This window comes from Nocardia sp. NPDC127579 (assembly GCF_042672005.1).
In the GTDB taxonomy this organism is placed as follows: Bacteria; Actinomycetota; Actinomycetes; order Mycobacteriales; family Mycobacteriaceae; genus Nocardia.
In genome coordinates, this window is the sequence record NZ_JBHXVZ010000005.1 from 455,029 (window position 1) to 510,129 (window position 55,101).

General features: G+C 67.4%; 60 protein-coding genes, 1 tRNA gene and 1 pseudogene (2 of these 62 cut by a window edge). 17 read left to right on the forward strand and 45 right to left on the reverse strand.

Annotation, left to right across the window (positions count from 1 at the left end; all coding sequences use genetic code 11):
• The 8 genes from ACFVMC_RS20225 to ACFVMC_RS20260 form a co-directional block, all read right to left on the reverse strand.
• On the reverse strand, positions 1-304 hold the 5' portion of the coding sequence (locus ACFVMC_RS20225; protein ID WP_379212281.1) for an MATE family efflux transporter. The gene continues 1,088 nt to the left of window position 1, outside the view; only the first 304 of its 1,392 coding nucleotides appear in the window; the start codon lies at positions 302-304; its stop codon lies beyond the left edge, outside the window.
• Between the two features lie 10 nt (positions 305-314).
• Entirely contained in the window at positions 315-1,403 is a 1,089-nt protein-coding gene (locus ACFVMC_RS20230; protein ID WP_379212282.1) for a PLP-dependent cysteine synthase family protein, read from the reverse strand.
• A complete protein-coding gene (locus ACFVMC_RS20235) occupies positions 1,400-2,737 on the reverse strand; it encodes an alanine racemase (protein ID WP_379212284.1) in 1,338 nt (445 codons plus the stop codon). Before ACFVMC_RS20235 ends, ACFVMC_RS20230 begins: the two co-directional genes overlap by 4 nt.
• Positions 2,728-3,705, reverse strand: coding sequence for an ornithine cyclodeaminase (locus ACFVMC_RS20240; protein ID WP_379212286.1), 978 nt, complete (start codon positions 3,703-3,705; stop codon positions 2,728-2,730). Before ACFVMC_RS20240 ends, ACFVMC_RS20235 begins: the two co-directional genes overlap by 10 nt.
• Before the next feature lie 148 nt (positions 3,706-3,853).
• The gene (locus tag ACFVMC_RS20245) at positions 3,854-5,227 is read right to left on the reverse strand and encodes an SPFH domain-containing protein (protein ID WP_379212288.1); all 1,374 of its coding nucleotides are present in this window, start codon (positions 5,225-5,227) and stop codon (positions 3,854-3,856) included.
• Positions 5,228-5,269: 42 nt separating this feature from the next.
• The gene (locus ACFVMC_RS20250; RefSeq protein ID WP_379212290.1) at positions 5,270-5,968 is read right to left on the reverse strand and encodes a hypothetical protein; all 699 of its coding nucleotides are present in this window, start codon (positions 5,966-5,968) and stop codon (positions 5,270-5,272) included.
• Positions 5,969-6,045: 77 nt separating this feature from the next.
• Positions 6,046-6,774, reverse strand: coding sequence for a Fic family protein (locus ACFVMC_RS20255; RefSeq protein ID WP_379212292.1), 729 nt, complete (start codon positions 6,772-6,774; stop codon positions 6,046-6,048).
• Between the two features lie 66 nt (positions 6,775-6,840).
• Positions 6,841-7,530, reverse strand: coding sequence for a TetR/AcrR family transcriptional regulator (locus ACFVMC_RS20260; RefSeq protein WP_379212450.1), 690 nt, complete (start codon positions 7,528-7,530; stop codon positions 6,841-6,843).
• Between the two features lie 94 nt (positions 7,531-7,624).
• Between ACFVMC_RS20260 and ACFVMC_RS20265 the strand changes: the two genes are divergently transcribed.
• A complete protein-coding gene (locus ACFVMC_RS20265) occupies positions 7,625-8,305 on the forward strand; it encodes an NAD(P)-dependent oxidoreductase (RefSeq protein WP_379212294.1) in 681 nt (226 codons plus the stop codon).
• A 67-nt stretch (positions 8,306-8,372) separates the two neighbouring features.
• On the opposite strand, the gene rpsA is transcribed toward ACFVMC_RS20265, so the two are convergent.
• Entirely contained in the window at positions 8,373-9,845 is a 1,473-nt protein-coding gene (gene rpsA / locus ACFVMC_RS20270) for a 30S ribosomal protein S1 (RefSeq protein ID WP_379212296.1), read from the reverse strand.
• A gap of 289 nt (positions 9,846-10,134) precedes the next feature.
• Here rpsA and ACFVMC_RS20275 point away from each other — a divergent pair, with 289 nt between their 5' ends.
• Entirely contained in the window at positions 10,135-10,983 is an 849-nt protein-coding gene (locus ACFVMC_RS20275; RefSeq protein WP_379212298.1) for a class I SAM-dependent methyltransferase, read from the forward strand.
• 16 nt (positions 10,984-10,999) lie between these two features.
• Here ACFVMC_RS20275 and ACFVMC_RS20280 read toward each other — a convergent pair whose 3' ends face one another.
• The 3 genes from ACFVMC_RS20280 to ACFVMC_RS20290 are packed head-to-tail and all read right to left on the reverse strand — an operon-like array spanning position 11,000 to position 12,996.
• A complete protein-coding gene (locus ACFVMC_RS20280) occupies positions 11,000-11,161 on the reverse strand; it encodes a toxin-antitoxin system HicB family antitoxin (protein WP_379212300.1) in 162 nt (53 codons plus the stop codon).
• 11 nt (positions 11,162-11,172) lie between these two features.
• Positions 11,173-12,054 carry an SPFH domain-containing protein gene (locus ACFVMC_RS20285; RefSeq protein ID WP_379212302.1) on the reverse strand — a complete coding sequence of 294 codons (882 nt, stop codon included), beginning with the start codon at positions 12,052-12,054 and terminating at the stop codon, positions 11,173-11,175.
• Between the two features lie 51 nt (positions 12,055-12,105).
• Positions 12,106-12,996 (reverse strand): LysR family transcriptional regulator, encoded by an 891-nt coding sequence (locus ACFVMC_RS20290; RefSeq protein WP_379212304.1) that lies wholly within the window; start codon positions 12,994-12,996, stop codon positions 12,106-12,108.
• 83 nt (positions 12,997-13,079) lie between these two features.
• Here ACFVMC_RS20290 and ACFVMC_RS20295 point away from each other — a divergent pair, with 83 nt between their 5' ends.
• On the forward strand, positions 13,080-13,922 hold the full coding sequence (locus ACFVMC_RS20295) for an oxidoreductase (RefSeq protein ID WP_379212306.1): 843 nt from the start codon (positions 13,080-13,082) through the stop codon (positions 13,920-13,922).
• A 99-nt stretch (positions 13,923-14,021) separates the two neighbouring features.
• A complete protein-coding gene (locus ACFVMC_RS20300; RefSeq protein ID WP_379212308.1) occupies positions 14,022-14,648 on the forward strand; it encodes a DUF1579 family protein in 627 nt (208 codons plus the stop codon).
• A 19-nt stretch (positions 14,649-14,667) separates the two neighbouring features.
• On the opposite strand, the gene ACFVMC_RS20305 is transcribed toward ACFVMC_RS20300, so the two are convergent.
• Positions 14,668-16,014 carry an FAD-binding oxidoreductase gene (locus ACFVMC_RS20305; protein ID WP_379212310.1) on the reverse strand — a complete coding sequence of 449 codons (1,347 nt, stop codon included), beginning with the start codon at positions 16,012-16,014 and terminating at the stop codon, positions 14,668-14,670.
• Positions 16,015-16,085: 71 nt separating this feature from the next.
• Between ACFVMC_RS20305 and ACFVMC_RS20310 the strand changes: the two genes are divergently transcribed.
• The gene (locus ACFVMC_RS20310) at positions 16,086-16,985 is read left to right on the forward strand and encodes a LysR family transcriptional regulator (protein WP_379212312.1); all 900 of its coding nucleotides are present in this window, start codon (positions 16,086-16,088) and stop codon (positions 16,983-16,985) included.
• A gap of 155 nt (positions 16,986-17,140) precedes the next feature.
• Here the strand turns inward: ACFVMC_RS20310 and ACFVMC_RS20315 are convergent, their stop codons facing one another.
• The 4 genes from ACFVMC_RS20315 to ACFVMC_RS20330 form a co-directional block, all read right to left on the reverse strand.
• A complete protein-coding gene (locus ACFVMC_RS20315; protein ID WP_379212452.1) occupies positions 17,141-17,893 on the reverse strand; it encodes an amino acid ABC transporter ATP-binding protein in 753 nt (250 codons plus the stop codon).
• A 17-nt stretch (positions 17,894-17,910) separates the two neighbouring features.
• Positions 17,911-18,879 carry an amino acid ABC transporter permease gene (locus ACFVMC_RS20320; protein WP_379212314.1) on the reverse strand — a complete coding sequence of 323 codons (969 nt, stop codon included), beginning with the start codon at positions 18,877-18,879 and terminating at the stop codon, positions 17,911-17,913.
• Positions 18,880-18,882: 3 nt separating this feature from the next.
• A complete protein-coding gene (locus tag ACFVMC_RS20325) occupies positions 18,883-19,740 on the reverse strand; it encodes an ABC transporter substrate-binding protein (protein WP_379212454.1) in 858 nt (285 codons plus the stop codon).
• A 182-nt stretch (positions 19,741-19,922) separates the two neighbouring features.
• A complete protein-coding gene (locus ACFVMC_RS20330; RefSeq protein WP_379212316.1) occupies positions 19,923-21,008 on the reverse strand; it encodes an isocitrate/isopropylmalate dehydrogenase family protein in 1,086 nt (361 codons plus the stop codon).
• A 192-nt stretch (positions 21,009-21,200) separates the two neighbouring features.
• On the opposite strand from ACFVMC_RS20330, the gene trxA reads away from it, so the two are divergent.
• On the forward strand, positions 21,201-21,572 hold the full coding sequence (gene trxA, locus ACFVMC_RS20335) for a thioredoxin (protein ID WP_379212318.1): 372 nt from the start codon (positions 21,201-21,203) through the stop codon (positions 21,570-21,572).
• Positions 21,573-21,631: 59 nt separating this feature from the next.
• On the opposite strand, the gene ACFVMC_RS20340 is transcribed toward trxA, so the two are convergent.
• Both ACFVMC_RS20340 and ACFVMC_RS20345 read right to left on the reverse strand, forming a co-directional pair.
• Entirely contained in the window at positions 21,632-22,066 is a 435-nt protein-coding gene (locus ACFVMC_RS20340; protein ID WP_379212320.1) for a 2-keto-3-deoxygluconate kinase, read from the reverse strand.
• A gap of 85 nt (positions 22,067-22,151) precedes the next feature.
• The gene (locus ACFVMC_RS20345) at positions 22,152-22,286 is read right to left on the reverse strand and encodes a hypothetical protein (RefSeq protein WP_379212321.1); all 135 of its coding nucleotides are present in this window, start codon (positions 22,284-22,286) and stop codon (positions 22,152-22,154) included.
• 131 nt (positions 22,287-22,417) lie between these two features.
• Between ACFVMC_RS20345 and ACFVMC_RS20350 the strand changes: the two genes are divergently transcribed.
• A complete protein-coding gene (locus ACFVMC_RS20350) occupies positions 22,418-22,732 on the forward strand; it encodes a DUF6191 domain-containing protein (RefSeq protein ID WP_379212323.1) in 315 nt (104 codons plus the stop codon).
• Between the two features lie 9 nt (positions 22,733-22,741).
• Here the strand turns inward: ACFVMC_RS20350 and ACFVMC_RS20355 are convergent, their stop codons facing one another.
• Positions 22,742-24,019 carry a DUF3533 domain-containing protein gene (locus tag ACFVMC_RS20355; protein ID WP_379212325.1) on the reverse strand — a complete coding sequence of 426 codons (1,278 nt, stop codon included), beginning with the start codon at positions 24,017-24,019 and terminating at the stop codon, positions 22,742-22,744.
• A 65-nt stretch (positions 24,020-24,084) separates the two neighbouring features.
• Between ACFVMC_RS20355 and ACFVMC_RS20360 the strand changes: the two genes are divergently transcribed.
• Positions 24,085-24,681, forward strand: coding sequence for a TetR/AcrR family transcriptional regulator (locus ACFVMC_RS20360; protein WP_379212327.1), 597 nt, complete (start codon positions 24,085-24,087; stop codon positions 24,679-24,681).
• Positions 24,682-24,707: 26 nt separating this feature from the next.
• On the opposite strand, the gene ACFVMC_RS20365 is transcribed toward ACFVMC_RS20360, so the two are convergent.
• Positions 24,708-25,100 carry a PPOX class F420-dependent oxidoreductase gene (locus tag ACFVMC_RS20365; RefSeq protein ID WP_379212329.1) on the reverse strand — a complete coding sequence of 131 codons (393 nt, stop codon included), beginning with the start codon at positions 25,098-25,100 and terminating at the stop codon, positions 24,708-24,710.
• A 79-nt stretch (positions 25,101-25,179) separates the two neighbouring features.
• On the opposite strand from ACFVMC_RS20365, the gene ACFVMC_RS20370 reads away from it, so the two are divergent.
• Together ACFVMC_RS20370 and ACFVMC_RS20375 are read left to right on the forward strand one after the other, a co-directional pair.
• Entirely contained in the window at positions 25,180-25,695 is a 516-nt protein-coding gene (locus ACFVMC_RS20370) for a hypothetical protein (protein WP_379212331.1), read from the forward strand.
• A 68-nt stretch (positions 25,696-25,763) separates the two neighbouring features.
• Complete coding sequence (locus ACFVMC_RS20375) at positions 25,764-26,324, forward strand: TetR family transcriptional regulator (protein WP_379212333.1); 561 nt, start codon at positions 25,764-25,766, stop codon at positions 26,322-26,324.
• Positions 26,325-26,346: 22 nt separating this feature from the next.
• On the opposite strand, the gene polA is transcribed toward ACFVMC_RS20375, so the two are convergent.
• The 9 genes and pseudogenes from polA to ACFVMC_RS20420 all read right to left on the reverse strand — a co-directional run bounded on the left by polA (position 26,347) and on the right by ACFVMC_RS20420 (position 38,389).
• Complete coding sequence (gene polA / locus ACFVMC_RS20380; RefSeq protein WP_379212456.1) at positions 26,347-29,079, reverse strand: DNA polymerase I; 2,733 nt, start codon at positions 29,077-29,079, stop codon at positions 26,347-26,349.
• A 53-nt stretch (positions 29,080-29,132) separates the two neighbouring features.
• On the reverse strand, positions 29,133-30,137 hold the full coding sequence (locus tag ACFVMC_RS20385) for a neutral zinc metallopeptidase (protein WP_379212334.1): 1,005 nt from the start codon (positions 30,135-30,137) through the stop codon (positions 29,133-29,135).
• An 86-nt stretch (positions 30,138-30,223) separates the two neighbouring features.
• Positions 30,224-31,900 carry a DUF885 domain-containing protein gene (locus ACFVMC_RS20390; RefSeq protein WP_379212336.1) on the reverse strand — a complete coding sequence of 559 codons (1,677 nt, stop codon included), beginning with the start codon at positions 31,898-31,900 and terminating at the stop codon, positions 30,224-30,226.
• 71 nt (positions 31,901-31,971) lie between these two features.
• Complete coding sequence (locus tag ACFVMC_RS20395) at positions 31,972-32,667, reverse strand: ABC transporter ATP-binding protein (RefSeq protein WP_379212458.1); 696 nt, start codon at positions 32,665-32,667, stop codon at positions 31,972-31,974.
• A 234-nt stretch (positions 32,668-32,901) separates the two neighbouring features.
• Positions 32,902-33,810, reverse strand: a pseudogene (locus ACFVMC_RS20400) (ABC transporter ATP-binding protein); the annotation flags it as partial.
• Positions 33,807-35,201 (reverse strand): branched-chain amino acid ABC transporter permease, encoded by a 1,395-nt coding sequence (locus tag ACFVMC_RS20405; protein WP_379212338.1) that lies wholly within the window; start codon positions 35,199-35,201, stop codon positions 33,807-33,809. The gene ACFVMC_RS20405 and the pseudogene ACFVMC_RS20400, both read right to left, overlap by 4 nt.
• Positions 35,198-36,235, reverse strand: coding sequence for a branched-chain amino acid ABC transporter permease (locus tag ACFVMC_RS20410; RefSeq protein WP_379212340.1), 1,038 nt, complete (start codon positions 36,233-36,235; stop codon positions 35,198-35,200). The genes ACFVMC_RS20405 and ACFVMC_RS20410 overlap by 4 nt, the downstream gene beginning before the upstream one ends.
• A 105-nt stretch (positions 36,236-36,340) precedes the next feature.
• Positions 36,341-37,534 (reverse strand): branched-chain amino acid ABC transporter substrate-binding protein, encoded by a 1,194-nt coding sequence (locus ACFVMC_RS20415; RefSeq protein ID WP_379212342.1) that lies wholly within the window; start codon positions 37,532-37,534, stop codon positions 36,341-36,343.
• A gap of 237 nt (positions 37,535-37,771) precedes the next feature.
• A complete protein-coding gene (locus tag ACFVMC_RS20420; RefSeq protein WP_379212344.1) occupies positions 37,772-38,389 on the reverse strand; it encodes an ANTAR domain-containing response regulator in 618 nt (205 codons plus the stop codon).
• Between the two features lie 230 nt (positions 38,390-38,619).
• On the opposite strand from ACFVMC_RS20420, the gene ACFVMC_RS20425 reads away from it, so the two are divergent.
• The 3 genes from ACFVMC_RS20425 (at position 38,620) to ACFVMC_RS20435 (ending at position 40,022) form a co-directional block, all read left to right on the forward strand.
• A tRNA-Leu gene (locus tag ACFVMC_RS20425) sits at positions 38,620-38,703 on the forward strand.
• Positions 38,704-38,865: 162 nt separating this feature from the next.
• The gene (locus tag ACFVMC_RS20430) at positions 38,866-39,483 is read left to right on the forward strand and encodes a low molecular weight phosphatase family protein (protein ID WP_379212345.1); all 618 of its coding nucleotides are present in this window, start codon (positions 38,866-38,868) and stop codon (positions 39,481-39,483) included.
• Positions 39,484-39,650: 167 nt separating this feature from the next.
• On the forward strand, positions 39,651-40,022 hold the full coding sequence (locus ACFVMC_RS20435) for a hypothetical protein (protein WP_379212347.1): 372 nt from the start codon (positions 39,651-39,653) through the stop codon (positions 40,020-40,022).
• A 50-nt stretch (positions 40,023-40,072) separates the two neighbouring features.
• On the opposite strand, the gene ACFVMC_RS20440 is transcribed toward ACFVMC_RS20435, so the two are convergent.
• The 13 genes from ACFVMC_RS20440 to ACFVMC_RS20500 form a co-directional block, all read right to left on the reverse strand.
• Entirely contained in the window at positions 40,073-40,975 is a 903-nt protein-coding gene (locus ACFVMC_RS20440) for an acyl-CoA thioesterase (protein ID WP_379212349.1), read from the reverse strand.
• A 1-nt stretch (position 40,976) separates the two neighbouring features.
• Positions 40,977-42,395, reverse strand: a complete 1,419-nt coding sequence (gene pyk, locus ACFVMC_RS20445) for a pyruvate kinase (protein WP_379212351.1) — start codon at positions 42,393-42,395, stop codon at positions 40,977-40,979.
• An 88-nt stretch (positions 42,396-42,483) separates the two neighbouring features.
• Positions 42,484-43,155, reverse strand: coding sequence for an amino acid ABC transporter permease (locus ACFVMC_RS20450; protein WP_379212353.1), 672 nt, complete (start codon positions 43,153-43,155; stop codon positions 42,484-42,486).
• A 6-nt stretch (positions 43,156-43,161) separates the two neighbouring features.
• Positions 43,162-43,914 carry an amino acid ABC transporter substrate-binding protein gene (locus ACFVMC_RS20455; protein ID WP_379212355.1) on the reverse strand — a complete coding sequence of 251 codons (753 nt, stop codon included), beginning with the start codon at positions 43,912-43,914 and terminating at the stop codon, positions 43,162-43,164.
• 166 nt (positions 43,915-44,080) lie between these two features.
• Positions 44,081-44,521 (reverse strand): hypothetical protein, encoded by a 441-nt coding sequence (locus ACFVMC_RS20460; RefSeq protein ID WP_379212357.1) that lies wholly within the window; start codon positions 44,519-44,521, stop codon positions 44,081-44,083.
• A gap of 223 nt (positions 44,522-44,744) precedes the next feature.
• Positions 44,745-45,221: an NINE protein gene (locus ACFVMC_RS20465; RefSeq protein WP_379212359.1), complete on the reverse strand. Its 477-nt coding sequence runs from the start codon at positions 45,219-45,221 to the stop codon at positions 44,745-44,747.
• Between the two features lie 89 nt (positions 45,222-45,310).
• Positions 45,311-46,444 carry a prolipoprotein diacylglyceryl transferase gene (lgt, locus tag ACFVMC_RS20470; protein ID WP_379212361.1) on the reverse strand — a complete coding sequence of 378 codons (1,134 nt, stop codon included), beginning with the start codon at positions 46,442-46,444 and terminating at the stop codon, positions 45,311-45,313.
• A gap of 44 nt (positions 46,445-46,488) precedes the next feature.
• Complete coding sequence (locus ACFVMC_RS20475) at positions 46,489-46,959, reverse strand: DUF6036 family nucleotidyltransferase (RefSeq protein ID WP_379212362.1); 471 nt, start codon at positions 46,957-46,959, stop codon at positions 46,489-46,491.
• A 151-nt stretch (positions 46,960-47,110) separates the two neighbouring features.
• Complete coding sequence (gene trpA / locus ACFVMC_RS20480) at positions 47,111-47,914, reverse strand: tryptophan synthase subunit alpha (protein ID WP_379212364.1); 804 nt, start codon at positions 47,912-47,914, stop codon at positions 47,111-47,113.
• Between the two features lie 91 nt (positions 47,915-48,005).
• A complete protein-coding gene (gene trpB / locus ACFVMC_RS20485; RefSeq protein WP_379212366.1) occupies positions 48,006-49,253 on the reverse strand; it encodes a tryptophan synthase subunit beta in 1,248 nt (415 codons plus the stop codon).
• Entirely contained in the window at positions 49,253-50,071 is an 819-nt protein-coding gene (gene trpC / locus ACFVMC_RS20490) for an indole-3-glycerol phosphate synthase TrpC (RefSeq protein WP_379212368.1), read from the reverse strand. Before trpC ends, trpB begins: the two co-directional genes overlap by 1 nt.
• Positions 50,072-50,254: 183 nt before the next feature.
• Positions 50,255-50,926, reverse strand: coding sequence for a TIGR02234 family membrane protein (locus ACFVMC_RS20495; protein ID WP_379212370.1), 672 nt, complete (start codon positions 50,924-50,926; stop codon positions 50,255-50,257).
• 6 nt (positions 50,927-50,932) lie between these two features.
• Positions 50,933-52,483, reverse strand: coding sequence for an anthranilate synthase component I (locus ACFVMC_RS20500; protein WP_379212372.1), 1,551 nt, complete (start codon positions 52,481-52,483; stop codon positions 50,933-50,935).
• Between the two features lie 178 nt (positions 52,484-52,661).
• Here ACFVMC_RS20500 and ACFVMC_RS20505 point away from each other — a divergent pair, with 178 nt between their 5' ends.
• The 4 genes from ACFVMC_RS20505 to ACFVMC_RS20520 all read left to right on the forward strand — a co-directional run bounded on the left by ACFVMC_RS20505 (position 52,662) and on the right by ACFVMC_RS20520 (position 54,754).
• Positions 52,662-52,961: a hypothetical protein gene (locus ACFVMC_RS20505; protein WP_379212374.1), complete on the forward strand. Its 300-nt coding sequence runs from the start codon at positions 52,662-52,664 to the stop codon at positions 52,959-52,961.
• A gap of 84 nt (positions 52,962-53,045) precedes the next feature.
• A complete protein-coding gene (locus ACFVMC_RS20510; protein WP_379212376.1) occupies positions 53,046-53,507 on the forward strand; it encodes a peroxiredoxin in 462 nt (153 codons plus the stop codon).
• 72 nt (positions 53,508-53,579) lie between these two features.
• Positions 53,580-54,152, forward strand: coding sequence for a permease (locus tag ACFVMC_RS20515; RefSeq protein ID WP_379212378.1), 573 nt, complete (start codon positions 53,580-53,582; stop codon positions 54,150-54,152).
• Between the two features lie 128 nt (positions 54,153-54,280).
• Entirely contained in the window at positions 54,281-54,754 is a 474-nt protein-coding gene (locus ACFVMC_RS20520) for a MarR family winged helix-turn-helix transcriptional regulator (RefSeq protein WP_379212380.1), read from the forward strand.
• Here the strand turns inward: ACFVMC_RS20520 and hisI are convergent.
• Positions 54,751-55,101 carry a phosphoribosyl-AMP cyclohydrolase gene (gene hisI, locus ACFVMC_RS20525; protein ID WP_379212382.1) on the reverse strand — a complete coding sequence of 117 codons (351 nt, stop codon included), beginning with the start codon at positions 55,099-55,101 and terminating at the stop codon, positions 54,751-54,753. The genes ACFVMC_RS20520 and hisI overlap by 4 nt on opposite strands.
• Positions 55,098-55,101, reverse strand: partial view of an imidazole glycerol phosphate synthase subunit HisF gene (gene hisF / locus ACFVMC_RS20530; protein ID WP_379212384.1) — the end only. Its footprint extends 770 nt past the window's final position; only the last 4 of its 774 coding nucleotides appear in the window; its start codon lies off the right edge, out of view; it ends in the stop codon at positions 55,098-55,100. The genes hisI and hisF overlap by 4 nt, the downstream gene beginning before the upstream one ends.

A 55,101-nucleotide genomic window follows, 5' to 3' on the forward strand; every position in this document is an offset into this window, starting at 1 on the left:
CCGCTCGCACGTACCCGCGCACCTCCGCTCGCGCGGGTTCGTCGAGTTCACCGGTCCCGGTGCGCTTTTCACCCTGACCCACCGCACCGGCGACGAGGTTGCCGACCCCGGTGACCATGCCGACACACATGGTCCGGACCTGGTTGTACAGCAGCAGCGCCAATCCGCCCGCCGCTACCGCCTCGATCCCGAGCAGACCCATCATGGCCAGATCCACCGTGGTCGAGGCGACCTGGGCCAGCTGGATACCCGCGAGCGGCGCGGCCAGGGCGACGATCTCGCGATAGTCGTTTCTTCGAATCATCGTGAGTCCCTCAGCTTCCCGTCGTCGCGAGCGCGCGTTCGGCGCGGTGGACGTCGGCGGCGGCCAGCTGCACCGACGCGTCGTAGGCATCGAGCATCCGGATGACCCGCCGCTGTGCCGATTCCGAATACAATCCGCGGTCGCGCAACCAGCCCGCGTCGTAGACGGTGTCGAGGTACTTCTCCCCCGCGTCGCACACCAGCGCCACCGCGGTAATGCCCGCGGGCAACTGCACCAGCCGGCGCAGCGCCGCGAACACCACCGCGCCGGCCGTGCCGCCGATCAGGATGCCGGTGCGCCGCGCGACCACCCGCGCGGTCGCGAACGCGTCGACATCACCCACCCGGCAGGTCTCGTCGATGGCCGCGTAGTGGACATTGCCGCCGATCGGGAATCCGGCGGGGCTGCCCGCACCGGACTGCCAGTAGGGTCCCGGCGGTCCGCCGAAGATGATCGACCCCGCGGGTTCGACACCGAGCGCGCGCACCCCGGAACCGAGGCGGCGCAGTTCGTCGACCGTGCCGCACAGCGAGCCGCCGGTGCCGACTGCCCCGGCGAGATAGTCGATATCGGTGTTCAGATCCGCGTGCAGTTCGCCCGCCAGCTCGCGGTATCCGGCATTGTTGTGCGGATTGTTGTGCTGGTCCGGGCGATACGCGCCGGTGGCCGCGGCGATCTCGGCCGCCACCCGCCGGCGTTGCACGGTGCTCGGCCCGCCGGCGCCCGCGCTGTCCACCCGGACCAACCGCGCACCCATGGCTTCCATCGCGCGCAGCTTGTCCACGGCGGCGTGCCCGTCGACCACGGCGGTGAAGGTGTAGCCGCGTTCCAGCGCCATCAGCGCCAGCCCGGTTCCGGTATTGCCGGAGGTGGGTTCGACGATATGCCCGCCGGGGCGGAGCCGGCCGTCGCGTTCGGCCTGCAGCACCATCTCCCGGGCCATCCGGACCTTGGCCGAGCCGGTCGGATTGAACTGCTCCAGTTTCAGCAACAGGCGGGTGCCCGCGCCGGTCCGGATGAGTTCCAGAAGTGGTGTGGCACCGATCAATTCGGACGCGTGTCGCACGATGTTCTCGCGGGCGCGGCGTGGACGCGTCATCGGTCCAGCCGCCAGCTCGGCCGCCCGCCGTTCACGTCGACCACGACTTTCGGGGGCAACGGCAGTTGATGGAATTCGCTTTCGTTCTTGTCCATCTGATACCCGGCGGTATTCGGGTACAGCAGCAGATCACCGAATTCGGGCCGTTGCGTGAAGACGACCTTGCGCCAGGTGAGCATGTCGTATTCCATGCAACTGGAGCCACCGACACAGGCGGCGATCGGGCTCGCGCCCGCGTCGATCCGGCGCGGCACCAGGATCGGATCGGGCAGGAATTCGCTGCCCTTCCACTGTTCGGACACACTCATGCTCAGCCCCTGCACGGTCGTGATGCCGTAGTCGGCGTTGCGCTTGAAACCCAGTACCGGGAAGACGGTGAATCCGGCATCGATCAGCAACGCGCGGCCGGGTTCGAGAAACAGCTCGACCCCGGCGGCGCGCACATGCGCGGCCAGCGGGCGGCCGTCGAATTCCGTGGTCAGGACCGCCTCCAGCATGGCCGCTCCGGTCGGAGCCTGGGCATACGGATAGAACCGCTCGAAACGTCTACCGGCATGGAACAACTCGGCGTGGTCGCGTGCGAGGAAAGCCGACCAGTCGTCCGCGCCGAGGTACGAGCAGGCGAAGCCGCCGCCCAGCGACAGCGCCGAGATCGGATGGCCCTGGGCTTTCGCCGCCGCACACCACCGCAGCAGGTCGTGGGCGAGTTCGGCGCGCGGGCGGGCCTGGTAACCGTCGAGATGGAAGGAGAACCCGATCAGTTCGATCTCGGGGAGTTCGCCGCAGCGCTGGATCGCCCGCTCGAGCTCGCCGTCGGCGAGTCCGAACCGGCTGTGCGGCGCGCCCGGTGGCAAGCGACGCAGCAGGATTCGCACCCGGCCCGACCGGGCGGCGATAGCGGCGAGCCGTTCCAGCTCGTCGAGCGCGTCGACCGCGACCACACAATCGTGCCGGGCGGCCAACCGGAGCAACTCGGGGCTCTTCGCGGCGCCGGTCACGCCGATGTCCGCGCCGCGCACACCGTGCGCGAGGGCATGGACCAACTCCGGTGTGCTCGCCACGTCCACCGAGCCGGCCAGATCGGCGGCGACATCGAGCCAGCAGCCCGCCTTGTTCGCCTTCTTACCGAAGTAGACCCGGCCCGGAACCCGATGTGCGGCCAGCACATTCTGGAAGGCGCGCAGATTCGCGGCGAACTGTTCGGGATGGACGACGTGGAACGGGCCACCGACGGCGTGGTGGATGTCGAACAGGAAATCGGGATCGGCGCGCACCTGCCGCTGCCACGGCTGTTCCAGCGCGGGCAGGCGCACCGGTGAGGTGCTCAGCTCCACAGTCGCACCCGCTGTCCGCGTCCGGCGGCCACCGCCCGGGTGGCCAATGCGTGCGCCACCGGGATGTCGGTGATGATCATGCCGCTGGAGAAGGCGAACACCCGGTCGGTATCGGTGCGCCGGCCCGGTGCGCGTCCCGCGATGATCTCGGGGAGTTCGGCATCGATCCGGACCTCGCCGCCGGGGCCGGCCAACCGTGTTCCGGTGACGCCCAGCTGGCCGGTGCTGGTCGCGATGGCGTAGTCGGCTTGCCGCAGCGCGCCGCTCGCGACCCCCTTGCTGGCTACGGAGATGAGCAGACCGCCCGGCGGCAGCCAGTCGGTGCGAACCTCGGGATGGGCGGCCCGGCCGGAAGCGACGACGACGATATCGGATTCGGCCGCCGCCGCGGGTACGTCGTCCACCAGTTCGACCGCACGGTCCGGGAACCAGCGGTGCAGGGTGGCGATGCTGTCGGCGATGCCGTCGGGATGGGTGCCGAACAAGCGCAGTCGCTCGAGCCCGGGCAGGGCGGTGAGCAGGTACGGCAGCGTGTTCCGGCCCTGTACGCCGGTCCCGATCATGAGCGCGCTGCGCGCGCCGGGCCGGGCGCAGTACCGGGCGGTCAGGGCGGTGGTCGCAGGGGTGCGGGCCGCGCCGACGCGCTGGCAGTCCATGAACGCGAACGGCAGCCCGGTCACGTCGTCGTACAAACTGATTGTCGTGTAGTACTTCTCGGCGCTGTCGCCGCCCTGGCGGTAGGAGGTCTTGAATCCGACCTGTTCCAGGGAGCCGTCGTAGCCGAGCATCGAGTAGGACACCGCGTCCCGCTCGGCCTTCGGGATCGGCATCATGAGTTTGACCGGACAGCGGGAATCGCCCTGGGCGAAGGCCTGATAGGCCTCCGCCACCAGGTCGAGCACATCGGCCGGGGTGAGTTCGACGTCTTCCAGGTCGGACCGGGTGAGTACATGCATGGCTTTGGGCATAGGGCTCCGATGTCGTGCGGATCCGATGCGGGCGCGAATGCGATTGCCGCACACCGAAGCTCGGCTCCGCGCGACAAACCCGCGGCAGGATCGTATGCTTACCGACAATGATTGTCAGTAAGATCGTGACCTACGCCATAGCCGGCCCCTACCGCGGCGGCTCCCCGCCCGGACCGGGATTCCTCGTCGCCGACCAGGATTCGACGACCGCGCCGATCTGGGTGAGCAGCGCCGAGACCGCCGTGAGGTCGCCGCCGATCTGATAGGACTTCAGCTCCGCCGGTTTGGGCAGCCGGGCGACGATCTCCGGCAGACCTTCGACCAGACGGGCCTGGAGATTGGCCGGGTTCTGCGCGTTCGCGGTATCGACCCGGATCCGCTCACGGTCCAGTGCCAGCAATTCGTCGTTGTGCCGGCCCAGCGATTCGGCGGCGGCGCGATCCAATTCACCGTCGAGTTCCTGACTGCGCAATTCCAGCCGGCGCCGCAGATTCTCGACCTTCAGGTCGTGCTGTTCGCGTTCCAGGCGCAGGGCGTGCACCGCGGTTTCCTGCGCGAGTTCGGCGACCGCGCGTTGATCGTCGTGTTCGCGGGTGGTGCGGCGCAACTGCTCGACGGTTTCGCGGTCGAATCGGGTGGCTTCGTTGCGGGCGCGTAGTTCGGCGAGTTCGCGTTCGTTCTCGATCCGGCGCTCCTCGGCGGATCGGTGCGCGGCGGTCTCCCGCGCCGAGATCACCTCCTGCGCGGCGAGTTCCGCCAGCCGGGCGACCTGACTCTGCTCACTGCGATACGGCTTCTGCAAGTTCTCCCACAGCGTGGACGAACTCACCACCGCCTCCTTGATCTGCACGGTGACAATGCGCAGACCGAGCCCGTTCTCCGAGCCTTCGGCCACCGCGCGCAGCCGCGCGGTCAGTTCCTCGATGATCGGCTGCTTGTCGCTGAGCACATCGCGCACACCCATGGTGGACACCTTGTCCTTGATGGCGGCCTCGGCCTGCTCGCGCAGCTGAATATTGACCAGCCGCATGGGATCTTCCGGGTCGGAGAAATCCAGCTTGCGATATGCGGTCGCAAAATCCTCGATGATCCACTGCACATAGCCCTGCACCAGCACGCCCTGCAATTCGCGGCAGATGCAGTAGGCGTTGATCAGGATGGTCTGCATCGCACCCGGCACCACCAGATACGAATCGGTCGCAGGGTTGTAGCCGAACGAGACCCCGAGACCGATATGCATGGGCGCGTCGCGCCCGCGCCGGGTGTGCACGACGAACGCGTTGGGCGGCACCAGCACCGTGCGCCAGCGCCAGAAGCCGGTCACCCGGACCTCGACCGGCCCGGTCCCCTCACCCACCGGCGGCGCCACCACCCGCTCGGCCCGCTTGGCCAGCGCCCCACGCTGCGCGGGCGCCCCCGGCGCCGGCGCGGCCGGCTTGCGGGTGCGTAGATCATCCTCGAGCGCCGCCGACTGCGCGACCACCTGATCCAAATACGAATTCTTACCCGGATTGCTCCCCATGGCGGCACCCTACCCGGCAAACAGCATGCTCCCCAAGGGGTTTCAGCGCCCGAACAGGGGCGCCGTCTGGACCCAGTCGCGGATCAGATCCCCGACGGTCTTCCGTTTGGACGCCGCACCGTACGCCTCGCTGCCGAAGAAGATCTCGATGACGAACAGCGCTCGCGTCGGATCCCCGGGGAAGCCGATGTACATCGACGGGGTGTCGGTACGATCGCCGGTCACCCGCAGCGGGACGGCGCTACCCGGATGCTTCAGTTCGGCCGTCGCACCCCCATATTCCCGGTGGTACTCGGCGCTGGCCTCGTCCTGGCACTGCCGCACGATGAACGACACCTTCTCCGGATCCTCGGTCGTGCATTTCACCGACGCGAGCTCCTTGCGGTTGCCGTCCACCATGAACTTGCCGCAGGTCGTCCCATCCCACCCGACGCCCTGATCGTTGCGGGAGACCAGGCCCGGGAACGTATCGGCGATCGTCTGATCCATCGCGGCCCAGGGAAAGCCCTGCCGGGCCTCGGACCGCTGCTGCCACACCACGAATACGGCGATCCCGATGACCAGGACGACCACGACCGGAATGGCGGCCAGCGCCGCCTTCATACCTGAATTGCCCGGCGGCGGAAGCGGATACGGCGTGCCCCCGATCGGGTACCCGCCGGGCTGCGGCGGATACCCGCCCGCCCCAACATGATTCGCCGGTGGATATCCCGCTGCTCCGCCCGCCCCGAACCCGGTCACCGGCACCCCTCCCTGTCGAGCCTGGGCACAGCATATGCGGCGCTCCAGCTCCGACGCGAATCAGCGACCGCATCGAACTACGGCATGCGACAGGACGCCATGAATGCGAACATCTCGCTGGCGTCGGCAGAGCGATAGAAGTCGACCATGCGGGTGTTGAACTCCAGGCGGCGCGCGGCAGGCACGCTGATGGCATCCATGCCGTGGGACAACAGGACACCGTTCATCATCGCGCGGCCGGTGCGCTTGTTGCCGTCGTAATAGAACTGCCGGTACGCAGCGAACAAGAAGTAGGCGATGGCGCGCTCGAAGGGCGCGGCAGCCGACAACTCCAGGACACCCCGCTCGAACAACTCACGGAGATTATCGCCGCCCGGTTCGGTCGGAGGCGGGATATGTGCGCCGTACTCGCCGAGGTTCACAGCCACATTCGAGCGCTCGCGGCCCTCGCCTCGGAAGCATCCGGCTTCCAGCGCTTCGTCTTTGGCGATCAGATACTGCAAACGGTCGGATGTCGCCTTGTCCAGCCCGAACTGCCCTGCCTTGACCAACTCGTCCAGCAATCGCGCCGAATCGGCCAGTCCGATCACCTGTCGCTCGTCGCTGAGCTTTCGGCCGCCTACCGTCACGCCCTCCATCAAGGTCTGCACCTCCGGAAAGGTGAACGGGTTTCCTTCCAGCTGGGCGGCGTCCCACACCGATGCGGGCATGGCTTTGCGGTACCGCCACAGCACCCGCTCCACCGACGACACCTCGATATCGGTCGGCACTGCGGCCGGATCCCACGTGAAGCCCAGTGCTTCCACAGTCGTGCACCTCCTACCCGTCACACCCTATCGTCGGACCGTTCGAATACCCGGCTTCGTGCCTGCTCACAGGCCGAGTGAACGGACCAGGTCGAGCATTTCGGCGTGGTAGAGCTTGGCGGGGTCGCGGGACTGGGGGGTGAGGTGGCCGTAGATCTCGAGGGCGAGCAGCCCGTGCATGCGGCCCCACATGCGCAGGGCGAGGGCCAGGGCGGCGGGGGGAAGGTCCGGGAAGTCCTGGCGGACATGGGTGACGAGGTCGGGGTCGAAATCCGTCCAGGTCGCGTCGCCGATGGTTTGCCGGTGTGCGGCGCGCGGCCACGCGGCTGCCGCCAAGCCGACGAGTCCGGTGCAGGCGCGTAGCTCGGCGCTGCGCGCGGGGCCGCCCGGCGGCGGTTGATAGCCGAGGACCGGGTCGCCGTAGACGAGGCGGAACCCGGCGGGATTCTCGACCGCCCAGTCTCGAACGGTGGTGCCCCAGGCGATGATTCGGCCGCCGATATCGTCCGGGGGGATGGCGTCACGGGCGGCCTCGACGCGGTCGACGAGGGCCGTGTAGACGTCCGAGATCAGGGTGGTGATCAGGTCGTCGCGGGTGGCGAAGTAGCCGTAGAGGGCGCCCGCGGTCATGCCCATCGCACGCGCGATAGCGCGCAGAGTCACTGCGTCCGGGCCACTTTCGGCGAGCAGGCGCATGGCGATCGCCTTGATCTCCTGGGTCGCCTCGGCCCGCAGTCGTTCCCGTCGGGTCAGCATCACGGTTGACACTCTACAGCGTTTCGCTACTATCAGCCGTGCAAATGCTGAACGCCGTGTAGTAAATGAACTGCATGCAGAACAGGAGCGATCCATGAGAATCGGAGTATTCGGCGCGACCGGCACCATCGGCGCCCGGGTGGCGATCGAAGCACGGCGGCGCGGCCATGAGGTCACCGCCTTCGCCCGCGACGCCGCACGATTCCCCGCCGCCACGGCGGACACGACCTGGCAGGTGGCGAACTGGCTGGACGCCGACAGCATCGCCGACGCCATCGACGGCCTGGACGTGGTGATCAGCGCGGTCAACGCGGGCCACGGCATCGACGACACCATCGTCAACGCACAGAATTTCGTGATCGGCGCGCGGGCGATGGTGCGCGCTCTGGAACGGCATCCCGAAACCCGCGTCATCTCGGTGGGCGGCGGCGGCAGCCTGGAAGTCGCGCCCGGGCTCCAATTGGTCGATACCGGAACGGAATTCACGACGATCCTGACCGATGTGCTCGGCGTGCCCGCCGAATACCGGACCGTGATCCTCGCACTGCGCGAAGCACTGCACGTCTATCGACTGTCCAACCGCAAGTGGACCTATCTCAGCCCCTCCTCGGGACGGATCGACCCCGGCACCCGCACCGGCCGCTACCGCGTCGGTGACGATCAGATCCTGCCCGCCGACACCGACATCTCCGCCGAAGACCTCGCGGTCGCCCTCCTCGACGAGGCCGAGCACCCCCGCTATCTCCAGCGCCGCTTCACCGTCGCCGCAGCCTGACGGGAACTTCCCCCTGAATGCCCGAAGGCCCCGATCCAGTGGATCGGGGCCTTCGAGGTATGTGAAATCAGGCGTTGCCGGAGAGCTTCTCCCGCAGTGCCGCCAGCTGCGCGTCGCTGGCGAGCGAACCGCCGGCCGACTCGCTGGAGCTGGAGGACGTGGACGCCTGCGAACCACTCTCGGAGGAGTAGTTGCCGGAGGCGGTGCCATTGGCGGCCTCGGCGGCAGCGTCGGCCGCCATCTTCTCCATCTGAGCGGTGTGCATCTTGTGGCGACGCTCGGCCTCGGCGTAACGGCCTTCCCACTCTTCGCGCTGCTTGTCGAAGCCCTCGAGCCACTCGTTGGTGTCGGGGTCGAAGCCCTCGGGGAAGATGTAGTTGCCCTGCTCGTCGTAGCTGTCGGCCATGCCGTACTTCGACGGGTCGAACTCGGCGTGGTAATCCTCGTTCGCCTGCTTCAGCGACAGCGAGATCCGGCGACGCTCCAGGTCGATGTCGATGACCTTGACCATCGCGTCGTCGCCGACGGCGACAACCTGGTCCGGCACCTCGACGTGGCGCTCGGCCAGCTCGGAGATGTGCACCAGGCCCTCGATGCCCTCTTCGACGCGCACGAACGCACCGAACGGAACCAGCTTGGTGACCTTGCCCGGCACGATCTGGCCGATCGCGTGGGTGCGGGCGAACTGACGCCACGGATCTTCCTGGGTCGCCTTCAGCGACAGGGAGACACGCTCGCGGTCCAGATCGACGTCGAGCACCTCGACGGTGACCTCGGTGCCGACCTCGACGACCTCGGACGGGTGGTCGATGTGCTTCCAGGACAGCTCGGAGACGTGCACCAGGCCGTCGACGCCGCCCAGGTCCACGAAGGCACCGAAGTTGACGATCGAGGAGACCACACCCTTGCGGACCTGGCCCTTCTGCAGCTGGTGCAGGAACTCGCTGCGGACCTCGGACTGGGTCTGCTCGAGCCAGGCGCGGCGGGACAGGACCACGTTGTTGCGGTTCTTGTCCAGCTCGATGATCTTGGCCTCGATCTCCTTGCCGACGTACGGCTGGAGGTCGCGGACGCGACGCATCTCGACGAGGGAGGCGGGGAGGAAGCCACGCAGGCCGATGTCCAGGATCAGGCCGCCCTTGACGACCTCGATGACGGTGCCCTTGACGGCCTCGTCCTTCTCCTTGAGCTCCTCGATGGTGCCCCACGCACGCTCGTACTGCGCCCGCTTCTTCGACAGAATCAGGCGGCCTTCCTTGTCCTCCTTGGTGAGAACGAGGGCCTCGACCTCATCACCCACGGAAACGACCTCATTGGGGTCGACATCGTGCTTGATGGAGAGCTCGCGGGAGGGGATGACGCCTTCGGTCTTGTAACCGATGTCGAGCAGGACCTCGTCGCGATCGACCTTGACGATGGTTCCTTCGACGATGTCGCCGTCGTTGAAGTACTTGATCGTGGCGTCGATGGCGGCGAGGAAATCCTCGGCAGAGCCGATGTCGTTGACGGCTACCTGCGGCGAGGTGACGGTGGTGGGCATGTGTCGGTTTGCTCCGGACGGATTGTGGTCGGTTGCGGACATTGGAACTTTCGGTACGCTGCGTTCTCACCGCGACGATGCGACGACGGACACATAGGAACGTACCGCAAACCCCACTCGTGAAACTCAGCACGGGCGCTCTGATACTCAGTACTCTGTATCTGTCGGTGGATCGTTACTTCCGGACAGGTACACAGCAAGATATAAGCCACTCGCGACGTTCAGCGTACGCGACCTTGGTCGGCACGGGCAAACCGGTGTCGACGCCACGCCGTACTAAGGTGTCGGCGTGTCGGAAGATCGTCATGCGCAAGCAAACGCACTGCTAGGAACCGCCGGGACGGCGCGCACCCGGATCGGCTCGGCCGACAGCCAGCGTGCCAGCCGCCGCTGGTGGGACGCCGACGCCGACCAGTATCACCAGACCCACGCCGACTTCCTCGGCGTCGACTCCCCCGGCGGCGAGTTCGTCTGGTGCCCCGAGGGCCTGCACGAGGGCGATATGCGTCTGCTGGGCGAGATCGCGGGCAAGCGCATCCTCGAGATCGGCTGCGGCTCGGCGCCGTGCGCGCGCTGGCTGGCCGGTCAGGGCGCGCACCCGGTCGGCCTGGATCTGTCCGGCAAGATGCTGGCCCGCGGCCTGGCCGCGATGGCCGCGGGCGGGCCGCGTGTCCCGTTGGTCCAGGCGGGCGCCGAGGCGCTGCCGTTCGCCGACGAATCCTTCGACCTGGCCTGTTCGGCGTTCGGCGCGGTGCCCTTCGTCGCCGATTCCGCCCAGGTGATGCGGGAGGTGGCCCGGGTGCTGCGGCCGGGCGGGCGCTGGGTCTTCTCGGTCAATCATCCGATGCGCTGGATCTTCCCCGACGATCCGGGCCCGGCCGGGCTCACCGCGACCATCCCGTATTTCGACCGCACCCCGTATGTGGAGGTGGACAGCGACGGCGAACCCACCTACGTCGAGCATCACCGCACGATCGGCGACCGTGTCCGGGAAATCGTCGCGGCCGGTCTGCTGGTGACCGACATTCTCGAACCCGACTGGCCGGAGTGGCTGGACCGGGAGTGGGGGCAGTGGAGCCCGCTGCGCGGCGAACTCTTCCCAGGCACCGCCATCTTCGTCACCGAGAAACCGGCCTGAGGGGCCAGGCCGGTTCCTATTTCGATTTCGGGTCGCGGCCCGCTTCCTTCAAGGCCAGGCGCAGTGCGTATTCGATTTGCGCGTTGATGCTGCGCAGGTCGTCGGCCGCCCACTTGGCGAGGGCTTCGTGGACGGCCGGATCGAGCCGCAACAGGAGCTTCTTGCGTTCGGCGGGCATGGGCCGAACCTCTAGTTGTAGAGGGTGCCGGCGTTGACGACGGGCTGGGTCGCTCGGTCACCGCAGAGCACCACGAGCAGGTTGGAAACCATTGCGGCCCTTCGCTCTTCGTCGAGTTCGACCACGCCCTGTTCGGTGAGCCGCTCCAGTGCCAGACCGACCATGCCGACCGCGCCCTCGACGATGTGCGTACGCGCGGCGACGACCTGGGCGGCCTGCTGGCGGACCAGCATGGCCTGGGCGATCTCCGGCGCGTAGGCCAGGTGGGTGATGCGCGCCTCCAGCACCTCGATGCCGGCCAGCTCGGTCCGTTCCCGCAGTTCGACGGTGAGTTCCTCGGCGACCTCGGCACCATCGCGCAGGCTGGTGCGGGCGTCGTCGTGGGCGTCGTAGGGGTGCGAGGTGGCCAGGTGCCGGACGGCGGCCTCGGACTGGGTTTCGACGTATTCCTCGTAATCGTCCACGGCGAAGGCCGCTTTGAAGCTGTCGACCACGCGGTAGACCACGACGGCCGCGATCTCGACCGGGTTGCCGTCGGCGTCGTTGACCTTGAGCTTCTGGGTCTCGAAGTTGCGCACGCGCAGCGAGATGCTCTTGCGGTCGGTGAGCGGCACCGTGGAGTAGAAGCCCGGCGCGCTGATCGAGCCGATGTAGCGGCCGAAGAACTGCACCACCTTGGCCTCGTTCGGGTTCACCACGGTGAGCCCGGTGGCCAGCAGCAGGAGTATCACGACGACCACACAGGACGCGATCGCGCCGATCAGCGCGGCGATGTTGCCGTCCTTGGCGGCGACGAATCCGAATGCGGCCACACCGCCGAAGAACAGCGTGAGCACCAACCAGCCCACCAGTACGAGAAAGCCGTCGATGTGGAATGCGGACCTGAGCTTCATGACATCCTCCCAGTATCAAAGTGATATCACTAAGATAGCAGCCGACGTCGCTCAGCGTCCAGTGGCCCTGCGGCACGCTTCGGCATAGCCGCGCACCAGCGGCCGTCGATCCGCACGCCGCCAGGCCAGAGCGAGTTCGCTCGGACTGATGCCACGGACCGGCCGGACCACCACCCCCTCCCTGGCGATCAGCGGGGCATTGCCGGTCGCGAGCAGCACCACGCCGCGACCGTCGAGCACGGCCTCGTAGGTCTCCTCGGTGCTGGCGACCTCGCCGCCGATGCGCGGCGGGCGGCCGTCGCGGGCATCGAGCGCGAGCCAATAGTCGCGCAGCACGCCCGCGGCCGCGGGCAGGGCGAGGAACGGCTCGTCCAATAGATCCCCGAAATCGACGAACTCCCGGGCGGCCAGCGGATGCGCCTCGGGCAACGCGACCAGTCGCGGCTCGTGCGCGACGACGATCCACTGATAGCGCCGCGTGTCCGCGAGCGGCAGCCAGACGAAGGCCAGATCGGCGCTGCCGTCGGCCAGACCGGCGGTCGGATCGGCCCAACCCACTTGGCGCAGCACGGTTTTCGCCGTGGGATAAGTCGCGGTGAACCGGGAGCGGACCGCTGGGAGCAGCCCACGGCCCGGACTGGTACTGATCCCGATGGTGAGTGTCGCCGCCTGGGCCGCCTTCGCCGATTCCACCGCGACGCGGGCGGTTTCCCACGCGGCCAGTACCAGCCGAGCCTGCGGCAGCAGCGCCGCGCCGACCGGAGTCAGCCGGACCGAGCGGCCGTCGCGGTCGAAAAGCACCGCGCCCACCTGCTTTTCGAGCATCCGAATCTGCTTGCTGAGCGCGGGCTGGGAAATGAACAACCCTTCCGCCGCGCGGGTGAAATTCAACTGATCGGCCACCGCGACGAAATAGCGCAGATCCCTGCCGTGCACATCCATAACCAACGGTTATCACGACAGGTATTGGACGACAACCGTTGCCGACTGTGAAGCTGAGTCAGGTAACAACGAAGGAGAGATTGATGAGCAACCCCAAGATCTGGCTGGTGACCGGCGCGAGCAGCGGCTTCGGAAAGGCCATCGCCCAGAACGCCATCGACGCGGGCGACACGGTGATCGCGGTGGCCCGGCGGACGGCCGCACTGGACGACCTGGTCGCCGCGCACCCCGACCGGATCGAGGCGATCAGCCTGGACGTCACCGACACCGCGCGCATCGACACGGTCGTCGCGGATGTCCTCGCCCGGCACGGACGGATCGACGTGCTGGTCAACAATGCGGGACGCACCCAGGTCGGCGCGGTCGAGGAGACCACCGACGAGGAACTGCGGCAGCTGTTCGACCTGCACGTCTTCGGCCCGGCGGCGCTGATCAAAGCGGTGCTGCCGCACATGCGGGAGCAGCGCTCGGGCGCGATCGTGCAGCTGAGCAGCGTCGGCGGACAGCTGTCCTTCGCGGGCTTCGGCGCCTACAGCGCAACGAAATTCGCACTGGAGGGCCTGTCGGAGGCCTTGGCCGACGAGGTACGGCCCTTCGGCATCAAGGTGCTCGTGGTCGAGCCGGGCGCGTTCCGCACCGGCCTGTTCGGGCCGGGCGCGGCCTATTTCAGTGCCGAGCACCCCGCCTACGACGCGACCGCAGGCGCCACCCGCAGGATGGTGCAGGGCGGCGACGGCACCCAGCCCGGCGACCCGGCCAAGGCGGCCGCCGCGATCCGCACCGCGCTGGAGGCGGAGAACACGCCCCTGCGCCTGCCGCTCGGCAGCGACTCCGTCGATTCCCTGCTCGGACACCTGGACGCCGTGCGCGGTGAACTGCACGAGTGGGAAAAGGTCGCGCGCGCGACCGCTTTCGACGAGAACTGACTGCATTCGAACCACAGCGACTCCGCGCCGAATCGCCACCTCCGTTCTCGGACATCGCGATTCGGCCGCAGCGGTCACCCGGCCAGATCGAGGATTCACATGAACAGATTCCACAAGGTACTACCGGCGGCGCTGGTGGCGGTCGCCCTGCTGACCACCGCCTGCAGTGGAACCGATTCCGCGGCAGCATCTTCGAGCGCCACGGCCGAAACCGGTAAGCCCGAGCATCAGTTCCCCGGCCATACCCGGCTCGACCAGCTGGCCGGTGAATGGACCGCCGAGAAGCAGACATTCGTGGCGGGCGGGACACCCGAACGGCCGCTGATCTACCGCGATGTGGTGTCGCGCTGGCGCTGGATCACCAAGACCGGCAACAACTTCCTCCAGGAGGAGGTGCAGGGCATACAGGGTGACCGTACCTACTACCGGCTCGGCACGCTCGGCTACTCCCCCACCGACGACCGCTACGAGTGGAGCACCGTCGACAGCGTGACACCGATGATGATGACCTACCGTGGCGCGAAAGGCAGCGGCAGCGCCCGCGAGATCGTCATGGTGGGCGATTTCACCGATCCGGGGATCGCGGGGCACCCCGGCGCGACGATTCCGATGCGCACGGTGATCCGATTGGAGTCCGTGGACCGAACGGTCATGGAGATTTCGTTCACCCCGCCCGGTGAACCGGAGCGGCTGATCGATCGGGTCGTCCTCACCCGGCGCAGGTAACACCCACCCGGGTGCCGGATCAGGCAGGGAGGATGTTGCGGTTGAAGCGGAAAAGGTTGCGGGGGTCGTACTTTCGCTTCAGGTCGGCGAGTCGGCCGTAGGTGGCCGGGGTGTAGCCGCCGCGGGTCTGGGACGCACCGGCGGCGGCGCCCGCACCGTACAGGAAATTGAGGCTGTGGCCGATCGTCCACGGCTCCAACGCGGTACGGATCGCCACGAGTCCGTCCGGGGACGCGGTGCCCTCGGTCATGACGATGGCCCGCACGACGTAAGCAGCGTCGCGGTGCTCGACCACGGCTCCGGTCGGACTCGCGGCGGCCAGGGCCCCGCCCAGATGCCGGATGTCGAGCACCGCCTGCACCGGGCCGCCCGGCCCGGCCACGGAAAGCAAGGCGGACAACGTTTCCGGTGTCAGCTCGGACAGCAGGGCGTTGGTGGCGGCGTAGGCGTGCGGGTGCGGCGGATCACTGTGAATGGTGTCGGATTCGGCGTAGGGCATGGTGCGGAGGTCGTCCCTCAGACGGGGGCCCACCGCGCGTAGCGGCTCGACCAGCCGCTCCCCCTCCTCGTGGGATCCGTTGAACGCCACGCGGATCGACGCGACGAACCGGCCGCGCATGGGCTCGGGCACCTGCGGGATATCGGGGAAGGTGAGCATCGCGACTGTCGAGGTGAGCTCGTCGGGCAGGGTCGCGGTCCACTCCCGCCAAGCCGCCAGCGCCGGTTCGACGAGCGGGGTGTCGAAGACCAGCTGGCCGCCGTACACGGTGTCCACCGGTGCCAGGTCCAGTTCCAGCGCGGTCACCACTCCGAAGTTGCCGCCGCTGCCCAGTACCGCGCCGAAGAGTTCGTCCTCGGGGGTGAGGGTGCGCATCCGCCCCTCGGCGGTCACCAGCTCGATCCGCCGGACATGATCGGCGGCGTAGCCGAATTCCCGTGCCAGCAGGCCGATTCCGCCACCCAGGTGGTATCCGACCACGCCCACCGAGGGCGAGGACCCGGTCAGGGGCGCGAGCCCGTGTTCGGCAGCGGCCTCGATCAGCGCACCGGCTCGCACGCCGGCACCGACGCGCGCGGTTCGCGTCCGCGGGTCGATGTGGATGTCGGTCATCCGGCGGGTGCTGATCAGGATGCCACCGCCGTCGGCCGGGATCGACAGTCCGTGTCCCGTCGCCTGTACGGCGATCGGAAGTTCCTGCCGTGCCGCATATTCCACCGCCGAGCGCACATCCTCGGCGTGCCGGGCGGCGATCACCACCGCGGGGCGATGGGTGTAGGCCGTCTGAAAGCCGGCGATCTCGTCGTCGTATCCGGCCTCGCCGAGGCGGAAGACCGTACCGTCCATGAACTTCGTCGTGTGTGCCATGTCTTCGACTGTGCTCCGCCCGCAATCAGAAGTACAACAGATAGTTATTATCGAAACTAGAATCGACAGTTATGGAACTACGTCAACTCCGCTACTTCGTCACCGTGGTGGAAGAAGCGAATTTCACCCGCGCCGCGGCCCGGCTGCACCTGGCCCAGCCCGGGCTCAGCGCTCAGATCCGGCAGTTGGAGCGTGAGCTGGGGCAACCGCTGCTGGAGCGTGGGGCGCGGTCGGTCACGCTCACACCGGTCGGCGCGGCGGTCCTCCCGCACGCCCGCGCCGCCCTGGCCGCGGTCGAACAGGTCGCACACACCGTCGACGAATTCACCGGGCTGCTGCGCGGGCAGGTCCGCCTGGGTTTCGTCTCCGGGATCGCGGGCGAGGATTTCGATCTCGCGGCCGTGCTGGCCGCCTTCCACACCGACCATCCGCAGGTCGGTATCAGCCTGAGCGAGCACACCTCCGAGGAGATGCTGGACGGGCTGCGCCGCGGCGATCTCGATATCGCACTGGTCGGATTGCCCGGCGGCGACCTCGATCCGGGCCTCGAACGCGACATCGTCCTGGATACGGCGGTAGTGGCCGCCGTCGCACCCGACAGCGAATCCGGCCGGACCCGGATCACCCTGGCCGAGTTGGCCGATCGCCGCCTGATCTGTCTGCCGCCCGGTACCGGCATCCGTGGCGTCCTCGAACGGGCCTGCGCCGCAGCCGGACTCGTCCCCGAGATCGCTTTCGAAGCCGCCAACCCCGGCGTCCTGCTGCAATTGGCAGCCCACGGACTCGGCACCGCCGTCGTCCCCGAACTCACCGCCCCCGAGGCGGCCGAATTCGGCGTCCGCACCCTGGAAATCACCGAACCCCGGCTGCGCGGCCGGCTCGCCCTGGTCTGGCGGCGCGAACTCACCGGCAACCCGGCGACGAAAGTCCTCCTGGGACAACTCCGCATCGCCCTGACGGATCGCCGCTAGAACCCGGTTCGACATCATGGCACCCGGCCCGCGAAAACCGCTACCGCCGACCCGATCCGGGAACCGCTGCCCTGACGATCAAACCTGGCAGGCCGTGCCTTGCTGAGCCGAGGGTGTGCGGGCGCTGGGCGATCGGCGCCCGCACACCGGTGTCCTCAGAGCAATCGCGACAGGAACGACTTGGTCCGGTCGTGCTTCGGATCCGCCAAAAGCTCACGCGGCACACCGGCTTCGACGACCACGCCACCGTCCATGAACGCGAGCTGGTCGGCGACCTCGCGGGCGAAGCCCATCTCGTGGGTCACCACCACCATGGTCATGCCGCTGGCGGCGAGCTCCCGCATCACCTGCAGCACCTCACCGACGAGTTCTGGATCCAGTGCGGAGGTCGGCTCGTCGAACAGCATCAGCTTGGGGTCCATGGCCAGTGCCCGCGCGATGGCGACCCGCTGCTGCTGACCACCGGACAGCTGCGCGGGATAGGCATTCGCCTTGTCCGCCATGCCGACTCGCTCCAGCAGCTCCTTGGCCTTGGCGACCGCGTCGGCCTTCTTCATCTTCTTCACCTGGGTGGGCGCTTCGATGATGTTCTCCAGCGCCGTCCGGTGCGGGAACAGGTTGAAGTGCTGGAACACCATGCCGATATCGCGGCGCTGCCGGGCGGCGTCGCGCGGGTGCAGCTCGTAGAGCTTGTCGCCCTTCTGGCGGTAGCCGACGAGTTCCCCGTCGACATAGAGCCGACCGGCGTTGACCTGCTCCAGGTGATTGATGCAGCGCAGGAAGGTGGACTTGCCCGACCCCGAGGGCCCGATCAGGCACAGCACCTCACCGCGGCCCACCTCCAGGGAAATGCCCTTGAGCACCTGGAGTGCGCCGAAGTTCTTGCACACCCGATCGGCGACGATCATGGGCTTCACCGCTTCGCTCATTTCGCCTTCTCCACGGGGCCCTCCGCCGTGCCCTGGGCATCGGCCAGATCCTGCAACTGCTTGGCGGTCAACTGCCGGGAGATCCCGCGCGAGTAGTACCGCTCCAGATAGAACTGCCCGACCATCAGCACGCTGGTCACCGCCAGATACCAGGCCGCGGTCACCAGCAGCAGCGGCACCGGTTGCGCGTTGACGCTGGAGATCTCCCGGGCGCGGCCGTAGAGGTCCAGCGACAGCGGCAGCGCGGTGACCAGGGAGCTGGTCTTGAGCATGCCGATGAGCTCGTTGCCGGTCGGCGGAATGATGACGCGCATGGCCTGCGGCAGCACGGTGCGCCGCATGGTCTGGCTCCATGACATGCCCAGCGCGACGGAGGCCTCGCGCTGTCCCTCGCCGACCGAATTGATTCCGGCACGGACGATTTCGGCCATGTAGGCGGCCTCGTTCAGGCCCAGGCCGATCACCGCGAAGAGAAACGCGGCCTGCAATTCCTGGACATTGAAGTCGACGAACGACGGGCCGAACGGCACACCGAGGACGATGTGCTTGTACAGCGAGGGAAACAGACCCCAGAACACCAGCTGCACGTACACGGGGGTCCCGCGGAAGATCCAGATGTACACCCATGAGACGGACCGCAGCACCGGGTTCGGCGACAGCCGCATGACCGCGAGCAGGACACCGAGCGTGACAGCCAGCGCCATCGCCAGCACCGTCAGCTCGATCGTGACCAGCACACCGCTGAGGATGCGGGTATCGAACAAATACTTACCGAAGGTCGACCACTGGTATTCCTCTTTGGTCGCGGCGCCGTAGACGAACAGGCCGAGCAGAACGAGGATGATCGCCGCGGCGATCCAACGGCCCGGCCTGCGCAGGGGAACCGCTTTGATCGGTTCCGGCTCGGCCGGGTCGGCACCGTGCCCGGGATCGCCGGGCGCGGTGTCGGTATTCGGGTTGGACATGGATCAGCTCACGGCTCCGTTGATGGAGGCCTTCTCGATCGCGCCCTGCTGCACGCCCCAGTTCTCGCAGATCTTCTTGTACTGGCCGTTGTCGATCAGATGCTGCAACGCCTTCTGGAGCACGGGCGCCAGCGGCGAGCCCTTTGGAACGGCCCAGCCGTAGGGCTGCGATTCGAAGACGGCGCCGGCCGCTTCGATCTTGGCGCCGCTCTGCTTGATGGCGTACGCGGTCACCGGTGAGTCGGCGGACATGGCGTCGACCTGGCCCAGGACCAGGGCATTGGTCGCCGCGCTCTGCTCGTCGAAGGCCTTGATGTCGATCGGGGCCTTGCCGTCGGCGACGCACTTGGCGCTTTTGGCGGGCACTTCCTCGGTGTGCTCGTAGGTGGTGGCCTGCACCGCGACGCGCTTGCCGCAGGCGTTGTCCGGGTCGATCGGCTTGCCGGTCTGCTGTGCCCACTGCACGCCGGCGATGTAGTAGTTGGCGAAATCGACCTGCTGCTCGCGTTCCTTGGTGTCGGTGATCGAGGACATGCCGAGGTCGTAGGTGCCGGCCTGGATCGCGGGGATGATCTTGTCGAAGCCGGATTCGACGTAATCGGCCTTGACGCCGAGGACGCCGGCGATCGCGTCCATCAGGTCGACATCGAAGCCGACGATCTTGTCACCTTCGCGCCATTCGTTCGGCTGGTAGGGGACATTCACCCCGACCACGATCTTGCCAGCGGACTTGATCTTGTCGGGGAGCGTCGAGGCGATGGCATCGACCTTCTCCACGGTCTCCTTGGACACCGGGGCTCCGGTCTCCTCGGTATTCGAACAACCCGTCAGGATCAGTGCGCCACCGGTGAGTACGCACATCACCTCCAACGCGCGCCTGCCAAGCACGGTACGAACAGACACAGCAGCCCTCCACATTTCGGATACTGGAAACCCGGGTTTTACTACCCGTTTGGCAATCTAAGCGACCGAGACGCTTCGCGCTGGCAAGAAACGGAAGATTTACTCCGCCCTGCGCAGAACTTCTCTCACCGGGCAATCGACTACCGGCGGTGGACCCTAGCACAGATCTGCTCGGTGAATTCGCTGGTCGAGGCCATGCCGCCGAGATCGGCGGTGGCGATCCCGGCCTCGAACGCGGCGGCAACGGCACGCTCGATTCGCTCGCCCGCCTGCACCAGTACCGCCGTGTCGTCGCGGGTTCCCAGCCAGTTCAGCAACATCGCAGCAGACAACTGGAGCGCGACCGGATTGGCCCGATTGTGTCCGGCCAGACCCGGCGCGGCGCCGTGCACCGCCTGCGCCATGGCGCGCGACGCGGAGCAATTCAGTGACGGCGCCATGCCGAGCGAGCCGCTGAGCTCGCCCGCGAGGTCGGAAAGGATGTCACCGAAGAGGTTTTCGGTCACCACGACATCGAACTCGCCCGGCGCCCGGACCAGATGCGCGGCCATCGCGTCGACATGCTCGTCATCGACCTGAACGCCGGGATAGGAGTGCGCAATCTCATAGCAGACGTCGCGGAACAGGCCCATGGTCATCGGCAGCACGTTGGCCTTGTGCACGATGGTGACCCGCTTGCGCCGCGCCGACGCGAGCCGGAACGCTTCGTGCGCGATCAGCTCACAGGCCCGCCTGGTGACCACGCCGACGGCCATCGCCACCTCCGGGGTCGGCCGGAACTCCCCCGATCCGGCGAACATATTGCGGTCGGCGTAGAAGCCCTCACTGTTCTCCCGGACGATCACCAGATCGATATCCGGGGCGGTCGCGCGCACACCGCGGAATGCCCGGGCGGGGCGGACATTGGCGTACAGCCCGAAGTGCTTGCGGATCGCGCCACCCGGGGCGACCGCTCGGCGATGCTCGGCCGGATAGGAGGCATTGTCGTGCGGACCCAGAATCCAGGCATCCAGATCCTCGAGTGCGTGCAGCGTCGGTTCGGGCAGCGGCGTGCCGAACTCCTCGATCGCGCGCTGCCCCATCAGCAGCGGCGTCCACTCGACCGGCGGCGCGCCCGCCGCGGCCAGTGCCTCGTCCACCACCTGCCGGGTGGCCGGCACCACCTCGGGGCCGATTCCGTCACCGTCGATCAGACCTAGTCGTAGCGGTCGCACAGCTGTACTCACCGCATCATCCTCGCCCGTGCCCGGTCCGTGACCGGCCCTCGGGCCCACGGACACGCCGGGCGGGATTGCCGAACGACCCCACGGGGTAATCGGCGCGGGAGATGGAACACGTGGACGGCCGCCCACCGTTGACAGGGAAGATAGAGCTCGAGCCGGGCGTTACAGCTGGCAAACACTAGACGAGAGGACGTCATGGCGACCCAGACGCTGACCCAGCAGAACTTCGATGAGGTAGTCACCGGAAACGACGTGGTACTCGTCGATTTCTGGGCGGACTGGTGCGGTCCGTGCAAGCAGTTCGCACCGACCTTCGAGGCCTCCTCGGAGAAGTATCCCGACGTCGTACACGGCAAGGTCGACACCGAGGCCGAGCAGGGCCTGGCTGCGGCCGCGAACATCCGCTCGATCCCGACCATCATGGCGTTCCGCGAGGGCGTGCTGGTGTTCGCACAGCCGGGCGCGCTGCCGCCGGCCGCGCTGGAGGATCTCGTCACCCAGGTCAAGGGCCTGGACATGGACGAGGTGCGTCAGCAGATCGCCGCCCAGCAGCCCACTGCCGAATAGGCTGTCCGACGAACAGGCCGTTCACCCACGCGGTGAACGGCCTGTCTGTCTGCACCGAGCTATCCGCCGAGCCGGTTCACACCGGAAATCATTGCGCGAGCGGTGGACTCGGCGCCGTCATGGGCGAGTGCCGCACCCCAGCCACGCCGCCCGTTGACCTCGCACTGCACGAACGTGGCGGTGCCGAGCTCGGTGCGGCGCTGATGGAATTGCAGGATCTCGACCGGAAAGCCCTCTTCGTAGAGGGCCGAGGTGAGCGCCGCGACCGGGCTGCCGATGGCGGCGACGGACCGCAGGCGATCAGCGAATTCGAGCGTCGCGGTGAAGGCGGCGATCCGACCGCCGGTCGCGGCCCAGTCGCTGATGCGGATCGGGCCGTCGTGGCCGCAGTACCGCTCATGGAACTGTTCCGGTGTCATGCCGGCGCTTTCGGCCCGCAGGGCCCGGGGTGCAGCGGCGATGAACGTCGTTGTATCGAAAGTCAGTGTGCTCATTGCGATGTCAGGTCTTCCCGAAGAATGTCGGTGGAGGGGACCAGCTTCAACAATCAACAGCCCGCAGCGAGGGGGCCGGTCCGAATCAGACCCCGCTACGGCGGGTTACTACGAGAAGTCGCGCCTGCGCCACCATCGCGGTGAGCGGGAGCACAGCACCGAGGGCGTCGCGGGTCGCGACGGTCAGCACGTTGCTGTGGCGGCAGGCGGGATTCGGCACGCGATCGAGAATAGGCACAAACCCACTCGTTGGCAACCACATTCCGCAGCGGGTTTCACTACCCGCGAGTATCGTCCGCGCAGCTCACAGCGGGAATGCGGGCGGAGCGGGCGCTCGGTAGCCTGTGTGCCATGGGTCTCATCGCCATGACCATCCCCGGGCTCGCGATCGCGTTGATCGCAGCCGCGTTCGCCGAGGTCGCGTGGAATCGGCTCACCGGCACCCGCATCCTGCCCTGGACCAGACGCCGCAGCGGACACCCGGTCGCCGCCACCGGGTTCGAGGAGGTCACCGCGGCGTTCCAGGGGTCCAAGCACATCGAATTCGAGCAGCGGCTCACCACGCTCATGCACCGCGAGCAGGCCGGGGACGGCGCGCCGCCCCGTGACGAGATCGATCTCGTCACGGGGTCCGCGAAACTTGTTCGGTTACAACAGGATTCCTGACCAGCACGATCAGGAGGCCGGGGCCGGTACCGGCTCCGAGGTGCGGACGTCGCGGTGCAGGCCGCGGCGATCGTAGGCGGATGTGGCCCCGATACCGAGAGCGACGCCGACGGCCGAGCCCACCAGGGTCATCCAGAAGCCTTGTGACAGACCCGCTTCCGCATTGCCGTCGAACAGCAGGATAGCGCGCACGGCCAGGTAGATCTGATGCATCGGCTCGAAACGGGCCAGCGGCTCGATATAGCCGGGGACGGCCTCGAGCGGGACGGTGGCGGCCGAGGACGGCAGGCCGAGCACCACGAACAGGACCAGGTTGATCATCAGACCCGCGGTGCCGAAGGTCGCCAGTACCGCCAGTGCGGTGAACCCGACCGCGACGATGGCGAGGGTGCCGTACAGCCACAGCAGCAGCGGGCTGGTCACCGGCACACCCAACAGCTTCGCTGCGCCGAGGAATACGGCCGACAACACCGGGGCGGCGGCGCCGATCACCCCCCACTTGATGAAAAGGGTGCGCAGGCGGCTGACGCCGGCGCGCGGCGGATGGACGAACAGCGGGCCGTATTCGGTCGGGGTGAAACCGAGGTCCGAGTCGATCAGGGTGTGGATGATCATCGCGCCGGTGAACCCGGCGAGCAGCAGGATCAGGGTGTAGAAGAAGGCCACCAGGCCCTGGCCCGCGCCGTCGGGCATGGGCCGGAACGGCGTCTCGATGATGCGGACCGGGTCGGCGATGGCCAGGCGCGCCGCGCCGCTGATCTCGGCCGCGCCCTCGGGGCCCACGGTGGTCCGCACCCGGTCGGTGAGATTCGCGCCGACGGTCTGCTGGACCTGCGCCAGGGCGCGATCGGCGATGCGGGTCATGATGCCCGCGGTGTAGGGGCCCATGCGCGGGTTGTTCAGCACGGTGATGACCGGGCGTTCCACGTCGCCGGGGACGACCGCGGCGGCGCCGAGTATGGCCAGGCGCTTGGTGAAGTCGGACGGGATGACGATCGCGCCGTAGACCTCGCCGTTCTCCAACTGCGCACGCGCACTGGCGATTCCGACGACGCGCAGGTCAACCTTGTCGGCCGGGATGCCGGCGGCCAGGGCCTCGGCGATCTGGGCGCCGAAATTGGCGGGCTTGCCGTCGATGGTGTCGCCGAGGTCCTGATCGACCAGGGCGACCGGGAAGTCGTGCAGGTTCTTTTCGGTATTGCTGGCATAGCCGAGGTACATGGTGGCGAGCAGCGCGGCGAACACGGTCAGCAGGGCGACCGGCGCGGTGAATTTCCGAACTGTCATGCCCATGAATGTAGGCAGTGCCTACAAAGTAGTCAATGCCTACTTCTTGTTATCCTGCACTCACCATGTCCCGATCCCGCTCCCGCTCCTACCACCACGGCGACCTGCGCGCCGAACTCCTGCAGCGCGCCGAGACCACGCTGCGCGAATCCGGAGCCGACCGGCTGTCACTACGGCAACTGGCCCGCGACACCGGAGTCAGCCATGCCGCACCCACCCGCCACTTCCGGGACAAACAGGCTCTGCTCGACGCGCTCGCGGTCGCGGGATTCGAACGGCTCGCAGCCGATTTCGAGAACCTCACCGCCGCCGACACGCCCACCGCGACGGTGCGCAGCATGGCCCGCATCTACCTACGGTTCGCCATCGAGGAGTCCGCGCTGCTGGCCCTGATGTTCGCCCGACGCCACAGCCCCGTCGCCGGTGACGCCATGTCCGAGGCGGTGGACCGCGCGTTCGCCGTCCCCGTCACCCTCATCGCCGAAGCACAGGCCCGCGGCGAGATCATCCCCGGCGACCCCCGCCGCATCGCCCTCACCGCCGTAGCCGCCCTCCAGGGCCTGGCCACCTTCCTCGGCTCCGGCCTCGTCGTCCCCGAAGCCACCGACGAGTGGCTCGACGACCTCGTCACCCACCTCACCCTGGGCCTGCAACCCCGCTGACGCCGCACCACGCGGAATCGACGCCGCTACCGGTCCAGCCGGATTCGTATGCCCGCCATACGCTTCGAGCCGCCGCGCAGCGCGCTGCCCGCCAGCCCGATCCGGGCGGCCAGTCCGTACTTACGCTTCATCAGAGCGACGAAGTGCGCACTCGCGCCCGGCGTCAGCACCTCGGCGATGCCGGAGACGGAAGCGCCGAGCGGCTTGCCACGCCAATCGCACGAAGCGACGGTCACCCGGCCGCTGTTGCGGATTCGCTGCACCTTTCCGGCGTCCGCCGCGCTCCACACCGCCAGCGCCGCTCCGTCACGCATCACCCAGACGGGGGTGGGGACCGGCGTGGCGTCCCGGCGAAAAGTGGTGAGCAGCAGATACTTTCCGGCCGCCAGATCGTCCAGCACCGTGTCGATGTTCTCCATGCGAGAATACTAACCAGTTAGTTAGTTTGCCGTCCGGACCCGCTCCATGACGAGCACGACGCAGTTGAAAGGACTCCGCATGGGGCGATTCGTTTGGACCTTGCTCGCCGGATTCGCCCTCGGCACCCCCGCTGTCCCCATCGGTCTTTCCCTGTCCCTCCCCGGCCCGATCGCGCTGTTCGCGGTGCTGCTGGGAGCGGCGTGCGGTGTCGTTTTCGCGGTGTTCGCCATGGAACGAACGCGCCTACGCTGGCAGTCCTGGCGTGCCCGCTACACACCGGCTGCGGAACAAGCCGATACGGCGACGGCGGCCGACGAAAGGACCGCTCCCGGCACGATTCCCGCGGCAACGCAGGCCCGGCTGTCCAGCGCCGCGGGGCAGCGGGCACGACGAGTCCTCGCCCGGTTCGGCACAGCGGGTTTCGGAATTCTGGGCCCAGCCCTGTTCGGCACTTGGGGCTCGGCCCTACTCGGTGCGGCGCTGGGTATCCCCCGCTGGCGGCTCATCCGCTGGCTGATGACCGGAGTCGCCCTGTGGTGCACGGTGCTGCTGGTCGCCTCGGATGCGGCCTTCGGCCTCTTCGGAATCGGATGACACCGCGGGACCGAGCCGGTGCCCACCGAGCCCGAGCCAACCGGTCGGCCGTCACTACGATGGCCATCATGTCCCGAGCCGACGCCACCAAGACGCGCATCCTCGAGGCGGCCACCGCCGAGTTCGCGACATACGGCATCGCCGGTGCCCGCGTCGACCGGATCGCCAAGAACGCGGCGGCCAACAAGAACCTCATCTACATCTACTTCTGCAGCAAGGACCAGCTCTTCGACGCGGTCTTCGACACCCACGTCACCCACGGCCTGCACTCGGTTCCCTTCACCCCCGACGACCTCCCCGAGTACGCCGGACGGCTCTTCGACTACTGCCAGGCCCATCCCGAGGTCGTCCGGCTGGCCACCTGGCACCGCCTCGAGCGCGGCGACCAGAACTCTGGCGACGCGACGCCGACAGCGCGCAACGCCGAACTCGAAGCGCTTGCCGCCGTGCAGCAGACCGACAGCATCGGCTCCGGCTTCTCACCGCCCGCACTGCTGACCCTCGTCCTGAGCATCGCGCTCGCGTGGAACCCGACCAATACCGCCGGCCTGTCCGCCTCCGAAACCCGAGCCGAGACCACAGAAGTCCGTCGCCGCGCCATCATCGAAGCGGTGCGCCGTCTCCTGTGAACCGGAGCGAGCTCGGGCGAGGTCAGTGGGCGGCGGAGTCCCAGCTGCGGCCGGTGCCGACGGAGACGTCGAGGGGAACGGAGAGGTGGATGGCGGCGGACATGTGCTGGCGGGCAAGGGCTTCGAGGGTTTCGCGCTCGCCGTCGGCTACTTCGAAGACGAGTTCGTCGTGGATTTGCAGGAGCATGCGGGAGCGCAGGCCGGCAGCGTCGATCGCGCGGTGGACATTGATCATGGCCACCTTGATGATGTCGGCGGCAGTGCCCTGGATGGGGGCGTTGAGGGCCATGCGCTCGGCGGCCTCGCGCCGCTGGCGGTTACTGGAATCCAGATCGGGCAGGTAGCGGCGGCGGCCGAACAGGGTTTCGGTGTAGCCGACCTTGCGGGCCTGATCGACCACGTCCTGGAGGTAATCGCGGATACCGCCGAAGCGTTCGAAGTAGACGTCCATCTGCTCCTTGGCTTCCTGGGTGCTGATCTTCAGCTGCGCGGACAGGCCGAACGCACTCAGGCCGTAGGCCAGACCGTAGGACATCGCCTTGATCCGTCGGCGCATCTCCGGATTCACTTCCGACAGCGGAATGTCGAACGCCTTGGACGCGACGAAGGTGTGCAGATCCTCACCGGAATTGAAGGCCTCGATCAGGCCCTCGTCGCCGGACAGGTGCGCCATGATCCGCATCTCGATCTGGCTGTAATCCGCGGTCATCAACTCGCCGAAGCCGGGACCGACGACGAAGGTGTCGCGGATCTGGCGACCGGTGTCGGTGCGGATCGGAATGTTCTGCAGATTCGGCTCGGTGGAGGACAACCGGCCGGTGGCGGCGATGGTCTGGTTGAAGGTGGTGTGGATCCGCCCGTCGGCGGCGACCGATTTGAGCAGGCCGTCGACGGTGACCTTGAGCCGGGTGGCATCACGATGCTCGAGCAGATGCTGGAGGAACGGGTGCTCTGTCTTCTCGTACAGCGATTCCAGCGCGTCGGCGTCGGTGGTGTAGCCGGTCTTGGTGCGCTTGGTCTTCGGCATGTCGAGCTCGTCGAACAGCACCACCTGCAACTGCTTGGGCGAGCCCAGGTTGATCTGCTTGCCGATCACCGCGTAGGCGGCGTCGGCGGCCGCGGCGACCTTGTCGGCGAACTGCCGCTGCAGCGTCTCGAGCTGGTCGACGTCGACGGCGATGCCCGCGTCCTCCAGGCGGCTCAGCACCCCGAGCAGCGGCAGCTCCATATCGTCGAGCAACGCCACGGATTCGATCTGCTGGAGTTCGGTGTCCAGCGCGGCGGCCAGGTCGAGCACGGCGCGGGCGCGCAGCATCTCGGTCTGCGCGGCCTCGGCGTCGACTGTCTCGGCATCGTCGAGCAGTGAGAGCTGCTTGGTCTCATCGGTTTCGGCGCGCAGCTCGCGATGCAGGTAGCGCAGCGAGAGATCGTCGAGGTTGAAACTGCGCTGACCCGGCCGGACCAGGTAGGCGGCCAGCGCGGTATCACTGGTGAGCCCGCCGAGCACCCAACCGCGCCCGCGCAGCGCGTGCATGGCCGCCTTGGCCTCGTGCAGCGCCTTGGGCACCTGCGGGTCGGCGAGCCACGCGCCGAGTGCCGCCTCGTCCTCCGGGGTGAGCACGGTGACGTCGATATAGCCGCTCTCGTCGTCGGCGGCGGCGATGGCGAGGGCCTGCACGTCACCGTCGCCCGGGGTGCCGCGCCCGACCAGGGAGACACCGTGGCGCACACCGGCCTTCGCGTGTTCGGCGAGCCAGCTCGCGACGCCACCGACCTCGATCGCGCCGCCGCTGATCTCGAACCCGGATTCGGCCTCGGGCTCCTTCGGGGCGAGAGTTTCGAACAGCCGATCGCGCAGCACCCGGAACTCGAGGTCGTCGAAGAGCTGGTGGATCCTGTTGCGGTCCCAGGGCTGCTGGGCCAGCTGATCGGGCGTGTAGGGCAGCGGCACATCCCGGATCATCTCGGTGAGTTGCCGATTGAGCACCACACTGGACAGATTGGCGCGCAACGCGTCACCGACCTTGCCCTTCACCTGGTCGACCTTTTCCACCAGGGTGTTCAGATCGCCGTATTCGCGCACCCATTTGGCGGCCGTCTTCTCGCCGACGCCGGGGATGCCGGGCAGGTTGTCGCTCGGGTCGCCACGCAGGGCCGCGTAGTCGGGGTACTGGGTGGGGGTGAGACCGTATTTCGCCAGCACCTCGTCGGGGGTGAAACGGGTGAGATCGGAGACGCCCTTGCGCGGGTACAGCACAGTGACGTTCTCGTTGACCAGCTGAATGGAATCGCGATCACCCGAGACGATGAGCACGCGGTACCCCTGGGCGACGGCCTGGGTGGTCAAAGTCGCGATGACATCGTCGGCCTCGAAACCATCGATGGCCATGACCGGGATGCCGAGCGCGCCCAGCACGTCCTTGGTGAGCTCGACCTGGCCGCGGAACTCGTCGGGCGTCTGGCTGCGGTTGGCCTTGTATTCCGGATACGCCTCGGTGCGGAACGTCTTGCGGGACACGTCGAACGCGGCGGCGACGTGGCTGGGCTTCTCGTCGCGCAGCAGATTGATCAGCATGGCGGTGAAGCCGTACACGGCGTTGGTGGTCTGCCCGGTGACGGTCTTGAAGTTCTCGGCGGGCAGCGCGAAGAACGCGCGATAGGCGATGGAGTGACCATCCAGCAGTAGCAGCGTCGGCCGCTCCCCCGGAGCTTCGGCGGAGCTGGCGGCAGAACCCGGACGCTGATCAGTGGTCACTGGAGTCACGGCTCAGAGTCTATTGAGACCCACCGACAAGTCCACGGCAGGGCTCACGCCACGTAGGGCGCGGCCGAGTACCAGGAGTTGCATTCCCAGGTGTCTCCGGAATCGGCGCCCCATTTCCACCAGCCCCACACGTTGGCGTCGGTGCCGTGCAGCCGGGCGTACCCGGGCCGGTCGCCGGCCGTCCGGTTGACGCGCGCCGCCTCGTCCCAGGTCTGCTGATCCAGCGACGCACGACCGTAGGCCATGCCGAAGAACATGCCGGCGAAGCACGCGGCCTGCAATTCCAGGCGGCGGCTCTGCTCCTGTCCGGCGCCGCTGTCCCAGCCGAGGCTGCCGCGTTTCTCGTGGTAGGCGCGCATCACACCGATCAGCGACTGGATGTGGTGGCCGTATTCGTGGGTGAGCGCGGCCAATTGCGCGCCGCGCCGCGAGCCGGCCTGCGCCGCGCGCAGTTCCGCCAGCGGCAGGACGATGGTCTCGTCGACGGCGCAGTAGAAACTCTCGGCGGTGTCGCCGTCGGCTCGGGCGCACGGACTCGTGCCGGTCCGGTCGGGCACGGCCAGCCGGGGCGACCGGAACGGCAGCCCGGCACCGCGCAGGGTCGGCTCCCAGGCCGCGTTCAGGCAGTCGATGGCGGCGAGATAGAAGGCGCGCGCGCCCGCCTCGTCGGCCCCCCAGCTCGGCAGCGCGCACTGGACGCGGCTCAAGCCGACGTGCTGTGCGAACAGCGGATGATCGGCGAGCGCGTACACCGGTCGGCTGGAGGGGAATTGGGCCGCACCCGAGAGCCGGACCGGGTCGACCGGCGGTGCGGCGTAGCCTGCCGGTTTCGCCGGATCGGTGGGTGCGCCGGTGAAACCGGGCCCGACCGCGAGCCCGGCGCCGGTGTGCATCGCGGCTCGTTCGCTCGGCCGCGGCGCACCCGCGGGCCAGCCGGCCGCCACCACGAATCCGACCAGTGCGATGAGCGCGATGGCGCCGCAGACGGCGGCGATCGGGAGCCCGCGCCGGTTCCGGGACCCGAAGCGAGAGGCCAACGGCTGGTGCATGTTTCCCCCTCAGCACAGGTCCGTTGACGCTCTTTCATGGAACCCGACCCGGGAGCCGCCCGCAACTCGGGCAGGCCCCCACCGGGTCACAGTGTGGCAACGAGTTCGCGCAGCACCGGCAGGCTCACCGAACCCGACCCGAGCACCACATCGTGGAATGCCTTGATATCGAAGGCGTTTCCGAGTTTCGCCGCGAGGGCCGCACGTTGCGAACGGATCTCGATCTGACCGACCTTGTAGGAGACGGCTTGACCGGGCATCGCCACATACCGGTCGACTTCGACCCGAATGTTGTTCTCCCCCACCGGCGCGTGCGCGAGCATGAAATCGACGGCCTGCTGCCGGCTCCAGCCCATGGCGTGCAGGCCGGTGTCGACGACCAGCCGGCAGGACCGCCACGAATCCCCAGCCAGCATCCCGAGACGCCCCAGATCATCTGTGTACAAACCCATTTCGTCGGCCAGCCGTTCGGCGTAGAGCGCCCACCCCTCCACGAAAGCGGTATTGGCGAAGGACAGGCGCTGGAAGCGCGGCAGATGGTCCAGCTCGGCCGCGATGGCCAGCTGCAAATGGTGACCGGGAATCGCCTCGTGGTAGGCCACCGAGGCGGTCTCGAATCGCGACTGCTCGGTCGGGCGGTAGCGGTTGACGTAGTAGGTGCCCGGCCGGGAGCCGTCCGCGGGCGGCGGAAAGTAGTACGCCGCTGTCTGATCCGCTTCCATGAACTCCGGGACCGGCACGATGTCGCAGGATTCGCGGGGCAGCCGCCCGAACCAGTTCTTCATCTCCGCGGTGGCCGCGGCGAGCGCGGCGCGGGCATCGGCCATGATCTCCTCGCCGTCGCGGTAGCGCAGTTCCGGGTCCGCGCGCAGCCGGGTGAAGATCTCGGCCAGGTCGGAGGTGCCGAAGCGGCGGGCGCCGATCTCCCGGTATTCCGCGCTCAGCGACTCCAGTTCGGCCAGGCCGGTCCGGTGGATCTCCTCCGCTCCGAGGTCGGGCAGGGTGGTGTGCTCGCGCAGCAGGCGGCGGTAGATATCGGCGCCGTCGTCACCGAGCCAGCACAGGCCGGCCCGGTCGTCCGGGCGGGCGACGGGCAGCAGATCGTCGGCGAGCGCCGCCCGGTAGCGCCGGAAGGCCGGGCGGATGACTTCGGCCGCCACCTGGGTCAATTCGGCCCGCCATGCCTCCTCGCCGGGCCAGTCGGCCGGGCCCGCGAGGGTGACGAACGCGTCACCGGCCAGGTCGGAGTTCAGGTAGCCGTCGAGCTGATTCAGCGACCGCTCGACGGCGAGTCGGGCGGGGGTGCGGCCCGCGGCCAGTCCGGCCCGGAATCGCCGCACCGCCTGCTCGAGCATGTCACCGATCCGGCGGTGCCGGGTCACCAGCGCCGCGGCGTTGTCCGGGTGCGGCGCGCTGAACTGCGGCGCCACGGTGAGCAGTTCGGCGTGCACGCCCATCATCTGATCGGAGGCCAATTCCAGTGGGCGCCAGGACAATCGGTCGACCGCGTCGGTCAGCTCGGCGTGCAGCAGGGCCCGGGTGGTCCGGTCCTGCCGGTCGAGTTGCTCGGGCGCGAGCGCGCGCACCTGCTCCAGCAGCTCGCGATAGGCCGCCAGCAGGCGGTTCTCGGCTTCCTCGGACAGATCTTCGATTCGGTCGTCGAACCGGTGGTCGCCCAGCATGGTCGCGACGGTGGGCGCGCTCTCGAGCCTGGCGTCCCAGTATCGGTCGGCGAGGTGGATCAACTCTTCGTGGGAGTTCATGGCCGCCATCATGCTCTCCTGACAGCGGCGGCGCACCGGAATAGGATGCGCCGCCGCTGGATTGGCTCGATCTAGCCGACGCCCAGGTAGGCCGATTTCACCGCCGAGTCGACCAGCAGGTCGCCGCCGGTGCCGGACTTGGTGACCTCACCGGTCTCCAGGATGTAGGCCCGGTCGCTGCGCACCAGGGCCTGCTGCGCGTTCTGCTCCACCATCAGCACGGTGGTGCCCTGCCGGTTGATCTCGCTGATGATCTTGAAGATCTGCTGGATCACCATGGGCGCCAGCCCCATCGACGGTTCGTCCAGCAGCAGCAACCGCGGCCTGGCCATCAGTGACCGCCCGATCGCCAGCATCTGCTGCTCGCCGCCGGAGAGCGTGCCGCCGACCTGCTTACGCCGTTCGGACAGCCGGGGGAACAGCTCGAAGACCCAGTCCAAGGTCTTGTCGTAGTCCGCCTTCTGCTTGAAAGGCCGCCCGTAGCAACCCATATCGAGATTCTCCTGCACCGTCATGCCGGGGAAGATGCCCCGGCCCTCCGGCGCCTGGATCAGTCCCTCGGTCACCCGGTCGTGCGCTTTCACACCGGTGATGTCGCGGCCCTCGAACAGGATCTTGCCGCGGGTCAGCGGCAGCAGCCCGGACAGCGCCCGCATGGTGGTGGTCTTGCCCGCGCCGTTGGCACCGAGCAGGGTGACCAGCTCCCCTTCCGCCACCTTCAGCGAAATACCGTGCAGCGCTTGAATTCTGCCGTAGTTGACCACCATGTCCTGCACTTCCAGCAGCGGCGGGGCGGCGCTGGGGGCCGGCTCCGAGGAGTCCTCGGCGCGTTCCTTGGTGATCGAGACCTGCTCCGGGCCGCGTCCCGGTTCCGGGATCGGCAGCACCTGCGTCGGCTGATCGTCGAGCAGTTGCGGCGCGGGAGCGTCGGATTCGGCTTTCGTCTCGGCCGCGCGAACCTCCTCGTCCGGCACACCCAGGTAGGCCGCGATCACCTCGGGGTTCTCGCGCACCTCGGCGGGCAGGCCGTCGGCGATCTTGCGGCCGAACTCCAGCACCACGATTCGATCGGTCACACCCATGACCAGGCGCATATCGTGCTCGATGAGCAGTACGGTGAACCCGTCGTCGCGGATCTTACGGATCAGATCCATCAGCGCGGCCTTCTCGGCCGGGTTGAACCCGGCCGCGGGCTCGTCCAGGCACAGCAGCTTCGGCTCGGTGGCCAGCGCACGCGCGATCTCCAGCCGACGCTGATCGCCGTAGGAAAGATTGCGCGCCTTCTCCACCGCCCGCGGCGCGATACCGACGAATTCGAGCAGCGCCATCCCGCGTTCGATGGCATCGCGTTCCTCGCGCCGATGCCGCGAGGTGCGGATGATCGCGCCCGGCACCGAGGTCTTGTGCCGGGCGTCGGTGCCCACCACCACGTTCTCCAGCGCGGTCATCTCGTTGAACAGCCGCACGTTCTGGAAGGTGCGGGCGATACCGAGCCGGGTGATCTCGTTGCGCTTGGACTTCGTCAGCGGTTTGCCGTCGAAATAGACCAGACCCGACGCCGGCTTGTAGACACCGGTGATCGCGTTGAAGCAGGTGGTCTTGCCCGCGCCGTTCGGCCCGATCAGGCCCAGGATCTCACCGCGGCGGATCTCGAAGTCGAGCGAGTCGAGCGCGGTGAGCCCGCCGAACTTCACGGTAAGGCCCTCGGTGCGCAGCAGCGGCGCACCGACCTCGGTCTCGATATCACGGTGCGGCGCAACCACTTCGGCGACGGTCTCGGCATCGCCGAGCTCCGGAATCACCGCCGTGAGATCCACCTCGCCCGCGGACTGCTCCTCGGGCGGCGGCGCGTAACCCGCACCCATGTCCTCGTTGTCGAACAGCGCGTCACCCGCGCCCGGGCCGGTCATCGTCCCGCTCCGATCGTCTCGGACTCGGCCGGGCGGCGCACCGCCTGGTAGACCTGCCGACCGTAGGTGAGCAGTTTCTGCCGGACCGGGAACAGACCCTGTGGACGCAGAATCATCATCACCACCAACGCAATACCGAAGTACAGATATTTGAGATCGCCGAGCGACTGCGCACCACCCGGCCGATACAGCAGCACGCTGCCGATCAACAGGGCGCCCAGCACGCCGGTCACCACCATGCCGAGCGAGACGCCGCGTCGGCCCCAGCCGACCATGTTCCGGGCTTTGAACCGCCAGAACAGGGCCAGCAGAATGAACGCCGCGACATCCAGGATCAGCAGGGTGTACCCGGTGGCCTCGTCGGACACCAGCTTGGCCGAGGCCAGCCGGTCCGGCAGATAGGCGATGAGGAACGCGCCCGCCAGCACCCCCAGCTTGTTGCCCTGACCGCCGATCACGACCGCGCACAGGAACAGCATGGAGTTGACGATGTCGAACCGGGTCGGGTTCACGAATTGCACCTGCCCGGCGTAGATCGCGCCCGAGATACCGCCCACGGCGGCACCGATCGTGAACGCCCACAGCTTGTACTTGAAGGTCTGCACGCCCATGATCTCGGCGACATCCTCGTCCTCGCGGATCGCCACCCAGGCGCGGCCCACCCGGCTGCGCTCCAGATTGCCGACGATCAGCAGCATGACGATGATCAGCGCCATACCCAGCCAGTACCAGTAGGTTCCGTAGCTGGCCCGGTCGAGCAGGTTGGAAGCGTCGGGATCGCCGAGATTGCCCGCGGAGAACACGCCGTTGGGATTCTGCTCGGATTCGCCGACGCGCGGATACGCCACCTCTTGCAGGCCCAGACTGCCGTTGGTGATCTCACCGAGATTGTCGGCGAGCAATCGGACGATCTCGCCGAAACCCAGCGTGACGATGGCCAGGTAGTCGCCGCGCAGGCGAAGTGTCGGTGAGCCGAGAATCAAACCCGAGAGTGCGGTCACCAGCAAGGCCAGTGGCAGACAAGCCAGCCAAGCCCATTTCGGATCGAGCCAGCCGTCGCCGACCTGGTTCCACGGACTGTCCCGACTGGTGAGCAGGCCGACGGTGTAGGCACCGACCGCGTAGAAGCCGACATAGCCCAGATCGAGTAGCCCCGCCTGCCCGACAACGATATTCAGGCCGATCGCCACCAGGCAGAACATCGCGACCCGGGCCATCACCGTGCCGAAGTCGTAGGAGGGAGTGTCCACCAGTCCAGGCGGGAACAGCGGCAGCAGCGCCAGCAGCGCGATGAACGGCACCCCGACAGCCCACTGCCCCGGGCGGCTCAGCCCCTCCCACCAGGTGCGAATGGCGTCACCGATACCGTGACGCTCAACGGTATCCGTCATGCCCGTGCCCTTCCCAGACTCTCGCCGAGGATGCCGGTCGGACGCACCATCAGCACCAATACCAGCACCACGAACGCGACCACGTCGCGCCACTGGGTACCGAAGAACAATTGGCCGTACTGCTCCACCACGCCCAGGATGATGCCGCCGAGCAGCGCACCGCGCAGGTTGCCGATACCGCCGAGCACCGCCGCGCTGAACGCCTTGATGCCGAGGATGAAGCCACCCGAATAGATGATCCCGTTCGGGATCTTGAGCGTGTAGAGCAGCGCCGCCGCACCGGCGAGAATGCCGCCGATGAAGAACGTGAGCATGATGACCCGCTCCCGGGACACTCCCATCAGTGTCGCGGTGTCCGGGTCCTGCGCCACGGCACGGATGCCCCGGCCGAATTTCGTTCGGTTGATCAGGAATTCGGTGGTGATCGCCAGGATGATCGCGGCGAGCACGATGATGATCATGATGTTGGTGACGCTGGCACCGCCGAAGCCGAGCAGCTCGGTCGCCTCCACCAGCTGAACACCCTGCTGCGCGTTCGTGCCGCCCATGCCGGGCCACAGCTTCGGCAGGATGAAGTGCACGAACTCCTGCAGCACGAACGACATGCCGATCGCGGTGATCAGGAAGGCCAGGGGTTTCGCACCGCGTCGGCGCAGCGGCCGGTACGCGCTGCGTTCCAGTCCGACGGCAGCGGCGCCGGAGATCGTCGCGCCGATGATGCCCGCCAGCACGAGGTACACGATGGTCAGCACCGCGCCCTGCGCGTACGGATTGGGCGCCGCGGCGAAGCCGAAGATCATCAGACCGATCAGTTGCCCGAACATGCCGAGCATGAAGACTTCCGAGTGCGCGAAATTGATGAGCCGCAGCACGCCGTAGACCAAGGTGTAGCCCACGGCGACCAGAGCGTAGATAGCGCCGTAGGTCACTCCGTCAACGGTCAGTTGCCAGAAGTTGTCGATCACCCCGTTGTAGTTGAAGTCGATCGATGCGCCGAGGAGTTGTACTCCCCCGGCCAATGCTGTTGTTGTCATACGTATTTCGCCCTCATCCAATCGCCCAGGTCACGAAAGCAGCACGCATGGGATTCGCACGAACCCCATGCGTGCTGCGCTTCGAAGTGCCCGCGGGCTACTCGACTACTTGACCGTGTAAATCCAGATGAGCGCCTTCGACAGCTCGCCGTTCGGGCTCCACTTGTAGGTGCGGGCCAGGCCGTCACCCTCGTAGTTGCGCACGAACTCGAGCAGGTCGGCGCGCTTCACCTTGCCGCTGTCGATGCCCTTGAACAGGATCGTCGCCAGGTCGTAGCCCTCGACCGAATAGACGCCGGGCGCCTCGTTGTTCAGCGCCTGGTAGTCCTTGGCGAACTTCTCCGGCGCCGGACCGCACGGGCAGGTCAGGGTGGCGCCCTTGGCGGCGTTGCCCGCCTGCTTGACGAACTGCGGGTCGTTGACGCCGTCGGGGCCGACGAACACCGCGTTCACGCCGCCGGACTTCAGCTGCGCGGCGAACGGCGCACCCTCGGCGTAGTAACCCGCGTAGAACACCGCGTCCGCGTTGGCGGCCTTGATCTTGGTGACGGTGGCGGAGAAGTCCTTGTCACCGGCCTTGATCGCGGCGGCGCAGCTCGGATCGGCGGCGGCGCCCAGGCCCGCCTTGATGCTCTTGGCCAGACCGGTGCCGTAGTCGGTGTTGTCCTCGACGACACAGACCTTCTTGTAGCCGGCGGTGTTCACCAGGTACTTGGCCACCGAGGGGCCCTGCACGTCGTCGTTGGCCAGGCCGCGGAAGAAGCTGGTCCAGCCGTTCTGGGTGAGCGTCGCATTGGTGGCGGAGGCGGAGGTCGCCACCAGGCCCGCGTCGCTGAGCAGCTTGCCGGTCGCCTTGGTCTCGCCGGAGAAGGTCGGGCCGACCAGGCCGATGATCGACTGATCGTTGATGATCTGCGGAATCACCGAGGTGGCCTTCTGCGGATCACCCTCGGTGTCGAAGGGCTTGTACTCGATCTTGCACCCGGGGTTCGCGTCGTTGTGCGCCTTCAACGCCACCTTGATGCCGAAGTCGATATTGATGCCCAGCTGAGCATTCGGGCCGGTCAGCGGGCCCGCGAAAGCGATGGCCGTGCCCGCGGGGCAGGTCGCTTTGCCGTCACCGGCGGGATCGGCCGCCTTGGACTGCGACGCCGCCGGCACTTCCTTGCCGTCGGTGTCGACCTGAACCACCGGAGCGATGGTCAGGCCACCGGAATCGGTCCCCGTGGTCTTTCCGTCGCTGGTCGACTTATCACTGCATCCGGACAGCACCAGCGCGGCGGCAGCGCCGATAACCAATGCGCCTCGCGTGGAACGACTGCGCCATGTCGAACTAAGCACGTCTCACCTCTACGTCCTGCTGAACCCTCATCAGGGTGGACCGACTACGTTGGCCCGTCCAGAACATAGCGTTGGTACGTTAGATCCGCATCACATTCGGGTGATGCGGATGACTTGATTTCGAAGATTTTATAAAGAGCATGTGAAGTCGGTGCAAACTTTCCAGCCCTCGGCCCCCGAGGGCTGGCAGTTCGATCACTTCGGCGTGAGATTCTCCAGCACCACCTCGGCTACCGCCTTCATGGTAGTGCGACGATCCATCGCGGTCCGCTGAATCCACTTGAAGGCCTGCGGCTCCGACAGACCGTGAGTCTGCATGAGCACACCCTTGGCGCGCTCCACCAGCTTGCGGGTCTCCAAGCGGTCGGCCAGATTGGCGACCTCGCTCTCCAGCGCGGCGATCTCATGGAAGCGACTCGCGGCCAGCTCGATGGCCGGCACCAGATCCGACTTGGTGAACGGCTTGACCAGATAGGCCATCGCCCCGGCATCGCGGGCCCGCTCGACCAGGTCACGCTGGCTGAACGCGGTCAGAATCACCACGGGCGCAACGCGTCTGGAGGCGATCTCGGCGGCGGCGTCGATACCGTCGCGGCGCGGCATCTTCACATCCATGATCACCAGATCCGGCCGATGCTCCACCGCCAGGTCCACCGCCTGCTGGCCGTCGCCCGCCTCGCCGACGACCAGATAGCCCTCCTCGGTCAGCATCTCCACCAGATCCATCCGAATGAGCGCCTCATCCTCAGCAACGACGACACGCTTCGCCGCGACGTCGCGCTTCGCGGCAGCGCCCCCTGCTGTTTCACTCATAGGTAGACCCCTCTGTTCCGATGCCTGACTCCTCCACGCCCGGGCCGGCACGCCGAGACCCGATCTACCCGAGCCTCCGCGCGCCCGTCGCGGGCGTCGAGTGATGTAAAGAGTACCGTTCACCCCGGCCGAGACCGTATATACCCTGCGCAAACCGGGTGCGGTTGCGCCACGACGCAACCGGTTCGCCTCCACGGCCCCCGGCACGCTATAGTTCTCATCCGGTGCTCGCCGATGTGGCGGAACTGGCAGACGCGACGGTCTCAAAAACCGTTATCCGAAAGGATGTGTGGGTTCGAGTCCCACCATCGGCACCGAGGCTGAGAGGGCGGTACACCTACCGCCCTCTTTTCTTTTGCCCCCGGGCGGCTCGCCCGGTATACGGCACGCTACGTCGAGATGAATATGCCTCACCGGAGGTGTGATTCGTCGCCGGGAAGGTTTTGCGACGCCGACGCGCGTTTTAGCGTGAGCCCATGCACGTCCTGTTCGTCTGCAACGGCAATGTCTGTCGGTCGGTGATTGCCGAGCGAGTGGCGCGTGCCGTGGCGCGCGAATACGAACTGACAGGACTGACCGCCGAAAGCGCGGGAACGCGGGCACTGGTCGGCTTTCCGGTCGAACCGCTTGCCGCGCAGACCATTACCGGCCTGGGCGCGGACCCGGCGGGATTCAAAGCCCGCAAACTCCGACCCGACATGATCGACCGGGCCGATCTGGTGCTGGCGATGACCGTACAGATCCGCGATCAGGTCACCGAGATGGGTTTCGGGGTCGGCGCCCGGACTTTCACCCTGCTCGAAGCGCATCGGATCGCGAAAGTGACCGGCGCGCACACCATCGCGGAATTGCATACGGCCCGCAACGATCTGTCCCTGGTCGGGCGCGAGAACATCGCCGACCCGGTCGGCCTGTCCGAAACCGCCTACTGCGAGGTGGGCGATCGGATCGCTGAAGCGCTTGTGCCCCTGCTGGTCGCGCTCGCGCCGCAGGAATACAGCCGCCCCGCCCAGGACGAGCCCGGACTGGTGGTGGGGCCCGAGACGCGTCCCGCACCGCTCGCCAGCTTCCTGGCGGCACAGCGCATCCGGTGACGCCGGAGGCGAAACACCGGACCCGCCGGGCAAATCGCCGCCGCCTCTGTGATTAATACCGAGCCAGGGATTACACTCCCGGGCGGACACTTGCCGCAGTTGCTGGTTCGGACCGGACAGGAATCGACATGCCGAAACGCATTTCGGATGTTTCGCTCCATGTTTACGTGACACCGGAAACGCTCGACGATGTCGTCGAGACAGTCCGCGCTGTCGTCGATGACCATCTCCAGGATCGGGATGTATTCGCGTGGAGATTCACGCTGCCGGTCGATCCGGAGGACGCCGAACACGCCGACCTGGAATCACGCTGGCGCGCCGAGTCACCGAATACCGATCCCGGCGCCAGGCGCACCTATGAAATCGCGCTCAGCCTCGTCGGCGCGCCGCGCGATCTCACCGCGGGCGGCCTGGCCGCCCTCGAACGCAGACTCATGCTCGAAACCGCAAGCAGTGCACTCGGTTCGACAATTCCCCGGACCATCCGCACGCAACACCGGGACAGCTACGACTTCGAATACGAACGCGAATACCTCTGAAAAGACCCCGCCGCCCGGGTGGGACGACGGGGTCGCGGTCGATCGGCCGGCTACCGCCGGGACGGGAAGTGCCGGATCAGCCCCTCCTGCACGGTGGTCGCGAGCAGCTCACCCGAGCGGGAGTAGAACCGCCCGGTGGCCAGTCCGCGCGAGCCCGCCGCCACCGGCGACTCGGTGCAGTACAGCGCCCAGTCGTCGAATCGGAACGGCCGGTGGAACCAGATGGAGTGATTCACCGTGGCCGCGACGATCCGATCCAGCCCCCAGGACAGCCCGTGCGTGGTGATGATCGAATCCAGCACCGTGGTATCCGACGAATAACCCAGCGTCGCAACGTGAATCAGCGGGTCGTCGGGCAACTGCCCGTCCGCCTTCATCCACACGCGGTTGTGGTTCAACCGCTCCCCCGTGCCCTTGAGGATCCAGGCCGGGTCATTGGTGTAGCGCATATCGATCGGATGCGGCGCCTTGACGAACATCTCCAGCTTGTCCTCCAAGCCTTCGAAGCTCTCCTCCACCCGCGGCAGCGTCTCCGGATCCGGGACCTGCGGCTGCTCGTGCGAATGCTCCAGCCCCTTGCCCCAATCCTGGAACGCGGCGAGCATGACGAACAGCTCCTGCCCGTCCTGGGTCGCGGTGACCGTGCGGTTGGCGAACGCGCGCCCGTCACGATGCCGATCCACTCGATACTGGATCGGCTGCTTGGTGTCGCCGCCACGCACGAAATGCGCGTTGACGGCATGCACCGGACGGTCACCGACGGTGCGTCCGGCCGCCATGATGGCCTGCGAGACCAGCTGCCCGCCGAAGGTGCGACTCCACACCTTCTCCGGATGCTGGCCGACGAAGACGTCCTCGTCGACCTGCTCCAGATCGAGCAGGCCCAGCAGCACGTCGAGCTCGGTGGAGCCGGTGGCTCCGATCCCGACGGAACCGCCTAGCGATGTAGACAAATCAGTGGTCCTCCTCGCCGATGCGATGCACGTGGATCAGGTTGGTGGACCCGACAGTACCCGGCGGGGAGCCCGCCACGATGACCACGAGATCACCTTTCCGATAACGGCCCATCGACAATAGCGCCACATCGACCTGATGGATCATCTCGTCGGTGCTGTCCACGGTCGGGACGATGAAGGTCTCGGTGCCCCAGGTCAATGCCAGCTGACTGCGCACCTCCGGCAGCGGGGTGAACGCCAGCAGCGGCAGCGGGGTGTGCAAGCGGGCCAGGCGGCGCACCGTGTCACCGGACTGGGTGAACGCCACCAGCGCCTTGGCATTGAGCCGCTCGCCGATATCGCGGGCCGCGTAGGAGATGACGCCACGCTTGGTGCGGGGCACATGGGTCAGCGGGGGAACCCGGGTCGACTCGGCTTCCACCGCGCTCACGATGCGGGCCATGGTGCGCACCGTCTCGATCGGGTACGCGCCGACCGAGGTCTCACCGGAGAGCATCACCGCGTCGGCGCCGTCGAGCACCGCGTTGGCCACATCGGAGGCCTCGGCCCGGGTGGGGCGCGAATTCTCGATCATCGACTCCAGCATCTGGGTGGCCACGATGACCGGCTTGGCATTCTCCCTGGCCATCTGGATCGCGCGCTTCTGCACGATCGGCACCTGCTCCAGCGGCAGCTCCACACCGAGATCGCCGCGCGCGACCATGACGGCGTCGAAGGCGAGCACGACCGCCTCGAGATTATCGATGGCCTCCGGCTTCTCCAGCTTGCCGATCACCGGAACCCGGCGGCCGACCCGATCCATCACGTCGTGCACCAGCTCGACATCGGACGGGGACCGCACGAAGGAGAGCGCGATGAAGTCGACGCCCAGCTCGAGCGCGAACTCCAGATCCTCGATGTCCTTCTCCGACAGCGCGGGCACGGACACGTCCATGCCGGGCAGCGAGACGCCCTTGTTGTTGGAGACCGGCCCGCCCTCGGTGACCCGGCAGACCACGTCGTTGCCGTCGACGGCGGTGACCGTCAGGCCGACCTTGCCGTCGTCGACGAGCAGGCGATCACCCGGCTTCGCGTCGGCGGCCAGCTCCTTGTAGGTGGTGGAGACACGATCGTGGGTGCCCTCGATGTCATCGACGGTGATGCGCACCTCTTCGCCGGTCGCCCACATGGTCTTGCCCTCGGTGAACCGGCCGAGGCGGATCTTCGGCCCCTGGAGGTCGGCGAGGATGCCGACCGCGCGGCCGAGATCGTCGGAGGCCGCGCGCACCTTCTTGTAGTTCTCCGCATGGTCGGCGTGCTCACCGTGGCTGAAATTCAGCCGAGCCACGTCCATGCCGCTCTCGACGAGTTCGCGGATCCGTTCCTCGGTGGCAGTGGCCGGGCCGAGCGTGCACACAATCTTCGTCCGTCGCATCACGGACTAAGCCTAATCCCGTCCCAGTGGTGGGTGACGCCGTGGCCTCGGTGAAAAGTGGGTGAAAATAATGAACCGCTGTCGGTCGAAGCTACGAACGGGCCACGTGCCGGGACAATCTGGTCTCCAACCGGGTCTGCCCGAAGCCCAGAACCAGGCAGATCACCCAATAGTAGATAGCGGCGACACCGTAGAGCGCGAAGAAGTCGAAGGTCGGCGCCGCGGCCACCTGCGCGGTCCGAAACAGCTCGGTGACCGTGATGGTGGACGCCAGCGCGGTGTCTTTGACCAGTGAGATCAGCGTGTTGGACAGCGGCGGCACCGCGATCCGCGACGCCTGCGGCAGGATGATCAGCCGCATCTGCTGCGCGTAGGACATGCCGAGCGCGCGCGCCGCCTCCCACTGGCCGTCGGCCACCGAGAGAATCGCGGCGCGCACCACCTCGGCCGCGTACCCTCCGACATTCAGGCTGAACGCCACCGTCGCGGCCGGGAACGGTTCCAGCGTGATCCCGAACTGCGGCAGGCCGTAGAAGATGATGAACAGCTGCACGAGCAGCGGCGTACCCCGGATGATCGAGATGTAGAACCGGGCGGCCGCCGAGAGCGGCCACACCGGGGACATCCGAGCCAGCGCTACGAACAGCGCGATCACCAAACCGATGACGAAACTGATCGCGGTGAGCGACAGCGTCATCGTCACCGTGGCCTTCAGCATCGGCCACAGGTTCTGCTGGATCAGCTCCTTTGTCGCGGCATCCACCAGCGGTTACTTGCTGACGTCGGTGCCGAAGTACTTTTCCGAGATACGCGCCAGCGTGCCGTCGGCGCGCAATTGGTCCAGCGCCGTGTTGATTTCGCCGATCAGCGCGTCACCCTTGCGGGCGGCGAAGGCCTGCTGGCTGGTCTCGCCGGTCTTGCCCGCGACCTTGACGGCGGTATCGCCGGTCTTCTTGTTGTACTCGGCGACGGCGAGCGAATCGTTCAGGGTCGCGTCCACGCGGTTGTTCTTGAGCAGCTGGATCGCCTGCACGAAGCCTTCCACGGCCTCGACCTTCGCACCGGCCTGCGCGGCGACCTTGCCCCAGTTGGAGGTGGCGGTCTGAGCGCAGGTCTTGCCGCTCAGATCGGCCAGGGTGCTGATGGCGCTGTTGTCGGATTTGGTGATGATCACGCCCTCCGAGGTGGTGTACGGCTGGGAGAGTTCGTATTTGTTCTTTCGCTCGTCGTTGATGGTCACCTGGTTGGCGACCAGATCGAAGCGCTTGGACTCCAGCCCGGCGAAGATCGCGTCCCACGGGGTCTGCACGAATTCCACCTTGCGGCCCAGCTTCTGGCCGACCGCCTCGATGACCTCCACGTCGTATCCGGTGAGCTTGAGCCCCGGCCCCTGGAAGCTGAAGGGCGCGTAGGTGCCCTCGGTGCCGACCTTCAACGTGCCCGAGTCACCGTCACCGCAGGCAGAAAGCCCGGTAGCGGCGACAACGGCCAAAAGGACAGCAGTGAAGAACTTGCGGCGCATCGGGATCCCTCATTCTCTCGAGCCACACAATTCGACCCAACCTACGCGGGGTCCATTGCGAAGCACAGTATCGCGATCTTGCCGAGCGAAACACTCGACAACGAAAACACCCCGCCTCGTGTGTCGAAGCGGGGGGCTTTGGAGCAGCGCAGCCTTCGCTGACCTTCTACACGTTGTAGTGGACGAAGCTACCCCACTGAGGCTGACCGCCCCCTACAGGTTCGCTCAAGCCGACGACCATGGTCCGTTGGCCGGGTTTGGAGTTACCCAGCGAGCATTTCACCATGGTTTGCACCCCATAGGGATTCGAGCAGCTGAAGCTCTGAACCGAGCCGTCCTTCCAGGTTACGTTGCTGACGACGGCTTGACCGTCATCGCACAGATCTGCCACGTAAACCGCATTCTCGGCAACAACCACAGAAGCAGATGCCCGCAGCGTGCAGCGGTCCCGCTTCAGGTCACCGAGAAATGACATCGCGCCGTCTGGAAGGATCCCCGGCACTCTGCTGCCGACCTCGGCCGCAGCACTGGCCGGATTGAACGCTGTCGCGAGTACCACTGCGATGGAGGCGGCCGCGCCGATCTTATGAACAGCTCTGATCTCCATTGAATCCTCCAGGTGTGCTGATGCGCATCTCGCTCGAGCCTTACCTCCCGGCATCCTCCGTCGGACCCGGTCGCGAGATCTTCTGTCACTTACTTGGATTCATCTGCGACGCAGCAGGTTCCACCGATTGGAGTGACAAGCATCACATTCGGTTCACGATGCGGTGTAACCGAAAACGCCCCCGCCTCGTGTCTCGAGGCAGGGGCGTTCGAATGCCTGATCGTCACTCCTGGAGCGGACGGCCCATCGCGTCGGGCACCTTGCCGGTGAGGATCATGATCGCGTCGATCAGAGCCCAGATGCCGCAGCCACCGCAGGTGATCAGCTGCAGGATGCCGGTGGTGTTGTCGCCCAGATAGAAACGGCCGACACCGAACTGGCCCAGGAACAGCTGAAGCAGACCTGCGGTCAGCTTCTGCTTATCGGAGAACGGGGTGCCGTACATGTCGCGGCCGTACGGCGCTTCGGGATCCATGCCCGGCATGCCGCCGTAGGGCGCAGGCGGGTAACCGGCCGGCTGGCCGTACTGCGGCTGGCCGCCGTACTGCGCCTGCTGGGCGTAGGGATCCGAGGGCTGGCCGTACTGCGGCTGCTGCTGCGCGTACGGATCCGACGCCGGCTTGTTCAGATCAGGACCCGTACCGGGCGGGCCGTACTGCGGACCACCGAATCCAGGATTGTTCTGGTAAGGGTCGGTCACTCATGTCCTCCTCATTCGTGCGCGGGCACCCCTCCGGCCCCGGCTTGATTCGATCGGCAGACCGGGGCGAAACACGCTACCCGCGACGATCAGGTGACATTCTTGCCCGAATCACCCGTTTTTGTCGCATCGGTCTCCGACGACGCGTCCTCCGGCGTCGACTCGCCGGATTCCGGTTCCTTATCGTCGTCGGAATCGGATTCGTTGACAACCGTGTCGGATTCGGTGGAATCGGCGTCCCGCTTCTCCAGCACCACAGTCGGCGCGGCGGCGGATTCCGCACCCGCCCGGCGCAATTCACCGAACTGCCACGGCCACGGCCGACGCATCCCGCCGGGTTGCAGCTGCTCCGGTGTCTCCCGGCCACGGGTCGCGAAGACGAAATAGGCGATGGCGGCGAGGAATACGAGCGCAGCGGTGAACGAATTGATCCGGATACCCGCGATATGTGTGGCCTCGTCGTCACGCAGCAGCTCCACCACGAACCGGCCCACACAGTAGCCCGCGACATACAGCGCGAACAGGCGCCCGTGCCCGATCCGGAAGCGCTTGTCGATCTGCACCAGCAGCACGACCACCAGTACGTTCCACAGCAATTCGTACAGGAAGGTCGGCTGCACGACCTTCTCGGCGACCCCGTTGGAGACGCCGTTCATCATGTCCAGGCGGCCGTCGTCGTCGAAGCGCGGATAGATCTCGAGGCCCCACGGCACCGTGGTCTCGCGGCCGTACAGCTCCTGGTTGAACCAGTTGCCGAGCCGGCCGATGGCCTGGGCCAGCAGGATCGGCGGCGCGATGGCATCGCCGAAGGCAGGCAACGGAATCCGGTAAACCCGGCAGCCGATCCAGGCGCCGATACCGCCCAGGAACACCGCACCCCAGATACCCAGCCCGCCCTGCCAGATATACAGCGCCTCGACCGGGTTCTTGCCCGCGCCGAAGTACTTCTGCCAATCGGTGGCGACATGGTAGAGGCGGCCACCGACCAAGCCGAACGGCACCGCGAACATCGCGACATCGAGCACGGTCCCCTGCTGGCCGCCGCGCGCCACCCAGCGCTTGTCACCCCACCAGATGGCGACGATGATGCCGATGATGATGCACAGGGCGTAGGCCCGCAGCGGCACCGGGCCGACCTGCCACACCCCTTGGGGCGGGCTGGGAATATAGGCCAGCAGGCTGGTTCCGGCCGCCGCGGTGTCTGCCAAGACTTGTACGGTCACGCAGGCCACCGTAGCCGAGTGAGCGACAGCCGCAAGCGCCGCGGTCAGTTCCCGCCGAGCTCACCTTCGCGCGTATCCTCGAGCACCGCCACGTCGGCGATGTCTTGCGGACGCCCCGACGCTCGCTTGTTCGCGATCAAGTCGGCCGCCGACAGGAATGGCACGACCTGGCTACCCAGGGTGACATCCACCCGCCGCTCCCAGCAGGTCTCGAACTCCACGCCATCGACCGAGGTCAACAGATCAATACGCTTCGGCGGATGTCCGAGCTGCACGACCATGCCCTCCTCGAGAAAATCGGCCGCCCGCAGACCGAGTGAGCCGAATCCGAAATCGGCGAGCGCCGCGACCAGGCGATCCGCGTTCTGCGGATCGATCCACACCCAGACATCCAGGTCCTTGGTGAATCGCGGATGACCATGGACGGCAACCGCATATCCGCCGACTATCAGGAACCGGACCTCATGCGCGACGCACGATTCGATGAACTCGCTGAAGTCGCGGTCCAGCTCCATCCGGCCCCCAGCCGTAGTAGTCAGATCGAAGTTCCTCGACGTGTGCGACGCGTTCGACCGATGACCGAGCCCGCCACCACTTCCGGTCGGGATCGGCGTCGTGGAGACGCCGTCGCACAACGGTACGTCGGATTGCGCTCATGACTCGAGCTTATCCGGTGGACGTCATTGCCGAGCGGACGCCTTCGGCGAGTTCGGTGGTCAAGGCGCGGACCGCGTCCAGGCTTTCGCCGGCCGCGCTGACCAGCGCCGACCCCACGATGACGCCGTCGGCGTAGGCCGCGATCTCGGCCGCCTGTGCGCCCGAGCGGACACCGAGGCCGACGCCGATCGGAATGTCGGAGTGCGCGCGGACCCGGGCGCACAGCGCGGGCGCCATGGACGACACCGCGTCGCGAGCGCCGGTGACGCCCATGGTGGAGGCCGCGTAGATGAACCCGCGCGAGGCTTCCAGCGTCTTCACCAGCCGCTCCTCGGTGGAGGACGGCGCGACCAGGAAGATCCGGTCCAGATCGTGTGCGGCGGAGGCGACGAACCAGTCGTCGGCTTCCTCCGGAATGAGATTCGGGGTGATGATGCCCGCGCCGCCGGCGCCGGCGAGATCCCGCGCGAAGCGGTCGACACCGTATTTGAGCACCGGGTTCCAGTAGCTCATGACCACGGCCTGACCACCGGCCCCGGTGATCGCCTCGACGACGGTGAACACGTCCCTGACCCGCACGCCACCGCGCAGCGCCTGCTCGGCGGCCTGCTGGATGGTCGGGCCGTCCATCACCGGGTCGGAGTAGGCGACACCGACTTCGATGATGTCGCAACCGGATTCGACCATCGCCGTGCACGCCGCGATCGAACCCGCCAGATCCGGATATCCGGCCGGCAGATACCCGATCAGCGCGGCCCGATTCTCCGCGCGCGCCGCGGCGAAGGTGTTCGCGAGTCGGGACTGCTGGCTCACTGGGGCTCCTCGCCGTACAGGCCGAACCATTCGGCTGCGGCGTATTTCAATGTCACTGCCATATCTTTGTCGCCGCGGCCGGACACCGGGTTCACTGTGCTTCCTCGCCGTACAGGCCGAACCATTCTGCTGCGGTATCCATATCTTTGTCACCGCGGCCGGACAGGTTCACCAGGATGATCGCGCCCTCGCCGAGTTCCTTGCCCAGTTGCAGCGCGCCCGCCACCGCGTGCGCGGACTCGATCGCCGGGATGATGCCCTCGGCGCGGGACAGCAGCAGTAGCGCGTCCATCGCCTCGGTGTCGGTGACCGGCCGGTATTCGGCGCGGCCCACATCTTTGAGGTAGGCGTGCTCCGGGCCGACGCCCGGATAGTCCAGACCGGCGGAGATGGAATGCGATTCGATGGTCTGGCCGTCCTCGTCCTGCAGCAGGTACGAGTACGCGCCCTGGAACGCACCCGGCGTGCCGCCGGTGAAAGTGGCCGCGTGCCTTCCGGTTTCGACACCGTCGCCGGCCGCCTCGAAACCGATCAGGCGGACCTCGGCGTCATCGAGGAACGGGTGGAAGATGCCGATGGCGTTGGAGCCGCCGCCGACACAGGCCACGACCGCGTCGGGCAGTCGCCCGGTCCGCTCACGCACCTGGGCGCGCGCCTCCATGCCGACGATGCGCTGGAAATCGCGGACCATGGTCGGGAATGGGTGCGGACCCGCGGCGGTGCCGAAGCAGTAGTAGGTGTCCTCGGCGTTGGACACCCAGTCGCGCAGCGCCTCGTTGATCGCGTCCTTCAGGGTGCGCGAACCGGTCTCCACCGAGACCACCTCGGCGCCGAGCAGCCGCATACGGGCCACGTTCAGCGCCTGGCGGGCGGTGTCGACCGCGCCCATGTAGATGACGCAGTCCAGGCCGAGCAATGCGCACGCGGTGGCGGTGGCGACGCCGTGCTGGCCCGCGCCGGTCTCGGCGATGACCCGGGTCTTGCCCATCCGCTTGGCCAGCAACGCCTGGCCCAGCACATTGTTGATCTTGTGAGAACCGGTGTGGTTCAAGTCTTCCCGCTTCAGCAGGATGCGCGCGCCACCGGCATGCTCGGCCAACCGGGTGCACTCGAACACCGGCGACGGCCGCCCGGTGTAGTCGCGCTGCAACCGGTCCAGCTCGTCGAGGAAGGACGGATCGGTCCGGCACTTCTCGTATTCGGCGGTGACCTCCTCGATCACGGCCATCAACGCCTCGGGCACATGCCGCCCGCCGTACACGCCCCAGTGCCCGCCGGAATCCGGCTCGTGGGTGCTCTTGTCGTGGACGCCGTCGCTCGCCTTGGGAAGAGCGCTCATCACCGGCCCCGCCGCGCGGGCTTCGGGCAGGACGGGTGCGTACCGGCGGTCACCAGCTGCAGGACCGCGGCCCGCGGATCACCGCTGGTCACCAGCCCCTCACCGACCAGCACGGCATCCGCGCCGGCGCCCGCGTAGGCGAGCAGGTCGGCGGTGCCGCGAATCCCGGATTCGGCGATCCGGATGACCTCGGTGGGCAGGCCGGGCGCGATCCGCGCGAAGACGTCGCGATCCACCTCGAGAGTTTTGAGATTGCGGGCGTTCACGCCGATCACCGAGGCACCGGCCGACAGCGCGCGGTCGGCCTCCTCCTCGGTGTGCACCTCGACCAGCGCGGTCATACCCAGCGATTCGGTGCGATCGATCAGCGCGGACAGGGTGTCCTGCTCCAGCGCCGCCACGATCAGCAGGATGACGTCGGCGCCGTGCGCGCGCGCCTCGTGGATCTGGTAGGGCCCGACCACGAAATCCTTGCGCAGGATCGGGATCGACACGCTCGCGCGCACCGCGTCCAGATCGTCGAGCGACCCGCCGAAGCGGCGGCCCTCGGTCAGCACGGAGATGATCCGGGCGCCGCCGTCCTCATAGGACTTGGCCAGGCTGGCCGGGTCCGGTATGTCGGCCAGCGCGCCCTTGGAGGGCGAGGCGCGCTTGACCTCGGCGATCACGCCGATACCGTCCTCGAGCAGGGCCGCGCGGGCGTCCAGCGGGGCGGGGACCTTGGTCGCGGCGGCTTTGATGGACTGGAAGTCCAGGATGGCTTCTCGAGCGGCCACATCCGCGCGGACCCCGTCGAGAATCGAGTCGAGTACCGTCATCTGGCTCGAATCCTTTCTGGGGAGACGGACTTGCTGCCTGAGAATCCCCCCAGGCGCTGTCTCACCGATGCTGACAAAGAATAAATGGCGGGCAGTTTCCCGGTCGCGCCGGGGTTGGGCTGCGGGCGGGCGGGCCGCTCGCGAATCCGAAGCAACCGGCCGCCGACCGTGGTGCCGGTCACGTCAGGGCGCCTTACCGCCCGGCGGATCCGCGGACTCCTCGGTCGGATCGGTGCCCGCGTCGAGCGCGTCCCAGAGCACGCGCTCCGACAGCGGGCCACCAGGCTGCTCCGCGTCACGCTGTCTGGCCACCTGCTCGGTCGCCGCCGCCCGGCGCGTCACGGGATTGTCGTACTTACCGGACAGCTGCGCGGTGTCGCGCGGCATCCGGGTCAGCAGCAGCGCCGCGACGAAGGCGGCCACCGCGCCCAGCAGGGCGAGCACGGCCGGGAACGGCGCGGCGCTCGCCGCGGTGACGGTGGCGCGGGCAGGCAGCTCGGCCAGCGTCGCGGCCCGCTGCTCCAGATTCCCGGATCCGGTGAGCAGCGCGAAGGACGGCACCGCCGTCACCGCGGCGACCAGCGCGACCAGCACGCCGATCACCCGACGCGGCCAGCCTCGCGTGGCCAGCACGGCCGCGACAGCGGCCAGCAGCACCAGCGCCAGCGGCGTCAGCGCGCCGAACCAGACACCGCCGTCGAGCTCGTCGGTGCGCGGTTCGGTGAGCCCGTCCGCGGAGGACACCGTCACCCAGATCATCCGGGACGCGCCCCACATCAGCGCGGCAGCCAGGGCGAGCAGCACCACGGGTAGCCGCACACCGGCCCTCGGCGCGGGTCGATCAGGTTCTGCCATCGCGAATCAGCCGTTCTCACTTCGGTTCTCGGCGCCGTACGCGCGCACCGTCTTGGCGGCGGCGACGGCCTTGAGCACCGCCATCGCCTTGTTGCGCGACTCCACGTCCTCGTAGTCCGGATCGGAGTCGGCGACCACGCCCGCCCCGGCCTGCACATAGGCGATGCCGTCCTTGAGCAGCGCGGTGCGGATGGCGATCGCGGTATCGGCGTCACCCGCGAAATCGAGATACCCGACCACGCCGCCGTAGATGCCGCGCCGGGTCGGCTCCAGCTCGTCGATCAGCTCCATCGCCCGCACCTTCGGAGCGCCGGAGAGCGTACCGGCCGGGAAGCAGGCGCGTACCGCGTCGAGCGCGACCTTGCCGGGCGCGAGCCGGCCCGACACCGTCGACACCAGATGCATGACATGGCTGTACCGCTCGATGTGCCGGTACTCGGTGACGCGCACCGTGCCCGGCTGGCATACCCGGCCCAGATCGTTGCGGCCCAGGTCGACCAGCATCAGGTGCTCGGCGTTCTCCTTCTCGTCGGCCAGCAGGCCCTTCTCGAGCAGCAGGTCGTCCTCCTCGGTGACCCCGCGCCAGCGCGTCCCCGCGATCGGATGGGTCGTCGCCACCCCCTCTTTCACGGTGACCAGCGCCTCCGGGCTGGAACCGACGATGGAGAAGGCGGTGCCGCCGTCACCGTCGGGCAGGTGGATCAGGTACATGTACGGGCTCGGATTGGAGGCGCGCAGCATGCGATACAGATCCAGCGGGGAGCCGTCGTAGTCCATTTCGAAGCGCTGCGAGAGCACGACCTGGAAGGCCTCGCCCGCTTCGATCTCCTTGACCAGGCGGCGCACGCCCGCGCCGAACTCGTCGGTGGTGCGGCGGCGCCGGTATTCGGGTTCGGGCTGGTCGAAGATCGAGACCGTGGACGCGGCGGGCGCGGCCAGCGCCTCGGTCATGCGGTCCAGGCGGGCGAGGGCGTCGTCGTAGGCCTCGTCGACGCCCTCGGTGGTGCCGTTCCAGTTGACCGCGTTGGCGATCAGGGTGATCGCGCCCTCGTGGTGGTCGAACGCGGCGAGATCGGTGGCCAGCAGCAGCACCATTTCGGGCAGGTGCAGATCGTCCACGGCGTGGTCGGGCAGGCGTTCGATCCGGCGCACCGCGTCGTAGCCGAGGTAGCCGACCATGCCGCCGGTCAGCGGGGGCAGGTCCGGTAGGCGCTCGGTTTGCAGCAGTTCCAGCGTTTCGCGCAGCGCGACCAGCGGATCGCCGCCGGCGGGCGCGTCCTTGGGGATATTGCCGAGCCAGGCGGCTTCGCCGTCGACCACGGTCAGCGCGGACGGGCTGCCCGCGCCGATGAACGACCAGCGCGACCAGGACCGCCCGTTCTCCGCGGACTCGAACAGGAACGTCCCTGCCCGGTCGCCCGCCAGTTTGCGGTAGGCCGACAGCGGAGTTTCGGAGTCCGCCAGCACCTTTCGGGTTACGGGAACCACCCGATGCTCCGCGGCCAGCAGATGGAACTGAGCGCGGGTCGTGGTGGTGGGTGTGGACGCGGCAGCCATTCGACCATCATCCCAAGTGCGCCGGTCCGGCCTGCGCTCGGGCCGGTACAGCCTGGCAAACCGCCCGACTCGGTCATGTCCGACCGACCGGTATTCATGCCCTGCACAAAGCTGTGGCGGGCGTCACTACACTCGCGGCGTTCACAACAGCTAGCTGGATCCCGAGAGGAGACAATGGATGTACCCCTCGCAACAGGCGGAAGGTCGGCACGCCGCGCCGGGCCCGATGTCCGGCCACGGTCCGCGGATCGGAATGAACGGCATGGGCAGCGGCCAGAACCCCGGTACCTACAGCGCGCTCGCCTCGTTCGTCACCTATGTGAAAGCCCTGGAATCGCTGGACCGCAACCACTTCCCGGACGAGTACGCCGATCACAGCGACCGCATCCGGGAGCTCCGGCCGTTCCTGCGCGCGCACGGCATCCTCGATGTCATGGAGATCAAGAATCCCGAGGTCGCCGCGCTCATCGGCGCCTGACCGCTGCCCACGCGTCCCCGTCGTCCCGGCCGGCCTCCCTCGTCACGGCCGTGGCCGCGGGGATCGCGGGTAGTGTCCGATTCCATGCAGACAGGACAGCTCGCCCCGCAGTTCGAACTCCCCGATCAGACCGGCACCCTCCGCTCACTCGATGCCCTGCTCGCCGACGGACCCGTTGTCCTGTTCTTCTATCCGGCCGCGAATACCCCGGTGTGCACCAAGGAGGCCTGCCACTTCCGCGATCTGGCCGCGGAATTCGCCGAACTCGGCGCGACCTGCGTCGGCATCAGCGCCGACCCCGTCGAGACCCAGGCCGGATCCGCCAACGCGCAGCGGCTGACCTATCCCCTGCTGTCCGATGTCGACCGGACCGTCGCGGCGGAGTTCGGCGTGAAGCGCGGCCTGCTCGGCAAGCTCGCCCCGGTCAAGCGGCAGACCTTCGTCATCACCACCGATCGCGTCGTCGCCAAGGTGATCTCCAGTGAACTCGGCGCCGACGTGCATGCCGACGAGGCACTGAAATATCTGCGAGCAGACCGTAGGTAAATCACCGCCCGGTGCACGAAACGCCGAGCGCGCTGCTCCAATAACGGCTGGTCAGCGGCATACGCTGCATGCATGACGATGCGCGAGGGGCAGCCGGTCGGCACCAAATCCAGCCTGGCCACATGGCGCACGCGAATCCTCGGCGGACTCGCCGTGCTGGCGGTCCTGGTCGCGGCCTACTTCATCCTCAAGGCGTTCATTCCACGCTGGTGGGCCCAGCGCCTGGGCGAGTCGATCCACGGCAGTTTCTCCAAGGGCATCTGGTACGGCCTGCTTCTGGGCGGCCTGTGCACCTTGATCCCGGCTCTGCTGCTGCTGTTCGCCGCGGTGATGTGGCGTCGCCGCGGCGGGAAGTTCCTCGCGGGCGCCGCAGGCGTCCTCGCCATCGTGATCGCCCTGCCCAATCTGATGACGCTGGCCATCGTGACCGGCAACGACAATGCCGCGCACGCCGGCGAGCGCATCCTCGACGTCGACGCGCCCGCCTTCCGCGGCGCCACCCTGGTCGGCGTGATCATCGCGGTCGTCGTCTTCCTGCTGGTGGCCTTCCTGACCGTGCGGCGCGGCTGGCGGCGACGCCAAGCCGCCAAGGCGGCGCCGGAGACCATGGCGGCCGAGCCCGAACACGGGGCCGACACGCCCTGACCCACTGTGAGTGCCCTCACCGTCCGGAGCAACCGCATGCCGGTCGAGCGAAATCGTGGCAAACTCGTGGGCGCGGGTGACTGTGCACCATCCGACGGAATCACGTCACTTCGCTCGAGAGAAGGCGCATGGTGACGAACTGGCTCAACCCCGTTGAACAGCGAGCATGGCGGGCGCTCGTCGCGCTGATGACTCGGCTGCCGAGCGCCCTGGATACCCATTTGCAGCGCGAGTCCGGGGTTACCCATTTCGAGTACTGGGTTCTGACATTGCTGTCCGAAGAACCCGGCCATCGGCTACAGATGAGCGAGCTGGCCAGCAAAGCTAATTCGTCGCTATCGCGCCTGTCGCATGTCGTGTCCAAACTGGAGCGGCTGGGCTGGGCCGAACGCTCCGCACAGGCCGGCCGCCGCGGCGTGCAGGCGGTACTCACCGACGCCGGATATCAGAAAGTCGTCACCGCCGCCCCCGGCTACCTCGACGCGGTCCGGCACCTGGTCTTCGACGGCCTCGACGACGACGAGAAGACCCAGCTGGCCGAACTCAGCGAGGTCCTGTCCAAACGCCTGGGCGACGCGCTCACCCAAACCCCCGACGACTAGCTCGGCTCCCCCAGCAGCACATCGGTGTCGAAACAGGTGTGCGTTCCTGTGTGGCACGCCGCACCCACCTGATCCACGACCAGCAGCACCGTGTCGCCGTCACAGTCCAGCCGCACCTCGTGCACATACTGTGTGTGCCCGGAGGTCTCCCCCTTCACCCAGTACTGCTGCCGCGACCGCGAATAGTAGGTCGCCCGCCGGGTTTCCAGCGTCCGGGCCAGCGCCTCGTCGTCCATCCAGGCGACCATCAGCACCGCACCCGTACTCTTCTCCTGCGCGACCGCGGCGACCAGCCCGGCCTCGTTACGCTTGAGCCGGGCCGCGACAGCGGGATCCAAAGCGGTCAT

Coding starts and splice junctions, on each gene's coding strand:
- ACFVMC_RS20230 (WP_379212282.1), bottom strand. CDS start 1,403: ATGACGCGTCCACGCCGCGCCCGCGAGAACATCGTGCGACACGCGTCC.
- ACFVMC_RS20240 (WP_379212286.1), bottom strand. CDS start 3,705: ATGCCCAAAGCCATGCATGTACTCACCCGGTCCGACCTGGAAGACGTC.
- ACFVMC_RS20245 (WP_379212288.1), bottom strand. CDS start 5,227: ATGGGGAGCAATCCGGGTAAGAATTCGTATTTGGATCAGGTGGTCGCG.
- ACFVMC_RS20260 (WP_379212450.1), bottom strand. CDS start 7,530: ATGCTGACCCGACGGGAACGACTGCGGGCCGAGGCGACCCAGGAGATC.
- ACFVMC_RS20265 (WP_379212294.1), top strand. CDS start 7,625: ATGAGAATCGGAGTATTCGGCGCGACCGGCACCATCGGCGCCCGGGTG.
- rpsA (WP_379212296.1), bottom strand. CDS start 9,845: ATGCCCACCACCGTCACCTCGCCGCAGGTAGCCGTCAACGACATCGGC.
- ACFVMC_RS20280 (WP_379212300.1), bottom strand. CDS start 11,161: ATGCCCGCCGAACGCAAGAAGCTCCTGTTGCGGCTCGATCCGGCCGTC.
- ACFVMC_RS20285 (WP_379212302.1), bottom strand. CDS start 12,054: ATGAAGCTCAGGTCCGCATTCCACATCGACGGCTTTCTCGTACTGGTG.
- ACFVMC_RS20290 (WP_379212304.1), bottom strand. CDS start 12,996: ATGGATGTGCACGGCAGGGATCTGCGCTATTTCGTCGCGGTGGCCGAT.
- ACFVMC_RS20295 (WP_379212306.1), top strand. CDS start 13,080: ATGAGCAACCCCAAGATCTGGCTGGTGACCGGCGCGAGCAGCGGCTTC.
- ACFVMC_RS20300 (WP_379212308.1), top strand. CDS start 14,022: ATGAACAGATTCCACAAGGTACTACCGGCGGCGCTGGTGGCGGTCGCC.
- ACFVMC_RS20305 (WP_379212310.1), bottom strand. CDS start 16,014: ATGGCACACACGACGAAGTTCATGGACGGTACGGTCTTCCGCCTCGGC.
- ACFVMC_RS20310 (WP_379212312.1), top strand. CDS start 16,086: ATGGAACTACGTCAACTCCGCTACTTCGTCACCGTGGTGGAAGAAGCG.
- ACFVMC_RS20315 (WP_379212452.1), bottom strand. CDS start 17,893: ATGATCGTCGCCGATCGGGTGTGCAAGAACTTCGGCGCACTCCAGGTG.
- ACFVMC_RS20320 (WP_379212314.1), bottom strand. CDS start 18,879: ATGTCCAACCCGAATACCGACACCGCGCCCGGCGATCCCGGGCACGGT.
- ACFVMC_RS20325 (WP_379212454.1), bottom strand. CDS start 19,740: ATGTGCGTACTCACCGGTGGCGCACTGATCCTGACGGGTTGTTCGAAT.
- trxA (WP_379212318.1), top strand. CDS start 21,201: ATGGCGACCCAGACGCTGACCCAGCAGAACTTCGATGAGGTAGTCACC.
- ACFVMC_RS20340 (WP_379212320.1), bottom strand. CDS start 22,066: ATGAGCACACTGACTTTCGATACAACGACGTTCATCGCCGCTGCACCC.
- ACFVMC_RS20350 (WP_379212323.1), top strand. CDS start 22,418: ATGGGTCTCATCGCCATGACCATCCCCGGGCTCGCGATCGCGTTGATC.
- ACFVMC_RS20355 (WP_379212325.1), bottom strand. CDS start 24,019: ATGACAGTTCGGAAATTCACCGCGCCGGTCGCCCTGCTGACCGTGTTC.
- ACFVMC_RS20360 (WP_379212327.1), top strand. CDS start 24,085: ATGTCCCGATCCCGCTCCCGCTCCTACCACCACGGCGACCTGCGCGCC.
- ACFVMC_RS20365 (WP_379212329.1), bottom strand. CDS start 25,100: ATGGAGAACATCGACACGGTGCTGGACGATCTGGCGGCCGGAAAGTAT.
- ACFVMC_RS20370 (WP_379212331.1), top strand. CDS start 25,180: ATGGGGCGATTCGTTTGGACCTTGCTCGCCGGATTCGCCCTCGGCACC.
- ACFVMC_RS20375 (WP_379212333.1), top strand. CDS start 25,764: ATGTCCCGAGCCGACGCCACCAAGACGCGCATCCTCGAGGCGGCCACC.
- ACFVMC_RS20385 (WP_379212334.1), bottom strand. CDS start 30,137: ATGCACCAGCCGTTGGCCTCTCGCTTCGGGTCCCGGAACCGGCGCGGG.
- ACFVMC_RS20390 (WP_379212336.1), bottom strand. CDS start 31,900: ATGAACTCCCACGAAGAGTTGATCCACCTCGCCGACCGATACTGGGAC.
- ACFVMC_RS20395 (WP_379212458.1), bottom strand. CDS start 32,667: ATGGTGGTCAACTACGGCAGAATTCAAGCGCTGCACGGTATTTCGCTG.
- ACFVMC_RS20405 (WP_379212338.1), bottom strand. CDS start 35,201: ATGACGGATACCGTTGAGCGTCACGGTATCGGTGACGCCATTCGCACC.
- ACFVMC_RS20410 (WP_379212340.1), bottom strand. CDS start 36,235: ATGACAACAACAGCATTGGCCGGGGGAGTACAACTCCTCGGCGCATCG.
- ACFVMC_RS20420 (WP_379212344.1), bottom strand. CDS start 38,389: ATGAGTGAAACAGCAGGGGGCGCTGCCGCGAAGCGCGACGTCGCGGCG.
- ACFVMC_RS20430 (WP_379212345.1), top strand. CDS start 38,866: ATGCACGTCCTGTTCGTCTGCAACGGCAATGTCTGTCGGTCGGTGATT.
- ACFVMC_RS20455 (WP_379212355.1), bottom strand. CDS start 43,914: ATGCGCCGCAAGTTCTTCACTGCTGTCCTTTTGGCCGTTGTCGCCGCT.
- ACFVMC_RS20460 (WP_379212357.1), bottom strand. CDS start 44,521: ATGGAGATCAGAGCTGTTCATAAGATCGGCGCGGCCGCCTCCATCGCA.
- ACFVMC_RS20475 (WP_379212362.1), bottom strand. CDS start 46,959: ATGGAGCTGGACCGCGACTTCAGCGAGTTCATCGAATCGTGCGTCGCG.
- trpB (WP_379212366.1), bottom strand. CDS start 49,253: ATGAGCGCTCTTCCCAAGGCGAGCGACGGCGTCCACGACAAGAGCACC.
- trpC (WP_379212368.1), bottom strand. CDS start 50,071: ATGACGGTACTCGACTCGATTCTCGACGGGGTCCGCGCGGATGTGGCC.
- ACFVMC_RS20495 (WP_379212370.1), bottom strand. CDS start 50,926: ATGGCAGAACCTGATCGACCCGCGCCGAGGGCCGGTGTGCGGCTACCC.
- ACFVMC_RS20500 (WP_379212372.1), bottom strand. CDS start 52,483: ATGGCTGCCGCGTCCACACCCACCACCACGACCCGCGCTCAGTTCCAT.
- ACFVMC_RS20505 (WP_379212374.1), top strand. CDS start 52,662: ATGTACCCCTCGCAACAGGCGGAAGGTCGGCACGCCGCGCCGGGCCCG.
- ACFVMC_RS20510 (WP_379212376.1), top strand. CDS start 53,046: ATGCAGACAGGACAGCTCGCCCCGCAGTTCGAACTCCCCGATCAGACC.
- ACFVMC_RS20515 (WP_379212378.1), top strand. CDS start 53,580: ATGACGATGCGCGAGGGGCAGCCGGTCGGCACCAAATCCAGCCTGGCC.
- ACFVMC_RS20520 (WP_379212380.1), top strand. CDS start 54,281: ATGGTGACGAACTGGCTCAACCCCGTTGAACAGCGAGCATGGCGGGCG.
- hisI (WP_379212382.1), bottom strand. CDS start 55,101: ATGACCGCTTTGGATCCCGCTGTCGCGGCCCGGCTCAAGCGTAACGAG.